The following is a 56369-nucleotide window of genomic DNA, read 5'->3' as shown; positions in this document are numbered from 1 at the left end:
CTGGACCGCCTTGAAGGCCGCGCGGACCGCGATCTCGGTCTTGCCGTAGCCGACGTCGCCGCAGATCAGCCGGTCCATCGGAACCGACTTCTCCATGTCCTCCTTGACCTCGGCGATGGTGGTGAGCTGATCGGGGGTCTCCGCGTACGGGAAGGCGTCCTCCAGCTCGCGCTGCCAGGGGGTGTCCGCGCCGAAGGCATGGCCGGGCGCCGCCATCCGGGCGGAGTAGAGCTTGATCAGGTCGGCGGCGATCTCCTTGACGGCCTTCTTGGCGCGCGCCTTGGTCTTGGTCCAGTCGGCCCCGCCGAGCCGGTGCAGGGTCGGCGCCTCCCCGCCCACGTACTTGGTGACCTGCTCGAGCTGGTCGGTGGGGACGAAGAGCCGGTCGCCGGGCTGACCGCGCTTGGCCGGGGCGTACTCCACCACCAGATACTCACGGGTGGCGCCCTGGACGGTGCGCTGCACCATCTCGACATAGCGCCCCACGCCGTGCTGCTCGTGGACGATGAAGTCGCCCGCTTCGAGGGTGAGCGGATCGATGGTCTTACGGCGGCGCGCGGGCATCCGCGCCCCGTCCTTGCCCGCGGCCTTCTGCCCGGACAGATCCGTCTCGGTCAGCACGGCCAGCTTCAGGACCGGGTCGACAAAGCCGTAGTCGATCGAGCCACAGGACACATGCACCACGGACGGCTTGATCTCGGTGAGGTCGCCGTCCAGCCGGGCCGCGATCCCCTCGCCGCCGAGCACCTCGACGGTGCGGGAGGCGGGGCCGTGGCCCTCGGTCACATAGACCGTGCGCCAGCCGTCGGCGAGCCAGCCCTTGGTGTCGGCCAGCGCCCGGGCGGTGTCGCCGCGGTAGCTCTCGGTGGCGTGCATGCCCAGCTTGACGGTGTCCCCCGCCGCGTCAGCGGCAAGTGTCTCCGTGAGCTCCTCATCCGCCGCGAAGGGGCTCACCGACCACCACATCATGCCCAGGTCGCGGGCCCGGTCGCGGACGTCCGCGATGCCCCACAGGGAGGCCGCGCCGACGTCGATCGGGGCCTCGCCTCCCCCGGCCGTGGCCGCCCAGGACGCCTGGAGGAACTCCTGGCTGGTGGCCACCAGATCGGCCGCCCGGGTGCGCACCCGCTCCGGGTCGCAGACGACCGTCATGCTGCCCTTCGGGAGGACGTCCAGCAGCAGCTCCATCTCGTCCACCAGGACGGGGGCCAGGGACTCCATGCCCTCGACCGCGATCCCCTCGGCGATCTTGCCGAGCAGCTCAGCCAGCTCCGGATGGGCCTCGGCGAGGGCCGCGGCCCGCTCCCGCACCTGGTCGGTCAGCAGCAGCTCCCGGCAGGGCGGCGCCCACAGGCCGTGCTCGGCGACCTCCAGGGAGCGCTGGTCGGCCACCTTGAAGTAGCGGATCTCCTCGACGTCGTCGCCCCAGAACTCGATCCGGAGCGGATGCTCCTCGGTGGGCGGGAAGACGTCCAGGATGCCGCCGCGCACGGCGAACTCGCCGCGCTTCTCGACCAGCTCCACCCGGGAGTACGCGGCGGCCGCGAGGCCGTCCACGATCTCCTCCAGATCGGCGGTCCCCCCGGCCCGCAGGCTCACCGGCTCCAGGTCCCCCAGCCCCTTGACCTGCGGCTGCAGCACGGATCGCACGGGCGCGACGACGACCGAGACCGGGCCCGCCGTCGGGTCGTCCTGGCGCGGATGGGCCAGTCTGCGCAGCACCGCGAGGCGCCGCCCGACCGTGTCCGAGCGCGGGGAGAGCCGCTCATGCGGCAGCGTCTCCCAGGACGGGTACTCCACCACTGCGTTTTCGAGTCCTGGCGGCATCAGCGAGCGCAGCGCGGCCGCCAGATCCTCCGCCTCCCGGCCGGTGGCGGTCACCGCGAGCACGGGACGGCCCGCGGAGCGCGCCAGCGCGGCGATGGCGAACGGGCGGGCGGCCGGCGGGCCGACCAGATCGACGTGGGGACGATTGCCGTCGGCGGCGCCGCGCACCGCCTCGGCGAGCGCGGGGTCCCTAACGACGACGTCGAGCAGACCGGTGAGGCTCATAAAGGGGTATTCCATCCCGGAGGCGGACAACGCGAACGACCCGACACGTGTCACGGGCCGGGGGTCTTCCAGAGTACGGCCACCCGACGACAACTACGCCGGGTCGGCTCGCGGCCCCCACGCGGTGCGCCCCGAACCGGGCGGGCGCCGGGCGGGCGTATGGACCCCCGCGTCTGGCCCATCACGACAGGCGGCCGGGCACGCGCTGTGATCACACTGATGCACATGGCAGAGCGAGAACCGCGCCCCGCGGCCACCAAGACGAGCCCCAGGTCCCGGCCGCCCCGGCCGGCCGAGGCCGCCCGGCAGGCATGCGACCAGCTCGCCTCACTGATCGTCCATGAGCCCGAGGGCGTCAGTGGGGTGACCCGTCACGAGGACGGCTGGCTCGTCAGCGTGGACGTCCTCGAGGTCGCGCGGATCCCCGATACCACCAGCCTGCTGGCCACCTACGAGGTGCGCGTCGACGAGCGGGGCGAACTCCAGGAATACCGGAGGGTCCGCCGCTACCGGCGCGGTGCGGCCGACGACTGCTGAGACGACAGCCGAAAGGACGCCCCGAGATGCCCACTGGCACATACACGGAAGAGGTCGTCTGCGTTCAGCGGACCGGCACCCTCTATGACGCCCTGGAGCTCATCCTCGACCGGGGCATGGTGATCGACGTCTTCATCCGGGTCTCCCTCGTCGGCATCGAGATCCTGAAGATCGACGCCCGCATCGTGGTCGCCAGCGTGGACACCTACCTGCGCTTCGCCGAAGCCTGCAACCGCGTGGACCTCGAATTCGACCGCAGCAAGACCGTGCCCGAACTGCTGGGCGGGATGTCGGGCGGCGGCAGCCCGGCCGGTCGGGTGGCCGCCGGCGTCGGCAAGAAGAAGGCCAAGAAGGCGGTCGAAGGGGTGGGGGAGAAGGTCAAGCGGGCCGTCGGGGCCGATGACGACGAGGAGCAGGAAGAGGAGCGAGAGGAGCCGGAGGAGCAGGAGAGCCGCCCCCGGCGGCGCACCGCCGCCACCGGCGCCCGCTCCCGCCGCCGTCCCGCTCCTTCCGAGGAGGACTGACCGATGAATCCGAGGAGGACTGATCCATGAGTCCGAGGAGGACTGATCCATGACCGCGCCCCGGAGCGTGTACGTCTACGGCGTCGTCCGCGCCTCCCACGCGGTGCCGCCCGGCCGCACCGGAGTGGGCGAGCGGCCCGCCCCGGTCCGTACCCTCCGGGCCGGAGCGCTGGCCGCGGTGATCAGCGACGCTCCCGCCCGGCTGCGCGCCAAGCGGCGCGACCTCCTCGCCCACCAGGACCTCGCCCTGACGCTGGCGACGGACGGGCCGGTGCTGCCGATGCGCTTCGGGATGATCGCCCCCGACGAGGAGTCGGTACGGCAGCAGCTTCTGTCGTCCCAGAACGACTGCCTGGCCGCGCTCGAACGCGTCGACGGCCGGGTCGAGATGAACCTCAAGGCGCTGCCCACCGAGGCCGACCTGGGCGCGCTGGTACGGGAGGACCCCGAGGTGAGCCGATTGCGCACCGCCGCCCGCAGGGCCCCGGGGTACGAGGCCAGCGTGCGGCTCGGCGAGGCCGTGGCGCGGGGGCTGGGGCGCAGGGCGGCCGCCGCCGCGGCCGCGGTGCTCGCGGAGCTCTCCGCCGTGGCGGACGCCAAGGTGCACGGCCCGGAGGTCGAGGGATGCGTGCTCAACGTCTCCTTCCTGCTGGACCGGCGCGAGGAGCGGCGGTTCCACGGCGTCGTGGAGCGCTTCGCGGCCGGCCACCGCGACCGGGTCGAGCTGCGGCTCACCGGACCGCTGCCCTGCTACAGCTTCGCGGAAGGCCGGGCCTGACATGGGGGTGCTGAGCCAGGTCGTCCTCTTCCCGCTGGCACCGGTGCGCGGAGTGGTGTGGATCGCGGAGCGCGTGCGGGACGTCGCGGAGGAGGAGCTGTGCCATCCATCGGTGCTGCGCGCCCGGCTGGCCGCGCTGAACGAGGCCCTGGAGTCGGGGGCGATCGGCCCCGAGGAGTTCGACCGGGAGGAGGACCGGCTGCTGGATCTGCTGGAGCGCTCGGGCGGCCGAAGCCCGGGAGGAAGGGCGAGGGTGAGCCGCCATGACTGACCGTGACCTGGTGTACCCCCCTTCCGTGACCGCCGACCGGCACCCCTCCGACCTCGCCGAGATCCTCGAACGCGTCCTGGACAAGGGCATCGTGATCGCCGGAGACATCAAGATCGACCTGCTGGACATCGAACTGCTCACCATCCGGCTGCGGTTGTTCATCTCCTCCGTGGACACCGCCCGCAAGGCCGGAATCGACTGGTGGGAAACCGATCCCGCCCTCTCCTCGCGCGCCGCGAAGGACGCCCTCGCCCAGGAGAACGCGGAACTGCGCGAACGGCTCCACGCCCTGGAATCGCGCATGGATTCCGATGAGCAGCTCAGCACGGTCGGCGCCACGGCCGCTGAGGAGGGCGCGGACAGATGACCCCGCCCGAGGCCCCCACCCTCACCTACGCCTTCGCGGTCTGCCGCGGCGGCGCCCTCACGGCGTTGGCCGCGCTCCCCGGTCTCGGCACCGGCGCCCCCGTCCGTACGCTCGCGGCGGGCCCGCTCACCGCCGTCGTCCAGGACGTGCCCGCGGCCGGGTTCGGCGAGGAGGCGCTGCGGCGGCGGCTGTCCGACCGCGATGAGCTGGAACGCTGCGCCCGCGCCCACCACACGGTGATCACGGCGGCGTCGGCGCTGGCCCCCACCGTTCCGCTGCCGCTGGCCACCCTCTATCTCGACGACGACCGGGCCCGCGAGGCCCTGGGCGAGCGGGAGACGTCCCTCCTGACCGCGCTGGGCCGGATCACGGGCCGGGCCGAATGGGGCGTCAAGGTCTACGCCCCGACGGGACCGCCGCCGCCCACCCCGGGAGTCGCCCCGGCGAACGGTCCGGCCAGCGGCCGGGCCTATCTGGACCGCGTCCGCACCCGCCAGCAAAGCCGCGAACAGCACCACACTTTGACGCTGCGGGCCGCCGAGCGGGTGCACTCCGCCGTCCGTGGCCTCGCCGTCGCCGCGCGCCGACTGCGCCCGCACGGCGTCGAGGTGACCGGGAAGCACCGTACCCATGTACTGAACGCGGCCTACCTCCTCGACCTGGGCCGGGAACGCGAACTACGCGCCGCCCTCGCCTCGTTGCGCCGCGACGAGACGGACATCCAGATCGAGCTCTCCGGGCCGTGGGCGCCCTACTCCTTCGCCGACGGAGGGGTCACCGACGAAGGGACACCCTCATGACCAGGGCCGCCTGGGACGCCGCCCCGGCGAAAGCGGCATGGGAAGCGGCCCCCGCCGACATCGCCCGCAAAGAGGCCCCCGCGTGGGGAACCACCCCCGCCGAGGCCCTCGGACCGCTTGGCGTCCCCCTCGTGGACCTCCTCGACCGGGTGCTCGCCACCGGTGTCGTCGTCACCGGCGACCTCGTCATCGCGATCGCCGAGGTCCCCCTCGTCCGCCTCTCCCTGCACGCCCTGCTCTCCTCGGTCAACGAACGGGTCCCGGCCCCCTGGACCGACAGCGGCCCGCTATGAGCCCGCCCCCCGCCCACCTCGACATCGACCGCGACTCGGTCGGCCGCGACCTGGCGGCCCTCGTGCTGACCGTCGTCGAACTCCTCCGCCAGCTGATGGAACGCCAGGCCATCCGCCGTATCGACGCGGGCGGCCTCACCGACGGTCAGATCGAGCGCATCGGCACCACGCTGATGCTGCTCGACCAGCGCATGGCGGAACTGTGCGACCAGCACGGACTGACGCCGGAGGACCTCAACCTGGACCTCGGCCCGCTGGGCACCCTGCTCCCCCGCGACTGATGCGGACTCAGCCGCCGAGGGCTTCCGCCATGCGGTCGAGGTCGGCGAGAAGGGCGGCCAGGCGGCGTTGCGGGAAGGCGTCGATCATCGTCCGCTCGATGGCGTAGACGGCGGACCGGGCCTCCTCCAGCCGTTCGCGGCCGGCCTCGGTGAGGTGGGCGGGGAGGGCGCGGCCGTGGTCGGTGGTGGCGGGCCGGGAGATCAGGTCCGCGTCCTGGAGGCCGCGCAGGACGACGTTCATGGACTGCCGGGTGACGAAGGTGCCCCGGGCGAGTTCGGCGTTGGACAGACCGGGCCGCTGGTCGAGGAGTTCCAGGCAGGCGTACTGCGGCACCGTCAGACCGCGTTCGCGCAGCGCCTTGTCCATGGCGCCGCGCAGCGCCGCGGCGGCGCGCTTGAGGCGGTATCCCACATGTTCGGTGACGTCGTGAGCGGGGTGCGGCGGGGCCGCGGGAGTTCGGTCTTCCATGTCAGGATTTTGACATAGGGGGAAGGCGTGCGTACAGTCCGGGAATGTCAAAGCCCTGACATCAACACCTGGGGAGGACCCATGACCGCCACCCTTGACGGCCCCGACTTCATCGCCCTGCAGGTACGCGATGTCGAGGCGGCGGCCGCCTTCTGCGAAAAGCACCTCGGACTGCGGCGGGCCCCGGCATCGCCTCCCGGCGCCGTGGTGTTCACCACCCAGCCGATCGCGTTCGCCGTCCGCGAGCCGCTGCCGGGCGTGGACCTCGACGACGTCGCACGGCCCGGTCTCGGCGTGGCCCTGTGGTTCCGCACCACGGACGCCCAGGCGCTGCACGACCAGCTCGCCGACGCCGGGGTGTCGATCATCACCCCGCCGCAGGACAGCCCGTTCGGCCGCATGTTCACCTTCATCGGCCCCGAGGGCTACGCCATCACCGCGCACGGAGGCTGATCGTGACCGCCGTCTCCCTCACCCCGGCCGGTCCCTTCTCGCTGGCGGCGAGCGTCCGCTTCCTGGAGGGCTTCACCCCCGCGAGCTATTCCGGCACGGCGGACGAGGTGCTCCGCCTGGCCTTTCCCGCCGACGACGGCCACTCGACGGTGGCGGCCGCGGTACGGCAGGAGGAGACGGCGGACGGTGAAGCGGGCACGGTACAAGTCGAGTTCACCGTGTATCCCGGCGAACCGGACGGCGACCTGGACGGCTCCCCGGCGGACCTCGCGTCCGCCGGGGCCGGGCCCGTATCCCCCGGGGAGCCGTCCTGGCCCGACGACGCCGTCCGGGACCAGCTCGCCCGCATCCTCTCGCTCGACGTCGACGGAAGCGGCTTCCCCGAACTCGCCGTCACAGACCCCGTGGTGGCCGGGCTCATGGCGGAATTTCCGGGCCTTCGGCCGGTGTGCTTCCACTCCCCCTACGAAGCCGCCGTATGGGCGGTCATCGGCCACCGCATCCGCATGACCCAGGCCGCCGCCATCAAGGCCCGCCTCGCCGAGCGGTACGGACGGCGGGTCCAGGTCGCGGGCCGGACCCTGCACGCCTTCCCCACCCCACCGGTGCTGCGCGCGATCACCTCGATCCCCGGTCTGACCGAGGTGAAGATCGAGCGGCTGCACGCGCTGGCGGAGGCGGCCGACGCGGGGGAACTCGACGCCGCACGGCTGCGCGCGATGCCGGTGGACGACGCCCTCGCGGCGCTGCGCACCCTCCCCGGCATCGGCCCGTTCTCCGCCGAGCTCATCCTCATCCGCGGCGCCGCGCACCCCGATGTCTTCCCGCGCCACGAACCGCGACTGCACGCGGCCCTCGCCACCGCGTACGGCCTCGACGAGACCGTCTCCGGTGACATCGGCCGGCTGGCCGGGATCGCCGACGGCTGGCGGCCCTACCGGAGCTGGATCGGGCTCCTGCTGCGTGTCCGTGCCGAGCTCATGGGCCGCCACGTGTCATAGCCGCATGGAAGAGCCGGTCCGCCCCCGTCGCGGACCGGCTCTTTTCCCGGCTTCGACACCGGCCCACCACCAGCCACTCGGCAACCGGCCCTCGGTAACCGGCTGTTAAACCGGCTCCCGGCCGGGTGCGGTCAGCCGTTCTCGACGACCATCAGCGCATTGCCGTCCCCGTCCCGGAAACTGAACATCGGCGGCACCGGGCCGCCCCAGCGCTGGACCTCCGGGTCGGTGTCGACGCCGCGCGAGCGCAGCGTCGCGTGGTCGGCGTCGATGTCCTCGGAGGTGAGGATGATGCCGGTGTCGTAGCCCGGCCCCTGGCCGCCCTCGCGCGGCAGGACGAGCGCGATCCCGGTCGGGGCGCCCGCCGGGCCCACCTCGATCCAGCGGTGGCCGTCGCCGAAGGGCATGTCGGCACGCTTCTCGAAGCCGAGCGTGCCCACATAGAAGTCCAGCGCCCGGTCCTGATCGGCGACGGTGACGGCAACCCGGCCCACCTCGGCGAGCCGGGTGCCTTTCGCGGTCTCGGTCATGGTGATCTCCCTTGAGGTGATGCGTTCACCACCTGAGACCCCGGGGCACCGCGAAACTCATCGGTCGCCCGCGGATCGGCCTTCACGCCCGATGAACCACGGTGGCGGTCAGCGGCCCACGAAGGTGAGGTTCTTCTCGTCGTAGCGGGTGCCGGCGACCTGGTCGGCCGGGGCGGCGGCGTCGATCGCGGCCAGTTCCTCGGGCGACAGCTCGAGGGTGGCGGCGGTCAGGTTCTCCTCCAGGTACTTCTGACGCCGGGTGCCCGGGATGGGGACCACGTCGTCGCCGCGGTGCTGCACCCAGGCGAGGGCGAGCCGGCCCGCGGTGACGCCCTTCTCGGCGGCCAGTTCGTTCAGCTTTCCGACGATGGCCAGGTTCTTTTCGAGGTTGCCGTCGGCGAACCGGGGCTGGGTGCGGCGCACATCGCCCTCCGGCAGGCTCTCGGTCGAGGTGTAGCGGCCGGTGAGGAAGCCGCGGCCGAGCGGGGAGAAGGGGACGAGGCCGATGCCGAGCTCACGGCAGACCGGGGCGATCTCGTGCTCCAGGTCCCGCGTCCACAGCGACCATTCGCTCTGCAGCGCCGCGATGGGGTGCACCGCGTGGGCGCGGCGGATGGTGTCCGCGCCCGCCTCGGACAGGCCGAGATGGCGCACCTTGCCCGCCTGGACCAGCTCGGCCATCGCGCCGACGGTCTCCTCGATGGGGACGTCGGGGTCCACGCGGTGCTGGTAGTACAGGTCGATGTGGTCGACGCCGAGCCGCCGCAGCGACGCGTCGCACGCCTGGCGGATGTAGGCGGCGTCGCCCCGGATCGCGGTCGGCTCCCCCAGCCGGTTGGCGAAGCCGAACTTGGTGGCCAGGACCGCCTGCTCCCGGCGTCCGGCCAGGGCCCGGCCGAGCAGTTCCTCGTTGTGCCCGGAACCGTAGAAGTCGGAGGTGTCCAGCAGGGTGACGCCCAGGTCGAGGGCGCGGTGAAGGGTGGCGATCGACTGGGCGTCGTCCGAGGCGCCGTAGCCATGGCTCATTCCCATGCAGCCCAGGCCCTGGGCCGCGACGGTCAGTGCGCCCAGGCGACGGGTGGGCAGTGCGGACATCGGGTACCTCCCTTGTGGTCGTGACGATCACGCTAGGAGTTGGAGCGCACTCCACGTCAAACCACCGGATCAGCGGCCGAGCGGCTCGGCGCGTTCCCCGCCCCCGCCTCGCCCCCGCCTCGCCCGGGCCGAATGCCGGGCCTCTGGAGGCATCGTTCACACAGAAAGGACCGGCCCGGTGCGCTCCCCCGTCGCACACCGGGCCGGTCGGCCTTCAGCCCCTCCCCCCATGGAAGGGCAGCGAGCCTGTTTCCCCCGTCGGCTTTGGCTATTCCGTGGCGATCGCGTTCAGCACATTCATCCGCGCCGCCCGGAAGGCCGGGACCAGCGCCGCGATCAGACCCACCACGGCCGAGCCGATGAAGACCGTGATGATCGTCGGCCACGGGATCTCCAGGGTCTTCAGACCCTCCAGCGCCAGCAGCTTCTGGGCCGTGGTTCCCCAGCCCATGCCGAGCCCCAGCCCCAGCAGCGCGCCGAAGAGCGCGATGACCACGGACTCCAGCCGGATCATGCGGCGCATCTGGCGGCGGGAGACGCCGATGGCGCGCATCAGGCCGATCTCACGGGTCCGCTCGACCACCGACAGGGCCAGGGTGTTCACCACACCGAGGACGGCGACGATGATCGCCAGCGCCAGCAGCCCGTAGACCAGGTTGAGCAGCTGACCGACCTGGTCCTTGACCTCCTGCTTGTAGTCGGTCTGGTCGCGCACCTTCACCGACGGGTAGTGGTGCAGCTGGGCCTTGAGGGATGCGTACGCCGCCTCCTCCTGGCCGTCCTTGGCCTGCGCCAGCATCATGACGTCCGCCGGGATCAGCTTGGCGGGCACATAGTCCTCGACGGTGGCGATGTTGAGGTACATCGCGCCCTTGTCGAGGCTGACGTCGTCCGAGGTGATCGCGGCGACGGTCAGCTTGGCGGTCCGGCCCTCCTTGAAGGCGACGGTCAGGGTGTCGCCCTTCTTCACCTTGTGGTCCTTGGCGAAGCCCTCCGGCACCGACATGGCGTCCTTGCCGTACGCGGCGGCCAGATCACCCTCGACGACCGGGGTGCGCAGGTCCTCCGCGTACGTCGGGCTGGCGGCCGAAAGGTCCTTGGTGACCGTCTTGCCGTCCGGCAGGGTGAGCTTGGCGCCGTCGATGTCCTTGGCCTCGCTGATGTGCTTCAGGCCCTTGGCCTGGCGCACCGACTTCTCGATCCCCTCGGTGATCGGCTGGCCCATGTCGGACTGGATGATGAAGTCCGCGCCCACCGACTTGTCCAGCTCATCGGTGGCCGAGGCGACCATCGAGGAGCCCACCACCGACAGACAGGCGACCAGCGCCAGGCCGATCATCAGGGCCGCGCCGGTGGCGCCGGTGCGCCGCGGGTTGCGCAGCGCGTTGCGCTCGGCCAGCCGGCCGACCGGGCCGAAGATCCGCAGGACGACGGTGGCCAGCGCGCGGACCACCAGACCGGCCAGCAGCGGGCCGATGACGATGAAGCCGATGAGCGTCAGCACCACGCCCAGGCCCAGGAACATCGAGCCGTCGACCGCCTTGTCCGCGTTCCCCGCGACCACCAGGGCGGCCGCGCCACCCGCGGTGAGCAGGGTGCCGATCACGCCGCGGATCCAGCCGGCCCTGCTGTCCGCCGGGGTGCCCGCGTCGCGCAGGGCCGCCATCGGGGAGATCTTCCCGGCCCGGCGGGCGGGGATGTACGCCGCGATGACGGTGACGATGACGCCGATACCGATGCCGATGATGGGCGTGGTGGGCTTCACCGTCAGCTGGTCGGTGCTCAGGTGCAGACCCGCGCTGCCCATGATCTTCATCAGGCCGACCGCGAGGCCGACGCCGCCGAGGACACCGAGGATCGAGCCCACGATGCCCAGCAGCAGCGCCTCGATCAGCACCGACCGGTTGATCTGCTTCCGGCTGGAGCCGATGGCCCGCATCAGGCCGATCTCACGGGTGCGCTGGGCGACCAGCATCGAGAAGGTGTTGACGATCAGGAAGATGCCGACCAGGACGGCGATCCCGGCGAAGCCGAGCATCGCGTACTTCATGACGTCCAGGAACGAGCCGATGTCGTCCTCGGCCTCCTTGCTGGACTCGGCCTTCGTCTGCACCTTCACACCGGTGCCGAGGTCGGCCACCACGCTCTTCTTGAGCTGGTCGTGGCTGACGCCCGGCTGGGCGGTGAGCAGGTAGCTGGAGTACACCCCGGGAGCGCCGAGCAGCTTGCGCTGCGCGGTGTCGGTGTCCATGAAGACCAGCGTGGCGCCGGGGTTGGTCACCTGGAACGTGGCGATGCCGACGATCTTCGCGCGGAACTCGCCGGGGATGGCGATGATCCGCATCTCGTCGCCCAGCTTCAGCTTCTTGTTCTTCGCGGTGTCGGCGTCGACCATCACCTCGGTCGGGCCGCGCGGCGCGTGACCGGAGGTGATCTGGACCGAGCGCGTCTCGGTCGGGTCCCAGTTGGTGCCGATGGTCGGGGCGCCGGAGTCCGAGCCGATGCTGTTGTCGTTCCGGTCGGCGGCGGTGATCGACTGACTGGTGGCGTCGCCGATCACCGACTTGACGCCGTCCACCTGCTTCAGCCGCGCCAGCTCCGAACCGGGCAGCGAACGGATCCGGCCCTGCCGGGTGTCGTCGTCGCCCGCGCCCTTCGGGCTGACCGTGACATCGGAGGCGGTGCTCGCGAAGAGCTTGTCGAAGGTGGCGTTGGTGGTGTCGGTGAAGACGAGCGTGCCGCAGACGAACGCCACCGACAGCAGCACGGCGATCGCGGACAGCGCCATCCGCCCCTTGTGGGCGACGAAGTTGCGCAGTGAGGTCTTGAGGACGGTCATGACACCCGTCCCCGCGCGTCGAAGTGCTTCATGCGCTCCAGGACCAGCTCGGCCGTCGGGTTGTACATCTCGTCGACGATCCGGCCGTCGGCCAGGTACAGCACACGGTTGGCGTAGGAGGCGGCGACCGGGTCATGGGTGACCATCACGATGGTCTGGCCCAGCTCGTCCACCGACCGCTTGAGGAAGCCCAGCACCTCGGCGCCGGCCCGCGAGTCCAGGTTTCCGGTCGGCTCGTCACCGAAGATGATCTCGGGACGGGCGGCGAGGGCGCGGGCCACGGCGACGCGCTGCTGCTGACCGCCGGAGAGCTGGTTCGGACGGTGCTTGAGCCGGCCGGCCAGGCCCACGGTCTCCACCACCCGGTCCAGCCAGGCCCGGTCGGGCTTACGGCCCGCGATGTCCATCGGCAGCGTGATGTTCTCGATCGCGGTGAGCGTCGGCAGCAGGTTGAACGCCTGGAAGATGAAGCCGATCCGGTCCCGGCGCAGCTTGGTGAGCTTCTTGTCCTTCAGCCCGGTGATCTCGGTCTCGTCGATGAAGATCTGCCCGGAGCTGACGGTGTCCAGACCGGCCAGGCAGTGCATCAGGGTCGACTTGCCGGAGCCGGACGGGCCCATGATCGCGGTGTACTGCCCGCGGGCGATGTCCACGTCCACATGGTCCAGCGCGACCACCCGGGTCTCCCCCGAGCCATACGCCTTGAGCACCTGACGTGCACGGGCGGCGACGGCCGTATGTCCTCCGCTGCCCCCGGTCCTGGGAATCGATACAGCCGTTGTCACGCTCGTTCTCCTTCAGTATTCGATCGGCGATGTCGCTCCCCGATCACGGCATCCAGATTGCCGTGATCCGGGAACCTCCGCGATGGGGAAGGACTCCCTCTCAGCGGTAGGGCTAGCCCCACCCCCTCGGTCGCGCAGCCCGTAGCAACCTTATGAAGCCGGGACGACAGGCTCCTCATCCGCCCGGACGAACCGGGAGTAGGAGTACAGGGTGGGCATCCCCTAGGGGAGTGAGTCCTGAGACTGACCCGGACTCGGGGTGAATACTGCACCCTTCCGCCACGTCAGGCTCAACCCGGGCCTTCTGGACAGCCCGGATGCGTTCTTCCCCCGGCCTGTCCCGCCATGGAATCGTGGGTCGTACAAGAATCGTGCGTACGGGAGTCCCGCGTACGACCATCAGGGACACGTGCCGGCGCGTACCGGCGAAGGGAGCGCGCCACCGTGGGCGGCACCGCACGACGGCCGATGGACGCTGACCCGAGGCCCCCCGCATCCCAGCCGCACCCCGGCGCCCCCACCCCCCGCGGCCGCCGCCCCGTCGCCGCCGCCCTCATGCTCGGCATGGCGCTGGCCGCGCTCGACTCGACCATCATCTCCACCGCCGTACCGCAGATCGTCGGCGACCTCGGCGGCTTCTCCGTCTTCTCCTGGCTCTTCTCCGGCTATCTGCTCGCCGTCACCGTCTCCCTGCCGCTGTACGGCAAGCTCTCCGACACCTTCGGCCGCAAACCCATCCTGCTCGCGGGCGTCGTGGTCTTCCTCATCGGCTCACTGCTGTGCGCCGCCGCCTGGAACATGGCCTCCCTCATCGCCTTCCGGATCGTCCAGGGACTGGGCGGCGGGGCGCTCCAGGGCACCATCCAGGTCGTCGCCGCCGACCTCTACCCGCTCAAGGAGCGCCCGAAGATCCAGGCCAGGCTGTCCTCCGTCTGGGCGCTGTCCTCCGTGGCGGGCCCCGCGATCGGCGGACTGCTCGCCGGATACGCCGACTGGCGCTGGATCTTCCTCATCAACCTGCCGATCGGCGCCCTGGCGTTCCTCCTCATCACCCGCCATCTGCACGAACCGCGACGGCACCGGGAGGGCCGCCCCAGGATCGACTGGGCCGGGGCGCTCGGCGTCTTCCTCACCGGCGGACTGCTGCTGACCGCCCTCGTCCAGGGCGGGGTGGCCTGGGACTGGCTGTCCGCCCCGTCCCTGACCATGCTCGGCGGCGCCGCCATCTGCGCCGCGGCCACCGTATGGATCGAACGGCGCGCCGCCGAACCGATCATCCCCGGCTGGGTCTGGCGCCGCCGCACCATCTCGGCGGTGAACCTCGCGTTCGCCGCGCTCGGCCTGCTGATGATCGCCCCGACCGTCTTTCTGCCCACCTACGCCCAGTCGGTGCTGGGACTCGGACCGATACCGGCCGGTTTCGTGCTCTCCACGATGACGCTGAGCTGGCCTATCGCGGCCGCGCTCAGCAGCCGCGTCTACAACCGCGTCGGCTTCCGGCGCTGCGCCATCACCGGCATGGCCGCCGCCACACTGATCCTGGCGGCCTTCCCCCTCCTCCCCTACCCCGGTGCCGCCTGGCAGCCCGCGCTGATCATGCTGCTGCTCGGGGGCGCCCTCGGGCTCTTCCAACTGCCGCTGATCATCGGAGTGCAGTCGTCCGTCGAATGGGCCGAGCGCGGCACCGCCACCGCCTCGATCCTCTTCTGCCGCCAGGTCGGCCAGAGCCTCGGGGCGGCACTCTTCGGGGCCGTCGCCAACGCGACCCTCGCCTCCCGGCTCACCGAAGCCCCCGACGCCATCCGGCCGGGGCTGCCCGACGACCTGGACTCGGTCTCCCGCGCCCTGGAACACCCCGGCGCCCTCACCGACCAGGCGGCCGACTATCTGCGGCGGGCCGTGGACACCGCCGTCGACCACGTCTACCTGGGCTCGGCGACCGCCGCGCTACTGGCGCTGCTGGTGCTGGTGTTCCTCGCCCCGCGCCGCTTCCCGATCCGCACCGAAGCCGAGGCCGAGACGGAATCCTGACGGGGCCGACGGCACCCGGGTCCGAGCGTGCTCCGGGCCGCGTCCTCGAAGCCCGGCGGTGCGTTCAGGACTCGGGGCGCGGCGCCGCCGCAGCGTCCTCCGCCGCCACCGGCTTACCGGTCAGCGCCGCCAGGCTGCCGCGCACATGCTCCAGATGCGCCTTGAGCTCCTCACGCCGCTCCACATGCTCACGCAGCGTCCGCTCCGTCTCCCGCGCCAGGCGCTCCTCGCGGGCCCGCGCCTGCGCGATGATCTCCGCCGCCTGCGCCTGCGCGTCCTCCTGCCGCAGCCGGGCCGCCTGCTCGGCCATCCCGTACTCCCGCTTGGCGTCGGCGAGCGTCGCCTGGGCGTACTCCTCCAGCTGGGCCAGCCGGGCCGCCATCGCGTTGTCCCGCTCGGCCAGTTCACGGCCCGCCGCCTCCCACCGCTCGGCGTGCTCCCGCTCCTGCTCGGCCAGGACCCCGGCGGCGCGCTGCCGCATCTCCTTCAGCTCCGCCAGCGCCTGGGTCCGCCACTCCTTGGCGTCCTGACGCGAGACGGCCCGCAGCTCGTCCACATCCACCTGGGCCGACTCCAGGGTGGCGCGCGCCGCCACCTCGGCGGCCTCGCGGACCCGCTCGGCCTCGTCACGGGCGGCGTCCCGCACCGTACGGGCCACCACCTGCGCCGCCTCCCACTCCTCCTGCGCCGACGCCTCGGCCGCCGCCCGCAGACAGACGACCTCCTCCTCGGCCGCCATGAGGATGAGCTGGGCCCGGTCGCCGAGCGACTCATAGGTCTGGGGGGCCAGTTGGGCGAGCACCTCGCGCAGCCGCTCCGCCTCGGCGGTCAGCTCATTGGCCAGCACGGTGAGGCGCGCGGCGCGCTCCCACGCCGCGTCCCGCGCTTCGGACAATTCCGCCACATAGTGGTCGACCTGCGCGGGCCGGTAGCCACGGCCCCGTCCGCCGACGATGGTGAAGCCCTGACGTGACACCGATGCGCCCATCCTTGGAACCCCTTTTATCCGGTATGCAACGCGCTTCGGCGCACATCTTTATAGATGGCCTCTCATCCCCCATAACGCGACACTCCGCCCATATCTCCGGCCGGGACCGCCGCCGGTGACAACAACGACGAGGCGCCCGCCCCCGTCACGGGGGTCGGGCGCCTCGATCGCCGTTCCTACGGTGCGCGCGGTCACAGCCGCGCGGACGGACCTACAACAGACCGTCCCACATCTGCTCCAGCAGCACCGCCCACCAGTTGTCCGGAGCCGACAACGCCGCCGGATCCAGACCCGCCAGCTGCGCCTGGAAGTCCACCGTCCACCGGCCCGCCTGGTCCGGCGTCAGCCCGTAGCGCAGCCGCCACATCCGGCCCAGCAGCGCCATGCAGCGCACGAACTCCGGCAGCCCGGTGTTCACGAACTGCGGCGGCGTCGGCTGGGGCGTCGCCTCCAACGGCACCGCCACGATGTTCGCCGTGCCGTACTGCACACACAGCTGACGGCCGAAGTCATTGCCCATGACCAGGTACGAACCCGCGTCCGACGCGGACTGCACCCCGCGCTCCGCCGCCAGCTCCGCCAGCGTCGGCACCGGACGGCCCGCCTGCGCCTGCGCCCAGAAGAACGGACCGAAGTCCAGCGGCAGCCCCGCCCACACCAGCGTCTGCGCCACCACCTCCGGAACGCCCATCCGCGACACCGCGCGCTGGTCGAAGCGGACGATGCCCTGCGGCCCGAACGCCTGGCCCAGCTCATGCGCCAGCCCCTCCGGCGGCACCGGCGGAATCGGCTGCACCTGGCTGGGATGCGGCAGCGGCACCCGGTTCGGCGCCGGACGGGCCGGGCCGTCCGCCACCTGGTGCAGCTCGCCCTGGTGCTCCAGCAGATGACGCACACCCTGCTGCCGGGTCGCGTGATCACGGCCGTACGGAGCGGTGTGGCTGATCCGCACCTGCGGCCAGCTCTCCCGGATCATCCGGGCACAGTAGCCACCCGGCAGATCACAGGACTCCAACTCGGTGTGCAGCTCCAGCACCTGCTGCGGCGGCACATTCATCGCCCGCAGCTCATGCAGGATCTGCCACTCCGGATGCGGCGTCCCCGGCGCCGAACGGCGGATCAGCTGCTGCTCCGAACCGTCCTGCGCGCGGTAGCGCAGCACCGCCATATAGCCCGGACCCACGGTCGGCTGACCGGGGGGCGGCGGCGGATACGCATAGCCGGGCTGGGACCCCATACCCGGCACGGGCGTGCCGGGAGCGGGCGTGCCCGGGGCGGGCATCCCTGGAGCAGGTGTGCCCGGCGCGGGTGCGCCGGGAGCGGGCATACCCGGCGGCGGGGCCAGGCCCGGAACCGGGGCACCGGCGGGCGGAGGCATACCGGGAGCGCCCGGCGCGCCCGGTCCACCCGGATACGGCGGCCCGCCCGCGCCCGGCGGGGGCGGCGGCGTCTGCGGACCACCCGCACCGGGGACACCGGGTGGGCCGGGCGGCTGCGGGCCGGATGGGGCACCCTGGCCCGGGCCCGGAGCTCCGGGGGGCGGGGTCTGACCACCGCTGGCGAGCATCGTCGCGGCAGCGTGCACCCCGCCGCCGGGCGTGCCGGGCGCACCCGGCGGAGGCGGCGTCTGCCCACCACCGTGCGCACCAGGGGGCGTCTGCCCGGCACCAGGGACCCCGGGTGGACCAGGGGGGCCGGGCGGACCAGGGGGACCAGGCGGCTGCGGGGCGCCCGGGGGCGGCGTCTGGCCGGGCACACCCGGACCACCCGCGAGCATCGTCGCGGCGGCATGCACCCCACCACCGGGCGTGCCGGGCGCACCCGGCGGAGGCGGCGTCTGCCCACCACCGGGCGCACCGGGAGGGCCAGGAGGGCCGGGAGGGCCGGGCGGCTGCGGGCCGCCACCGGGGCCGTCGGGGCCGAGCTGCGAGACCAGTTGCGTCGGTACGTACCCCCCGGCCGGAGCGCCGGGGGCACCGGGCCCGGACGGCGCGGGCGGCGGCGTGGAGTCCACACCCGGCCGGGCACCGGGCGCACCGGGCGGCGGAGGCATCGCACCGCCGCCCGCCTTGTGGGTGGCGGCGTCCGCGATATCACCCGGGCCGGCACCGGAGCCGCCCTGCTGCTCCGGGAAGTCGAGGGACGGGGCGATGGCCGTGGGCGGCAGCGAACTGCCGCCGGACATCAACTCGGTCTTGGCGTCGGGCCGTACGCCCGGCGGCGGAGTGTCCTCGTCGTCGGAGCCCGCGAGCGGCGGCGCGAAGACCGTGGCGGGCGGGGCGACCGAGCGGTCGTCGTCGCCCTTGATGTCCGTACCGGCCCACGGCGTACTGTCGCCGGGCGTGGCCGCGTTGCCTGCCTGGCCCCCCGAGGAGGGCGTACCGGCGTCCGGCGCGGGCGGCGCCCACGGGCTCGCCCCACCGGGGCTCGCGCCACCGGGCGCAGGCGGCGCGCCCTGCCGGCCCTCACCGCCGCCGGACGGGGCGCCGGGGCCGGGCCGGGCGTCCTGCTGCGAGCCGGCCGCGAGCGGGCGCGCGACACCGTCGGACGGCCAGTCGTCCACGGCCCCGCTCCGCCCCTGCGGCGCACCCGGAACAGGCCCGCCGGGAACGGGCCCGCCGGGAACAGGCCCGGGCGGAACGGGCCCAGGCCCAGCAGGCGGACCCGGAACAGGCGGCGCACCCGGCGTGCCGTGCGGCGCACCCGGCGCGGCGCTCCGCGACCCGCCGTCCGACGGCCAGTCGTCCTCGCCCGAGATCCTGGGTGCCGACACCCCGGGCCCGGCCCCGGGGCCACCGGCCGACGGCCAGTCGCCCTCCGGAGGCAGAGCAGCCGAAGCGGCGGAAGGAGCAGGAGAAGCGGAAGGAGTGGACGGGGCAGGAGGAGCCGAAGCGGCGGACGGGGCTGACACCGGCGCGGAGGCATCGGGCGCGCCCCCGCCCGGCTCCGCCCCCGGCCGCTGCCCGGGAAGGTCCGCCGACGCCTCGGGCCGGCTGCTCATCGCGTCCGCCGCCTCCTGCAGCCACTCCGGCGGAGTGAGCAGGAAGGACGTCGCGTTCAAGTCGATGCGCTGCTGCCGGCCAGTGGTGGACTCGTCACGGGAACCGTCGGTCGTGCCGTACCGCTCCTCGTAACGGCGGATCACCTCACCCACCGGAAGCCCCGGCCACAGCGTGGTCTCGCCGCTGTCGCGGGCGATCACCATCCGCGTGCCCTCGGCCCCCCCGCCCGAGACCGGCCCGTCCGCCCGGTCCTCGGCCCAGACCACAAAGCCCAGATCGAACTCCCGGACCCGCGCCTCGCGCTGCTGATAAGCCGGCACATCGCCGTTGATCCAGAGTTCCGCGCGCTCCTGCGCCTGTGCGAAGGTCACCATCGCGCTCACCCCTCCACCGGGACGGCGTACGCGAAGCCACCGTCCACCATCAGGTTCGCCACGGTCTCCAGCTCCGGCGGATTGCCCGCCAGCCGGAGCAGGAAGGCGTCGAAGTCGTCGCCGCACGGCAACAACAGCCGCCCCACCCGCTCCTGGACCGTCCAGCCGTCACGGTCCCGCGCGTCGTCATACGCACAGAACCACACCGAGCCGATCGCGTCACCCTTCACCTTGACCGCGATCACACCGCCCTGGACGAAGCCCACGCCCAGATAGTCCTTGGTGAAGTGATCCCGCAGACACTTGTTGATATAGACGAGGTCATTGACCGCCGCCTCGTCGCGCACCGTGAAGAACGGCTGGTCGATCAGCAGCCCCAGCTCCGGATCCAGCGCCGCGCCGACCGGTGCGCAGCCGCCCGCCGCCTTGAGGAAGGCGCGATACGCCTCGGGCAGCCGATAGCCCAGGTCCTCCTCGACACCGAGCACCTGCTCCTCGGTGACCGAAATGCCCTTCAGCGGCAGGCCCACATGGATCGGCCGGGTCTCCTGCAGCGGGCGGGTGCCCCGCTTCTCCTGGTCGACCTGCGCCGTCGCAAGCCCACCGTGATGCCGCAGCAGCGCCTTGACCTCGACCGGAACCAGCTCCATCCGGCGGGTACCGACCACATGGTGCCAGGTCCAGCCGTGCGGTGTGGCCACCGCCGACGCCCCGTTCCACAGCTCATGGCCGGTGGCGTGCAGCGCCGCGTTCGCCGAGACATAGTCCGTCAGCCGCAGCTCGTCGACGCCGAACCCCTCCGGGGGCTCGGCGATTTCGGCGGCCGCACGCGCATACGGCGAAAAGTCCGGAAAGCCGTGTTCGTCCACTCGGACGCCCTTGGGGTGGCGCGCGGCCCGGACGGGATCCGGGAAGTGCACGACCTGCCCGGCGTAGGCCGTGTTCGGTGGCGCGGCATGCTGCCCGAGCCGACCTGTCGTCATGGCGGTTGCCCCCTGCTGATGCTGGCTACTGGGCACAGCCTATGCGGTGACGCAACCGGCCGAACCGGGCGGCCATCCCCCCTCATGACGGCCTCCGCCCCCACCAGGTCGTTCAGGCCCGGACTACCGCAGCGCCCGCGGGATTTGGCAATCTGATCATTGCAACCGGGGGTTTGCACAGGGAGGGATCCACCACATGCACATCACGCAGAGCAACGGAGGCGGCGACGGCGCCGCCCTCGCGGCCGGCGACCCCCGGCTGAGATGGAGCAGCGTCGACCCCGACGCCGGCCCACCGCCGCTCAACCGCCGCCGCGACGGCATCCTGCCCGCCGTCGCAGCCGCGCTGTCCGTCCGCGGCGAGACGCTGACCTGCACCGGAGGCAAAGCCGAACAGCCGCCGACACTCCACCCACTGGTCCAGGAATTCCTCGACGCACTCGCCAGCGGCCAGCGCGAACGCTTCACCGGCCGCTGCCCCGAAGCGATCCTGCTCTCCCGCCACCTGGCCAACGTCGAAGCAAGCCGCTCCAAGCGCGCCTCCCGCAAACCGCTCACCCAGGGTGAAGCCCGCCGCTCCCTCAAACACGCCAAGCTCACCACCCGCAGGATCCGCGAGGCCGGCGACCCCCAGCACGGCAGCTACGCCCCGCCCTGCCTGTCCTGCGCCGCACTACTGGCCCACTTCGGCGTACGGACGGTGGGTGAGACCACATGAACCAGGCACATCAGGCACCACAGGCCCCGGAGGCGGCGCAGACACCGCCGACACGCCCGGCCCGGCAACCCATCGACCGCCTGGACGTCACCCGCTTCTCCGTCGCCGTCGACGCCGCCCTCCGCGACGCCGGCTGGCAACCCGGCCGCTGGGACATGCACCGCGCCGAAGTCTGGGCCGACACCCTCCGCGCCCACACCTCCCCCGCAGGCCACCGCCACACCGTCTTCCCGGCCGCCGTCGAAGCATGGGCGGAATTCGGCGGACTCCACATCCAGCCCCCCGGCACGGGCCGCGAAATCGCCCCCACCCCCTTCCGCATCGACCCCCTGCACGGCCTCCACCTCGCCCGCACCCTCGGCGACCTGGGCCACGCCCTCGAAACCGAAATCTGCCCACTGGGCGAGGAATCCGACGGCCAGGCACTGCTGACCATCGACGCGGAAGGCCGGGTCTACAGCCTCGACCACACCGGAGACTGGTACCTCGGCCCCACCCTCGACGCCGCCCTCAGCACCCTCGTCACCGGCGCACTCCCGGCCAGACTGGCCCGCGCATAGGCCAGACCGGCCCGCGCACAACCCGCGCCATCCGGCAGGCCGCGAGCACTAGGCGCGCTGCGCCCGCTCCACACCCCCGCCGCGCCCCTTGGCCGCCGTGCCCTCCACCGGACGGCCCGCCAGCCGATCCCCGCCGCCCGTGTGATCCTTCTCATCCACGCCGCCGGTGTGATCCGCGTCATCCGTGCCGTCCGTGCCGTCCGTGCCATCCGGAATGACCGCCGACACACGGAAGCCACCCGCCTCCGTGGCCCCCGACACAAAACCCCCACCGAGCGTCGACACCCGCTCCCGCATCCCGACCAGACCATTCCCCCCACTCGGCAGCCCGGCATCCGCCGCACCCCGCTCCGACGGCCCGTTCTCCACCTGAACCGCGATCTCGGCCGAACGATGCGCCACCCGAACCCGGGCACTCGCGCCCGGAGCATGCTTATGGACGTTGGTCAACGCCTCCTGCACCACCCGATACGCCGTCTGCTCCACCGGAGCCGCATACCGCCGCTCCTCACCCTCCACCGACAGCTCCACCGCCATCCCCGCCGCCCGCGACTGGCCCACCAGCGCCTCCAGCTCCGCCAGCCGCGGCCCCCCGAGCGCCCCCACATCCCTCCCCGCCGCACCCGCGGCCTCCGCAGCCGCCGAAGCCGCGGCCGCCACCGACGCCAGCGGCCGCTCCTCGGCAGCATCCGCGGACGAGCCGTCGACATCGACAGAAGACCCGGCCACCTCCGCGGACCGATCCCCGGCAGCGGACACCGGCCCCGGCGCGACGGCGGCCGAAGCCGCACCCGGAGCCCGCAGACCATCCTCCGACCGCAACACCCCCAACATCTGCCGCAACTCCGTCAGCGCCTGCCGCCCCATATCGCCCACCAGCGCCGCGTTCTTCGACGCCTTCTCCGGATCCTTGAGCGCCACCGCCTGCAACGCCGCCGCATGCACCACCATCAAACTCACCCGGTGCGCCACCACGTCATGCATCTCCCGCGCGATCCGGGTCCGCTCCTCATTACGCGCCCACTCGGCCCGCTCCTCCGCCCGCTCCGCCAGCAGCGACAGCTCCCGCTCCAGACCGTCCGCCCGCTCCCGCAAACTCTCCACCAGCCGCCGCCGCGCCCGGACATACAGCCCCAACAGCACCGGCGGAGCGGTCAGCCCCAACGTGAGCACCATGGCGAACATCGGGGCCTCCCACACCGAGGTCCCCAGACCACTTTGCGGATTGTCCCGCCGAAGCCCGATCACCGTGACGAGGAAACTCCCCACCGCCGCCATCCCGGCCAGCAACGCCGTGATCCGGCGCGGCACCTCGGACGAGGCCAGCGTGTACAGCGACACGACACCCAGCAGCAGACCCATCTCGGCGGGCGTGATCGCGATCGATATCAGCACCACGGCGATCGCCCAGCGCCGCCGCAACACCAGCGTGGCCCCGACAATCACCCCGAGCAGCACCCCGGCGACAACCGGAATCCGGGCATCATGCGCGAAAAAGACACCCTCTACAGCACACTCCACCGCCGACGCCACGGCGAGCAGGACATCGAGCCCCATACTCCGCCGCCGCGACCACCACCACGGCCCCACGGGCACGCCCCGCGCGCCCGTCGCCCCTTCCCCCGTCGAACTCATAGCGACCAGCCTACGGCCGGGCGCCAGCGCTTTTCCCGGGGACACGGCGGCGCATAAGAGACTCGAACATCAGGCAAAACCGCCCATTTAACTCGAACGAATGAATCGCCCACGTTTTCGACCCGGCGCGTCCGGATGCCGAACGACCCTGTGGCCATGAACGCACCACGGCGCCGCGACGGCGACAGCACGGGCGGCCTCCTCGACGGGTCGACCACGTTCGAAGAACTGAGAGAACGGGCGATCGCGTTACGGAAAGAGGGGATGAGCCGCAGACAGATCCGCGACCGGCTGAAGGTCAGCAACAACGACATCCTGAACCGCCTCCTGGAGGGCGAGCCGCCACCCGAGTGGACCAAGCGCCCCAACGCCAAGGACGACCTACGGGCCAGGGCGCGCGAGATGCGGCTGCAGGGGATGACATACGACAGGATCCAGCTGGAGCTCGGCTGCTCCAAGAGCTCCATCTCGCTCTGGGTCCGCGACCTGCCGAAACCGGACCGGCCGACCCGCACCCGGGAGGAGGCGTCGGCGATCGCCAAGCGGGGGTGGGAGGCGACGCTGCGACAGCGGGAGATCGAGCGGCAGCGGACGAAGCTGGCCGCCGAGCAGGAGATCGGCCGACTCACCGATCGCGAGTTGTTCCTGGTGGGGGTGGGGCTCTACTGGTCGGAGGGCGCCAAGAGCAAGCATTACCGCCCAGCTGAGCGAGTCATCTTCACCAACAGCGACCCCGACATGATCAAGATCTATCTCGCATGGCTGCGATTGCTCGGCATTACGCCCGACCACCTGCGCTTCCACTTGATGATCCACGAGTCCGCCGACGCGACCTCGGCTGAACGCTTCTGGGCTTCCCTGGCAGGCGCAGATGCCGCCAGCTTCGACAAGACATCCCTGAAAAGACACGACCCGAAGACCACACGCAAGAACGTCGGAGAAAGCTACCGAGGGTGCCTCGCCGTCCGCGTTCTCAATGGAGCCGATCTATACCGTCGCATTGAAGGCTGGTGGTACGGCATAGTGGTGGGGGCTCAGTCGACAGACTAACCAGATGTCCGATTTGAGCTCTTTGCCCTCCCCTGTGGTGTAATGGGCAGCACAGTGGCTTTTGGTGCCATTAGTCCGGGTTCGAGTCCTGGCGGGGGAGCTCTAAGTTCGGGCCCTGACTGGACGGCACCGTCCGGCTCGGGACCCTCCTTCCTTTCCGCCCGGAAACCTCTCGGTATCCTGCGGGTGTCCACCCCCGAAGCCGAAGGGCACACCCGTGAGCGCCAACCGCCCGGCAGCCGTCGTCGTCCTCGCAGCGGGTGAGGGCACCCGCATGAAATCGGCGACCCCGAAGGTTCTGCACGCCCTCTGCGGCCGCTCCCTCGTCGGGCACGTCGTAGCCGCCTCCCGTGAGCTCTCGCCCGAGCATCTCGTCGTCGTGGTCGGCCACGCCCGGGAGCAGGTCTCCGCGCATCTGGCCGAGATCGACGCCGAGGTGCGCACCGCCGTCCAGCATGAGCAGAACGGCACCGGGCACGCCGTCCGGATGGGTCTGGAGGAGCTGTCCGACAGCGGGGTCGCCCTCGACGGCACCGTGATCGTCGTCTGTGGTGACACGCCGCTGCTGACCGGTGAGACGCTCCAGCGGCTCGCCGCGGCGCACTCCGGTGACGGGAACGCCGTGACCGTGCTGAGCGCCGAGGTTCCCGACGCCACGGGTTACGGCCGGATCGTGCGGGACGACGCGAGCGGCGCCGTCACCGCGATCGTGGAGCACAAGGACGCGACCGACACGCAGCGCGCGATCCGTGAGATCAACTCCGGGGTCTTCGCCTTCGATGCCCAGTTGCTCACCGACGCCCTCGGCAAGGTGCGCACCGACAACAGCCAGGGTGAGGAGTACCTCACCGATGTGCTGGGCATTCTGCGCGAGGCCGGGCATCGGGTGGGCGCGTGTGTGGCGGCGGATCACCGGGAGATCGTCGGGATCAACAACCGTGTGCAGTTGGCGGAGGCGCGCCGGCTGCTGAACGACCGGCTGCTGGAGCGCGCGATGCTGAGCGGGGTGACGGTCGTCGATCCGGCCACCACGTGGATCGATGTGACCGTCACTTTCGAGCCGGATGCGCTGGTCCACCCGGGCACCCAGTTGCTGGGGGCCACCCACGTGGCCACGGGCGCCGAGGTGGGGCCGAATTCCCGGCTCACCGACACCGCAGTCGGCGCGGGCGCGGTGGTGGCGTTCACGGTCGCGGACGGCGCGGTGGTCGGCGCGGGGGCGAGTGTGGGGCCGTACGCGTATCTGCGTCCGGGAACCCGGCTGGGTGCGAAGGCCAAGGCGGGTACGTATGTGGAGATGAAGAACGCCACGATCGGTGAGGGCACGAAGGTGCCGCATCTGTCCTATGTGGGCGATGCGACGATCGGTGAGCAGACCAATATCGGTGCGGCGAGCGTCTTCGTGAACTACGACGGTGTGAACAAGCACCACACCACCATCGGCAGCCACTGCCGGACCGGGGCCGACAACATGCTTGTGGCTCCCGTCACGATCGGGGACGGCGCTTACACCGCCGCCGGATCGGTCATCACCAAGGATGTGCCCCCGGGCTCGCTCGCCGTCGCACGCGGACAGCAGCGGAACATCGAGGGCTGGGTCGCCCGCAAGCGCCCCGGAAGTGCCGCGGCACGGGCCGCCGAGGCCGCTCGTCGGGAGGACGAGGGCCAGCTGTGACATGTGCACAAGTGCGTCGTGCGGGGCGTACGGTGAGAAGTGCACCAAAGTGACATCCAAGGAGACTTGTTGTGACCGGGATCAAGACGACCGGCGAGAAGAAGCTGATGCTCTTCTCCGGCCGCGCCCACCCCGAGCTGGCCGAGGAGGTCGCCCATGAGCTGGGCGTCAGCTTGGTCCCGACCAAGGCATTCGACTTCGCCAACGGCGAGATCTACGTACGTTTCCAGGAGTCCGCGCGCGGCGCCGACTGCTTTTTGATCCAGAGCCACACGACTCCGATCAATAAGTGGATCATGGAGCAGCTCATCATGGTCGATGCGCTGAAGCGGGCTTCCGCGCGCTCGATCACGGTGATCGTTCCGTTCTACGGCTATGCCCGTCAGGACAAGAAGCACCGTGGCCGTGAGCCCATCTCGGCGCGGCTGATCGCGGACATGCTGAAGACGGCGGGGGCCGACCGGATTCTCACGGTCGATCTGCACACGGATCAGATCCAGGGCTTCTTCGACGGTCCGGTGGACCATCTCTTCGCGCTGCCGGTGCTCGCGGACTATGTGGGTGCGAAGGTCGACCGGTCCAAGCTGACCGTGGTGTCGCCGGACGCCGGCCGGGTGCGGGTGGCGGACCGCTGGTGCGACCGGCTGGGCGCGCCGCTGGCGATTGTGCACAAGCGGCGGGATCCGGATGTGGCGAATCAGGTCACGGTGCATGAGGTGGTCGGTGATGTGGAGGGCCGGGTGTGTGTGCTGGTCGACGACATGATCGACACGGGTGGCACGATCTGTGCGGCGGCGGACGCGCTGTTCGCGAATGGCGCGGAGGACGTGATCGTGACGGCCACGCATGGTGTGCTGTCGGGTCCGGCGGCGGATCGGTTGAAGAACTCGAAGGTCAGTGAGTTCGTGTTCACCAATACGTTGCCGACGCCGAGCGAGGTGGAGCTGGACAAGGTGACGGTGCTGTCGATGGCTCCGACGATTGCTCGCGCGGTGCAGGAGGTCTTCGAGGATGGCTCGGTGACCAGCCTGTTCGAGGAGCAGGCGTGAGCGGCTTAACCTGCTCCGCCCGGGTCTGGAGGCCACTCCCGTACGGGGGTGGCCTCATCCGTTGGTAGAATTGCCGGGTTGCTCGGCGAGGGAGGCCGCGTTTGGTCGCGGCTGTCCGTTATCGACGCGCTCTTCGTAGCAAGGTCTGTCGTGGGCCGGGTGACGCCCACACACCGTAAACGATCTACGAGGAGTGCCCCATGGCCGAGGTCAAGATCTCCGCTCAGCCCCGTACCGAGTTCGGCAAGGGTGCGGCCCGGCGTACCCGTGCGGCCGACCGCGTTCCCGGCGTGGTCTACGGCCACGGCGTCGACCCGCTGCATGTCACGCTTCCGGCGCATGACCTGCTGATGGCGCTGAAGACCCCGAACGTTCTGCTGCGTCTGAAGGTCGAGGGCGGCAAGGACGAGCTGGTCATCCCGAAGGCCGTGCAGCGTCACCCGATCAAGATCGGCGTTCTGGAGCATGTCGACCTGCTGCTGGTGCAGAAGGGCGAGAAGGTCACCGTGGAGGTGCCGATCCTCACCGAGGGCGACCTGGCCCCGGGTGGCAACCTGCTCGAGCACCTGCTGAACGCGCTGCCGGTCGAGACCGAGGCGACCCACATCCCGGAGTCGGTCACCGTCTCCATCGCGGGTCTGGACGCGGGTGCCACCATCCACGCCAAGGACATCACCCTTCCGGCGGGCACCACGCTGGCGGTCGAGGACGACGCGGCCGTGCTGCAGGTGGTCGCCGCCCAGGCCGAGGCTCCGGCCGAGGAGGGCGCCGAGGGCGAGGCCGAGGGCGCCGAGGCGTAGTCTTCGGCTGCTCCCGTTCGCTTTCCGGCCGCCGTCCCGCCCCCTGTGGTGGGGCGGCGGCCGTCCTCAAGGAGAGACATCCAGATGACGGACGACGCCAGCCCTTGGCTTGTGGTGGGCCTCGGCAATCCCGGGGGCGAGTATGCGGGCAATCGCCACAATGTCGGCTTCATGGTGGCCGATCTGCTGGCGGAGCGGATGGGTGCCCGTTTCAAGGCGCATAAGTCGCGGGCGCAGGTCGTCGAGGGCCGGGTGGGTCCGCCGGGGCCGTTGAGCCGCCGGGTCGTGGTCGCCAAGCCGATGTCCTTCATGAATCTGTCGGGCGGTCCGGTGACCGCGCTGCGCGATTTCTACAAGGTGCCGGTCGGTCATGTCGTGGCGGTCCATGACGAATTGGACATCGATTACGGCGCGCTGCGGTTGAAGGTCGGCGGGGGTGACAATGGCCACAATGGGCTGAAGTCGATCACCAAGTCTCTGGGTGCGGATTACTGCCGGGTGCGCTTCGGGATCGGCCGTCCGCCGGGCCGGATGGATGTCGCGGCGTTTGTGCTGAAGGACTTCTCCGCTGCGGAGCGCAAGGAGTTGGACTACTTCGTGGACCGTGCGGCGGATGCGGTGGAGACGCTGATCGCGGACGGGCTGGAGCGCGCGCAGGGGACGTACAACTCCTGAAAAACGCCGTTCGCCCGTTTGTTCGGCGGAAGGTTGACCGGGCGCCCAGGGGTGGCGAGGATCGCCGCCATGGCTTCCACCGGTGTGACCAAGCGCAGCCGTACGCGGCGGGCGGGCGAGAGCGCGTACGGGCTTCTGTTGCTGACGAAGAACGTGGCGATGGGGCTTGTCGCGTTGCTGATCCTGATCGCCGGGGTGTGGTCGTCCTGGGACGACGCCAAGCCGACGATGCTCACCAAGGGGCTTGAGCGCGGCACCGTGACGGTCTCCGACTGCGGCGACGAATGGTGCACCGGCTCCTTCGCCCCGGCCCGCGCGGGTGGCGAGGCCCATGGCCGGGTGCGGGTCGACAAGGCGGTCACGGACGGGACGGGCGACCGGGTTCCGGTGGCCCTCAAGCCGGGCACGGATCGCGCCGTCCGCACGGGTGCCGCGGGCGTCCTCCACGCCTGGGTCCCCTTCGGCGGCTCGCTCCTCCTCACCTCTTTGATCGTCGCGGGCGGCCTCGGCCTGCGCCGCACGGGCTGGACGATGGGCCTGCTGGGCGCGGCGCTGCTGGGCGCGTCCTTCGCCACGCTTACGCTGTAGCGTTTTTCCCGGCGCCCCCGCGTCTGGGCTCGCCTCTCGTCAGGCGCCGCCCCGCCGTGGAGTGTGACCCGTCGCGTGGTGCGGCCAGTTCGGCACCGCCGGACTCCACCGTGGAAGTACTCGCCGTCGCGGCGGGGAAGAGGTGGCGGCCGGCCGCCATGGGGCACACGCCCAGCCGTGGGGCTGGGGCGGGCAGCGGCGGAGCCTGCTGGGTGTCGGGGGGCCGGGGGCGGAGCCCCCGGAAAAGCTCACCCCCCACAACGCACCGGGCGGGCCCCCTCCCCGTAGGGAGCGGGCCCGCCCGGCGTCCGGCATACGCCCTGTTCAGCCCGTGTTGCGGAGGCCTGCCGCGACGCCGTTGACCGTGAGGAGGAGGGCGCGGCCGAGCAGCGGGTCGGGCTCTTCGCCTCGTTCGCGGGCGGTGCGCTGGCGGTGGAGCAGGGTCACCTGCAGATACGAGATCGGGTCGAGGTAGGCGTCCCGGACGTGGAAGGTCTGCTTCAGCACCGGGTTGGAGTCGAGGAGTTCGCGCTCCCCGGTGATGCGCAGTACCTCTCGTACCGTCAGTTCGTGCTCTGCCTGGATGACGTCGAAGACGTGCTTGAGGTCTTCGGGGACCAGTGTGTCGACGTAGTGCCGGGCGATCCGCAGATCGGTCTTGGCCAACGTCATTTCGACGTTGGACAGGAAGTTGCGGAAGAAGTGCCAGTGCTGGTGCATTTCGTCGAGGACGCCGTCGAGTCCGGCTTCGCGGGCGGCCTTGAGGCCGGAGCCGACGCCGAACCAGCCGGGGACGATCTGCCGGGACTGGGTCCAGCCGAAGACCCAGGGGATGGCCCGGAGTCCGTCGAGGCCGGCGCCGGAGTCGGGGCGGCGGGAGGGCCGGGAGCCGAGGTGGAGGTCGGCGAGTTGGTCGACGGGGGTGGAGGCGAAGAAGTACGCGGGCAGGTCGGGGTCGTCGACGAGGGTGCGGTAGGCGCCGTGGGCGGCGTCGGAGACGGTTTCCATGGTCGCGTCCCAGCGGGCGAGCGCCTCGTCGGACTGGCGGGGCGCGGTGTGCAGGGCGGATGCCTGCAGTGTGGCGGCCACCGTCAGCTCCAGGTTCTCGCGGGCGAGCGAGGGCACGAGGTACTTGTCGGAGATGACCTCGCCCTGTTCGGTGACCTTGATCTCGCCTTCGAGGGTGCCCCACGGCTGGGCGAGGATCGCGTCGTGGGTGGGGCCGCCGCCGCGGCCGACGGTGCCGCCGCGGCCGTGGAAGAGCCGCAGCCGTACGCCGTGCCGGTGGGCGACGTCGCGCAGCAGCCGCTGGGCGCGGTGGATTTCCCACTGGGAGGTGGTGATGCCGCCGAACTTGGACGAGTCGGAGTAGCCGAGCATGACCTCCTGGACGTCGCCACGGAGGGCGACGAGCCGTCGGTAGGAGGGGTCGGCGAGCATTTCGTCGAGGAGCTTGTCGGCGATCTTGAGTTCTTCGGTGGTCTCCAGCAGCGGGACGATACCGATCTTGGCCCAGCCGGCGTGGAGGTCGATGAGTCCGGCCTCGCGGGCGAGGACGGCGGCAGCGAAGACGTCGTCGGAGCCCTGGCACATGGAGATGATGTAGGACTCGACGATTTCGGGCCCGAAGCGCTCGAAGGAGTCGCGGATGGTGCGGAAGACGCCGAGGGTCTTGGCGCCGGCGGCGTCGAGGGGGCCGGGCTGGGGGCGAGGGGGCGCCGGGAGCGCAGTTCCTTGGCGAGCAGCTTGCGGCGGTAGTCGCGGGGCATGTCGGCGTAGCGCCAGGATTCCTCGCCGAGCCGGTCGAAGAGCTGGCCGAGGGCGTGGTGGTGGGCGTCGGCGTGTTCGCGGACGTCCATGGTGGCGAGCTGGAGGCCGAAGGCGGCGAGGGTGCGGATGGCGCGTTCGAGCCGGCCGCCGGCGATGAGGTGGCCGCGGTGGGCGCGCAGGGAGTCCTGGATGAGGTGGAGGTCGGCGAGGAGTTCGCCGGAGCCGAGGTAGTCGCGGCCGGGCTGGTGGGGGGTGTCGCCGGCGAGCCGTTCGCGGGTGTTGACGATCTTCTGCCGCATGCAGGTGGCCTTGAGCCGGTAAGGCTCTTCGGCGTTGAGCCGCTTGTAGCGCGGGCTGATCTCGGGCAGCAGTTCGAGGTCGCGCTGGAGGGAGGCGAGGAGTTCCTCGGAGGCGCCGGTGTTGCGGATGGAGCTGGAGAGGGCGGCGCGCAGATCGTCGATGATCTCCAGGGCGTCGGTGATGCCGTGTTCGTGCTGGAGGATCAGGACGTCGCGGGTCACCTCGGGGGTGACGTTGGGGTTGCCGTCGCGGTCGCCGCCGATCCAGGTGCCGAAGGTGAGGGGGCGGGTGGTGGCGGGCAGCTCGACGCCGACGCGCATCAGTTCCGCGGTGAGGTCCTCGAGGACGTCGCCGACGGCGCCGGCGTGCAGTTCGTCGAGGTAGTAGATGGCGTTGCGGGCCTCGTCGGCGGGTTCGGGGCGGGCGACGCGCAGCTCGTCGGTCTGCCAGAGCAGGTCGATGTTCTCGGCGAGCCGCAGGTCGGCGCGGCGGGCGTCGCCGCCGACGGCGAGGGTGTCGAGCAGTTCGGCGATGCGGCGGAGCTTGGTGAGGACGGTGCGGCGGGCGGCCTCGGTGGGGTGGGCGGTGAAGACGGGGCGCACGCCGAGGTGGGCGACGGTCTGCCGGAGGTGCTCGGGGTCGGCGTCCTTGAGCTGGTCGGCGGTGCGGGCGAGGATGCCGCCCTCGGCGGCGCGGCGGGTGCGCAGCTCGCGGCCGCGGTGTACCTGTTCGGTGACGTTGGCCAGGTGGAAATAGGTGGAGAAGGCGCGGACCAGCTTGGCGGCGGTCTCGAGATCGGTGGAGCCGAGCAGGTCGGCGGCGGCCTCGCCGTCACTGCGGGTGAGGGCGCGGACGCGCTCGACGAGTTCGAGGAGGTCGGGTCCCTCCTGGCGGACGAGGGTCTCGCCGAGCAGGTCCCCCAGACGGCGGATGTCGGCACGCAGAGCGGCGTTGGTGTGGTCGGCACTGCTCACAGGTGCGGGCTCCTTGCAGTGAACGGGGTTCGAAGCGCGGCATCAGGGCTTGTGCGGCAGGCGCCGCGGGCTGCTGACCCGGTGCTTTCGGCCATGTGCGGACCGCGCTGTCCGACGTTCCCAGGATAGGCGGCGCGACCCTGGGTGGGACCAGAGCCCTATTGCCCCGCTTCCCGGCCCTGCCATACTTACGACGCCGTAGGTTACGGACCCGTAGCCATGCCCCGAGCCCCACGAGGGATCCCATGACTGCAAGCCCCGACGTGGTCAACGACACGCCGAAGGCCCAGGAGGCCCCGCTTCCCTCCGCCACGCTCGGCGGGGACAGCAAGCGTTCCATCGAACAGATCACCCTTCTCCTGTTCATCACCGTCCCCTTCGTCGCGCTGGTCGCGGCGGTTCCCCTGGCCTGGGGCTGGGGGGTCAGCTGGCTGGATCTGGCGCTGTTGGTGTCGATGTACTACATCGGCTGCCACGGCATCACGATCGGATTCCACCGCTACTTCACCCATGGCTCGTTCAAGGCGAAGCGGCCGCTGCGGATCGCGCTGGCGATCGCCGGGTCGCTGGCCGTGGAGGGGCCGCTGGTCCGCTGGGTGGCCGATCACCGCAAGCACCACAAGTTCTCCGACGCGGACGGCGACCCGCACTCCCCGTGGCGGTACGGCGAGAGCGTTCCGGCCCTGATGAAGGGGTTGTGGTGGGCACATATCGGATGGATGTTCGATGAGGAGCAGACGTCCCAGCACAAGTACGCACCGGATCTGATCAAGGACGGCGCCGTCCGGGCGGTCTCCCGGCAGTTCGTGGTGTGGACGCTGGTCTCCCTGATGCTGCCCCCGCTGATCGGCGGGCTGGCGACCTGGTCCTGGCAGGGCGCGGTGACCGCCTTCTTCTGGGGGTCCCTCGTTCGGGTGGCCTTGCTGCACCATGTGACCTGGTCGATCAACTCGATCTGCCATGCGGTGGGCAAGCGCCCGTTCAAGTCGCGGGACCGCTCCGGCAATGTGTGGTGGCTGGCGGTGCTCTCATGCGGCGAGTCCTGGCACAACCTGCACCACGCGGATCCGACCTGCGCCCGGCACGGGGTGATGAAGGGCCAGCTGGACTCCAGCGCCCGGATCATCCGCTGGTTCGAGAAGGCGGGCTGGGCGTATGACGTCCGCTGGCCGAGCCAGGCCCGTATCGACTCCCGCCGTCAGGAGAAGTCCGTCGGAGCGGCATGATGGAGGGCGTGGCGACCGACAGTAATACCAGCGGTGAAAAGGACCGGCGGGGCCGGACGGGCCGGCCCTCCGGATCCGGGACCCGGCGGCCCCGCCGGGTCCGGATGACCGGCAAGGAGCGCCGGGAGCAGCTGCTGGACATCGGTCGCACGCTCTTCGCCGAGCGTGGCTTCGAGGGCACGTCGGTGGAGGAGATCGCGGCGAAGGCGGGGGTCTCCAAGCCGGTGGTGTACGAGCACTTCGGCGGCAAGGAGGGGCTGTACGCGGTCGTGGTGGACCGTGAGATGCGGCGGATGCTGGACATGGTGACCACATCGCTGACCGCGGGCCATCCTCGGGAGCTGTGCGAGCAGGCCACCTTCGCCCTTCTGGACTACATCGAGGAGTACACGGACGGCTTCCGGATCCTGGTCCGTGACTCCCCCGTCGCCCAGTCGACGGGCACCTTCGCCTCGCTGATCAGCGATATCGCCACCCAGGTGGAGGACATTCTGGGCCTGGAGTTCAAGGCCCGCGGCTTCGACGCCAAGCTGGCCCCGCTGTACGCGCAGGCGCTGGTGGGCATGGTGGCGCTGACGGGCCAGTGGTGGCTGGACGTCCGCAAGCCGAAGAAGGCCGAGGTGGCGGCGCACCTGGTGAACCTGGCCTGGCACGGTCTGGACGGTCTGGAGCAGAAGCCGCGGCTGATAGGCCACCGCAAGGCGTGACCTCCGCAAGGCGTGACCTCCCGGTACTGGTCCGCGCGTCCCCGCTGCGGGGATGATGGGCGCTCAGGGGGAGGGAGATCCAGATATGAGCACGGGGGAGCGGTCCGAGGCGCGTCGCAGGGCGGTGGCCGTGGGGCCGGGCGTCTGTCATGCGCTTGGCCTGACGATGCTGGTCATCACGGAGTGGGTGCGCGCGGATCTGAAGGACGCGACGTCGATGGCGTCGCACGGCTATCTGAAGGGCATGATCGAGTTCGCGGGCTCGCTGGCCGACACGGACTGGTACAAGCCCGCCGTGGACCTGTACGACAATGTTTCCTTCGGTGAGCCGCGGGCCGCCCTGTGGGCGGCTGTGATCATGGCGCTCGTCGTGCGGCTCAACCGCTACGGGCCACCGGAGGCCCAGCAGTTGCTGTCCTGGGTGACCGCCGGATACTGCCTGCTGGCCACGCTGGCCCTCCTGCCGTATCTGGCCGCCCCGGGGGTCGGCGTCATTCTGGTGCTGGCGCTGTGCGGGGGCGTGGTGAACGTGGCGACCCGTTGAGCGGTCAGCCCTGGTACACCATGGTGCACAGCAGTGTCCGGCCGTCGTTCACCAGCCACGACCAGTAGTACGTACGGTCGCCCTGGACCCGGGCGCAGTTGGCCGAGGAGGCGTTGGCCGGGGCCTTGTAGACGCCGGTGATGTGCAGAATCCGGTTGTACCGGGCCGGGACCCGCTTCGCGTCGCAGTCCACCACGGTCATCAGCCCGGCGTTCATCCGCGCCTGCTGCCCGCTGCCCGTCTGCTCGGCCAGCAGGCAGTACCCCACCGTGAACTTGCGGGTCAGGCACAGAGCGGTGGTCCGCCCGCGCGAGGTGTACGACATGGAGTTCTGGCCCGGCCCCTGCGGGCAGGCCCCGCCGCTGCTCCGCACCGCGCTCACCCACATGAACGCGTTTCCGGCATTGCAGGAGACCTGGGTGGGCATCCTGCTGTTGTACTGCCCGCTCCCGGTGTCGTACACGGCGAGGCAGTCCCCTGGACTCACCGCCCGGTACGCCTCGTCGGTGGGATCCGGCGCCACGGTGGGCGAGGCGGGCGCCCGGGTCTCGGCGGGCCGTCCCCCTCCCCCGCCGCCTCCGGAGCCGTACCCGGGCAGCGAGGCGCTGGGGAGGGCCGTGGGGCTATTGCTGGGGAGCCCGCCGGGGCTCGTCGGCAGGCGTGGGGCTCCGCCGTCCGGCAGCGCGCTGCCCGCGAAGGAGGTCCTGTCGTCCCCCTCGACCACCTGCGGCAGCACGAGCACGGCGAGCGCGAGGGCGGCGGCCACCAGTATCCAGATGCCGCGCTGCCGCTGCTCCTCGCTGCCCCCGCCCCTGCCCGGATCCGCCCCGCCCGACGCGCTGCTCATGGCTCTCCCCCGAGAACGTGGCCACGGTGTTGTTGTTCGGCGCGTCCACGGTCTCATGCCGGATCGTTTCTGGGGAGCGCTGCGGCAAGGCGTGCCTGGTCTGTGACCGCGACCGACCGTATCGGAGCCTGACCGTCACGGCCTGACGATCGCGGCCCCGATGACGAAGCCCCTCGCGGGGCCGTGACGTCGGGCACTCACACGAGACACTTGCACGAGGCGCTCTGGCGGGTGCCGAGCCGATCATCCGATCGGGTGGTGTCCGATCGGCTCGAGGAACTCCAGCCGGTTGCCGACCGGGTCCGCGGAGTAGAAGCGGCGGTGCCCTGGCAGTCTCTCGTCCCAAACGACCTCGGCGCCCTGCCCGGCGAGGCGGGCGGCGAAGGCTCCTATGCCGACGACCCGCAGGCCGGGGTGGGCCTTGCGGGAGGGGCGGAAGTCCGGCTCGATGCCCAGGTGCAGTTGGACCGGGCCGCATCCGAACCACAGGCCGCCGCCTGCCGCCAGGGCGGGCGGTTTGGGGAGCTCGGTCATGCCGAGCACCTCGCCGTAGTAGGCGCGCAGCGCGGGCTCGCTGCCGGGCGGGGCGGCGAGTTGGACGTGGTCGAGGGCCGCGATCATCGCTGGGCACCTCGGGCCACGACGAAGATGCGGCGGAACGGAAAGGCCGTGCCGTGGGGGCCCGAGGGGTAGGCGTCGCGGAGGAGGGCGGCGTAGGCGGCGAGGAAGCGGTCGCGGGCGGGCGGGTCGTCGGCGAGGGCGGTCAGGACCGGGCGCAGGGCGGTGCCCTTGACCCAGTCGAGGACGGGGTCCGGGCCGGTCAGGACCTGCACATAGGTGGTCTCCCAGGCGTCGACCTCGCAGCCGAGGGCGGCCAGGCGCTCCAGGTATTCGGTCGGCTCCAGGACGGAGGCGGGGTCGCGGAGGCGGTCGGCGAGGCGGTCGCGCCACTCGGGGGCGTCGCACAGATCGCGCAGCAGGGTGTGGCTGGGGGCGGTGAAGTTGCCGGGGACCTGGAAGGCGAAGGTGCCACCGGGGCGCAGTCCGGCCAGCCAGGTGCCGAAGGAGTCGGGGTGGCCGGGGATCCACTGGAGGGCGGCGTTGGAGACGATCAGGTCGTAGGGCTCGTCCGGCGCCCAGTCGCGCACATCGGTACGGCGCAGGTCGAGGCGGCCGCCGCCGGTGGTGGGGCCCGCGAGGGGCTGGGCCTCGGCGAGCATCTCGGCGGAGTTGTCCAGGCCGGTGACATGGGCGTCGGGCCAGCGGTCGAAGAGCAGGACGGTGACGTTGCCGGGGCCGCAGCCCAGGTCGGCGATGCGGGGCGGGCGGCCGGGGCCGGGACCGGAGCCGGTGGGCAGCTCGGGGACGCGGGCCAGCAGGTCCTGGAAGGGGCGGGTGCGGTGGCCGGCGTGGCGCAGATACTGCCGGGGATCCCAGTTGGGCGCGGTGGTCATGGTCGGTCCCTCTGTGGGTACGGTCGGTACGGGGCGCGCCGCCGTGACCGCTGCGCGTCCCGGTGTCCTACCGTTGCCCACGATATCTCTTGATGTCAAGAGACTTCATGTCGACAGACCCACTACACTGATCGCCATGGAGGACGAGGTCGATCGGCTGGTCGCGGCGTGGCGGCGGGAACGCCCCGACCTCGATGTGGAACCGCTGGAAGTGCTCAGCCGGGTCAGCCGGCTAGCCCGCCATCTGGACCGGGCGCGGCGGATCGCCTTCGCCGAGCACAATCTGGAGCCCTGGGAGTTCGACGTCCTGACCTCGCTGCGCCGGGCCGGGCCCCCGTATCAGCTCTCCCCCGGGCAGCTGCTGACCCAGACCCTGGTCACCTCGGGCACCATGACCAACCGCATCGACCGGCTCGCCAAGAAGGGGCTGGTCGAGCGGGGGCCCGACCCGAGTGACCGGCGCGGTGTGCTGGTCCGGCTGACCGCCGAGGGGCGTGACCGCGCCGATCAGGCACTGGCCGGGCTGCTGGACCATGAGCACGCCATCCTGGCCGAGCTCTCACAGGCCCAGCGCGCCGAACTGGCCGCGCTGCTACGCCAGTTGACCGCCCCGTTCGACAATCTCCCCGGCTAGGTCGACCGGGCCCACCCCGGCGCGCCGGGCCAGCGCCACGGCCGCCAGCGTGGAGTGCACACCCAGCTTGCCCAGCACATTCTGCATATGGGTGCGGACGGTGTGCGGGGAGAGGAAGAGCCGCTCGGCGACGGCCTTGCGGCCGAGCCCGGCCACCATGCAGCGCAGCACCTCCCGCTCACGCGGCGTCAGCGACTCGACCAGGCGCTCGCTTTCGGTGCGGTGCTTACGGGCGGCCGTCAACTCCCGCAGGACGCCGGTGAGCAGAGCGGGCGGCAGATGGGTCTCCTCCCGGAGCACCCCCCGGATGACCGCGAGCAGCCGGACCAGCGAGCAGTCCTTGGCGACCCAGCCGGACGCCCCGGCCTGCAGCGCCACCGCCGCGCGGCGCGGGTCGTCGCGCTCGGCCAGCACCACGGTGCGCACCCCCGGCTGGGTGGAGCGGACCGCGCCGACGAGCCATATGCCGTCGGCCGCCCGGCCGTTCACCACCCGGGCGGGGCCGCTGTGCGGCCCGCCGTGGATGCCGTTGTGCGGCGTGCCGTTCGCCCCGCCGTAGGCCACCTCGGCCGGCACCGGGAGCGGTGGGCCCGCACCCTCGGCGGCCGTGCCCAGATCGGCGTCGACCAGCAGAATGTCGAAGCGGCGCCCCTCCGCCGCGGCGCGCTCCAGACAGCGCAGCGCCGCCGGGCCGCTGCCGGCCGCCGCCACGTCCACGTCCTGTTCCGCCGCGAGGGCGGCGGCCAGTGACTCGGCGAAAATACGATGGTCGTCAACCACGAGAACCCGAATACGTGCCACGGACAACCCCCCAGTCGCCGGATGAAGATTCCGGATACACCGAGAAACAGTGCGGGTACGGCGCCCGGCGCAAGGTCACCGCAACCCGCACGGCCGCCGCCGTGCTGTGATTGCTACCCCGCCCCGGGCGTCGTACCTGACTGTCTCGCCCCCTGATGGGCGTCGGCCCCCACCGACGCTGTACTCAGAGTAAGGCCGTGGTCTCATATAGGAAGCGGATTAGCGAAACTGACTGTTCTCGGCTGTTCACTGTGTGTTTCTTGTTCGCTCTTGGGGACTGAGTGATCCACGAGCCGCGAAGATTTACCGAGAACGATCCGAGACGTGATCAAGGGGCCGGTGGCGACGGCCGGCTACAGCCGTCGCACCCCCGGCCCCCCGCTAAAGCCGTCGCCCCCGCCCCGGCTACAGCCGTCGCGCTCCCGCGCTGGGCACCGCCGGGAAGATCCGCGGAGCCCCGTGGCCGGCCGCGCCGAATGCCTCGGTCACCGCCTTGCCCACCGCCTCCGCGTCGGCCTCCGCCACCAGCACGATGGCCGAGCCGCCGAAGCCGCCGCCGGTCATCCGCGCCCCGAGCGCACCCGCCGCGTTCGCCGACTCCACGACGAGGTCGAGCTCGGCACAGGAGATCTCGAAGTCGTCGCGGCAGGAGGCGTGCCCGGCGGTCAGCACCGGTCCGATACGCCGCGTGTCCCCCGCGTCGAGCAGCTCGATGACCTCCTCGACCCTGCGGTCCTCGGTCACCACATGGCGCACCCGCCGCCGGATGGTCGCGTCGTAGCCCAGCCGCTCCAGCTGGGCGAGCGTCGCCTCCAGCCCGTCGAAGGGCACATCGCGCAGCGCTGGCACCCCGAGCGCCTCGGCGGCCGCCTCGCAGGCGGCCCGCCGGTTCGCGTAGGCGCCGTCGCCCAGCTCGTGCTTGACGCGGGTGTCCACCACCAGCAGCCGCAGCCCCTCGGCCGCCAGGTCGAACGGCACCTGGCGCTGGGTGAGATCACGGGCGTCCAGGAACAGGGCGTGTCCCTCGGTGCAGCACGCGGACGCCATCTGGTCCATGATCCCGCAGGGCACGCCGACGAAGACGTTCTCGGCGCGCTGGCACAGCTGGGCGATGCGCCGCGGGGTGAGCCCCAGTCCGTACAGATCGCTCAGCGCGGTGGCCGTGACCACCTCCAGCGCGGCGGACGACGACAGCCCGGCGCCAGTGGGCACGGTGGACTCGAAGTGCAGGTCCGCGCCGCCGGCCGCGCCCGTCAGAAGCCCCGCGTCGCGCAGCGCCCAGACCACTCCGGCCGGATAGGCCGCCCAGCCGCCGCGGTCGCCGCCGCCGGCCCCGCCCGCGACCGGCGCCAGCTCCTCGACCCGCAGCTCGACGATTCCGCCCGGGGCGTCGCCCGAGTGGAGCCGCAGCACCCCGTCGGTGCGCGGGGTGGCGGCGGCCAGGCAGGTGTGGGGCAGGGCGAGCGGCATGACGAAGCCGTCGTTGTAGTCGGTGTGCTCACCGATCAGATTGACCCGGCCCGGCGCCGCCCAGACGCCGCCCGGGTCGGTGCCGTAGACCTCGTGGAACCCCGCCGTGGCCCGCCCGGGGCCGTGCTCGTCCGTCACTGACTCTCCCTCCGCTGCGCGAACTCCCATGCGTCCGCGACGATTCCGGCCAGGTCGGCGCGGGTCGGGCGCCAGCCCAGGCGCTCCTTGGCGCGCTCGGCGGAGGCCACCAGGACCGCCGGGTCGCCGCCGCGGCGCGGGGCGGCGATCTCCGGGATGGGGTGGCCGGTGACCTGGCGCACCGTCTCGATGACCTCGCGGACGGAGAAGCCGTTGCCGTTGCCGAGGTTGCAGATCAGGTGCTCGCCGGAGGCCGCGGCGCCGAGGGCGAGCAGATGGGCGTCGGCGAGGTCGGCGACGTGGATGTAGTCGCGGACGCAGGTGCCGTCGGGGGTGGGGTAGTCCTCGCCGAAGACCGAGATGGCCTCGCGCCGGCCCTGGGCGACCTGGAGCACCAGGGGGATGAGGTGGGACTCGGGGTCGTGGCGCTCGCCGTAGGCCCCGTAGGCGCCGGCGACGTTGAAGTAGCGCAGGGAGACCGCGGCCAGCCCGTGGGCGGCGCATTCACCGCTGATCATGTGGTCGACGGCGAGCTTGCTGGCGCCGTAGGGGTTGGTGGGCGCGGTCGGCAGGTCCTCGGTGATCGGGACCTGGTCGGGCTCGCCGTAGGTGGCGGCGGTGGAGGAGAAGACGAGGGTGCGCACGCCTGCGTCGCGCATCGCGGCGAGCAGCTCGGTGGTGCCTCCCACATTGTTGACCCAGTACTTCTCGGGGTTGACGACGGACTCGCCGACCTGGGAGAACGCCGCGAAGTGCAGCACGCCGTCGAAGGTGGGGTCGAGCCACTTGCCGGCGTCCTGGATGCGGCCCTCGATGAACTCCGCGCCCTCGGGGACCCCCTCCCGGTGCCCGGTGGACAGGTCGTCCAGCACCGTCACCCGGTGACCGGCTTCGAGCAGATGCGCCGCGACCACGCTGCCGACATAGCCGGCGCCGCCGGTGACCAGGTACTTCTTCTGCTGCGCATTGCTCACTTGCTCGCTACCTCTCGCAGTCGCTCGGCCGCGGCCTCCGGCGGCACATCGTTGATGAACACATTCATGCCGGATTCGGAACCCGCGAGAAACTTCAGCTTGCCGGAAGTGCGGCGGATGGTGAAAAGCTCGAGGTGAAGCGCGAATTCACCACGGTCGGTCATGCGGTACGGCGCCTGGTGCCAGGCGGAGATGTAGGGCGTGGGCGGCTCACCCTCCCCGAAAATCCGGTCGAAGCGCTTCAAGAGTTCCAGATACATCTGTGGAAACTCTGTGCGCGCGGCCTCGTCCAGCGCCGGCAGGTCCGGGACCCGCCGCTTGGGGTAGAGGTGTACCTCGTACGGCCAGTGGGCGGCGTAGGGGACGAACGCGACCCAGTGCTCGCCGTCGAGCACCACCCGGCGCCCGTCGGCCAGCTCGTCGGCGACCACATCATCGAACAGATTCCGACCGGTGGCCACACGGTGCTCGGCGAGCGAACGGAGCATCAGCTGTGTACGAGGGGTCACAAAGGGATACCCGTAGATCTGGCCGTGCGGATGGCCGAGGGTGACGCCGATCTCCTTACCGCGGTTCTCGAAGCAGAAGACCTGCTCGACGGCGGGGTGTTGGGCCAGCTCGGCGGTGCGGTCGGTCCAGGCGTCGAGCACCAGAGCGGCCTGTGCGGCGTCGAGGTCGGCGAAGGAGGCGTCGTGGTCGGAGGTGAAGCACACGACCTCGCACCGGCCCGAGTCCCCGGCCAGCGACGGGAAGCGGTTCTCGAAGACCGCGACGTCATAGCCGGAGGCGGGGATCTCGCTGTGCCGCCCCTCGCGGGAGGGGCACAGCGGGCATTCGTCGGCCGGCGGGTGGTAGGTGCGGGCCTGGCGGTGGGAGGCGATCGCCACCCGGTCGCCGAGGAGGCGGTCGTGCCGGATCTCCGAGCGGGTCGCGATGGGGTCGAGCGGCCGCTGGTCGACGGCGTCGCGCACCGCGTCGTCGCGCGCGTCGTAATAGATCAGCTCGCGTCCGTCCGCAAGCCGCGTCGCCGTCTTCTTCACTCCGCCAGCTCCTGTCAGGTGCACCCAACACAACTCAACATAATGAACCACAAGCCAACAGCGGCGTCAATGCACGGTGAAGGCGCTCGGACAAACCACAAGAATTCGGATACGTTCACCGAACGTTTCTGGTGCATTCCGTTCAGGCGATGAGGCGAGACCATGCGCTATCTGGCCGAAGGGCTCCGGCTTCCCACCAACGCACTCGATTACACGATCCTGATCCTCTACTTCGTCGTCGTCCTCGGCGTGGGATTCGCCGCCAGAGCGAGCGTCAAGACCAGCCTCGACTTCTTTCTCTCCGGCCGGTCACTGCCCGCGTGGGTCACCGGCCTGGCCTTCGTCGCCGCGAATCTGGGCGCCCTGGAGATCCTGGGGATGGCCGCCAACGGCGCGCAGTACGGGGTGTACACCGTGCACTGGTACTGGGTCGGGGCGATTCCGGCCATGGTCTTCCTCGGCCTGGTGATGATGCCGTTCTACTACGGTTCCAAGGTACGGTCCGTCCCCGAGTTCCTGCTGCACCGCTACGGACCGTCCTCGCATCTGCTCAGCTCGATCATCTTCTCGATCGCGTCCGTACTGATCGCGGGCGTGAACCTCTACGCGATGGCGATCGTGGTGGAGGCGCTGCTGGGCTGGCCGCAGTGGGTGGCCATCGTGGTCGCGGGGCTCTTCGTGCTCGCGTACATCACCCTCGGCGGGCTCTCCTCGGCGATCTACAACGAGGTGCTGCAGTTCTTCGTGATCCTGGCCGCCCTCATCCCGCTCACCGTGGTCGGCCTGCGGCGGATCGGCGGCTTCGGGGGGCTCAAGGACTCACTGGTGGACTCCCACGGCCCCAATTTCGTCTCCGCCTGGGGCGGCACCGGCATCGGCTCCGCCAACCCACTGGGGGCCAACTGGCTCACCATCGTGCTGGGCCTCGGCTTCTGCCTGAGCTTCGGCTACTGGACGACCAACTTCGCCGAGGTGCAGCGCGCCCTGTCGGCCAGGAACCTCTCGGCCGCCCAGCGCACCCCGCTGATCGCCGCGTTTCCCAAGATGTTCATCCCGCTGATCGTGGTGGTTCCGGGGCTGATCTCGCTGGTCATGGATCCGGAGATCGGCTCGAAGACGAGCGGTCTGCAGTACAACGACGCGATTCCGCTGCTGATGAGCGAGCTGCTGCCGAACGGGGTGCTGGGGCTCGCGGTGACCGGGCTGCTGGCCGCCTTCATGGCGGGCATGGCGGCCAATGTGTCGTCCTTCAACACGGTCTTCACCCACGACATCTGGCGGGCGTACGTCAGGAAGGACCGGCCGGACGGGTACTACCTGCTGACCGGGCGGGTGGTGACGGCGATCGGCGTGCTGGCCGGTATGGGGACGGCCTTCATCGCCTCCTCGTTCAGCAACATCATGAACTACCTCCAGACGCTGTTCTCGTTCTTCAACGTGCCACTCTTCTGCGTCTTCATCATCGGGATGTTCTGGAAGCGGGCCACCTCCCAGGCCGGGTTCTGGGGGCTGCTCTGCGGCACCGTGGCCGCGATGATCAACTACTTCTGGCTCTACCGGGACGGTGTCATCTCCATCCCCAGCGACCAGGGCGCCAACTTCGTCTCCGCCATCGTGGCGTTCGTGGTCGGCGGGGTGGTGATGATCGCGGTGACCCCGTTCACCAAGCCCAAGCCGGTGGAGTCGCTGGCCGGACTGGTCTACGGGACCACCGCGCCGGGTGTGGCCGAGCCGCCGGCGCCGGGCGACGAGGCGTGGTATCGCCGCCCGGCCGTGCTGGGCTGGGGCGCGCTGATCCTCGCGGCCCTGTGCTACATCCCGTTCTCCCTGTGACCCTCCGGCGGATAAGGAGCCCACGCCATGAGTGAGGAGTACGAATACCGGTCCGAGGTCGAGGAGCTGGAGCAGAGGTCGGCGACCGCGGCGCGGCTGTTCGATGTGCGGCGGATCATCGGCGGGCTGTTCGTGATCTACGCGATCATCGTCCTCATCGCCGGGTTCACCGCCTCGGACGCGGATGTGAAGAAGGCATCGGGCATCAACATCAACCTCTGGACCGGATGGTGCATGCTCGCGGTCGGCCTGCTCTTCCTGCTGTGGATGAAGCTCAGGCCGCTGTCCGCCCCGGGGGCCGCGCCCAAGCCGGAGGCCGGGCCGGAGGGCGGGCCGGAGGGCGGGCCGGAGGGCGGGCCGGGGGCCGGGACCGAGGCAGGGCCCGGAGGGCCCGGAGCCGGAGGACCCGGAACCGGAGAGGGCTGAGCGGCGCGGGACGCCGCGCGCCGAGCCGCGGGGGCCCGGGCCACCGCGAACCAGCCCGCGGGGCTGCCAACCCGCCGACGCGGGCTACGGCGCCGACGCGGGCGGCTTGGGCGAGGGCGGCTGGAGCGAAGGCGACTGCGGCGCGGGCGACGCGATCCGGCGGGACGCCGCGCGGTCCAGCAGCCCGGTGCGCGCCGCCAGGGCCGCCGCCTCCAGCCGTGAGCCCACCCCGAGCTTCATCAGCACCCGCTGCACATGGGTGCGGGCCGTGCTGGGGGCGATCCCCATGCCCGCCGCGATCAGCCGGGTGTCCTCGCCCTCGGCGACCCGCACCAGCACCTCCACCTCGCGCGGGGTCAGCATGCGCAGCAGCCGGGCCCCCTCGTCGTCGGGCTGGGCGGCGGGGTTGAGCAGCTCCGCGAACGCTCCCTGGAGAAGCTGGGGCGCCACGGCAGCCTCGCCGGCGCGCGCCTTCATCATGGCGCGCTCGACGCCCTCGATCCGCTCGTCGTGGCGCACATAGCCGGACGCGCCGGCGGCGAAGGCGGCGGCTATGCCGCGCGGGCTCGGCACCGGGCCGAGCACCACGACCGCGACCTGCGGCCGCTCCTTCTTGATCTGCACCACCGGGTCGAACACCCCTGGTTCGGCGGGTGACGCCGTGCCCAGCAGGCACACCTCCGGTGCCCGGCTCACCACCAGGTCCGCCGCGCCCGCGCTCGGTGCCGCCGCGGCGAGCACCCGGTGCCCGCGCAGCTTCAGCGCCGAGGCGAGCGCCTCCGCGAGCAGACGGTGGTCATCGACCACCATGAGTCGCACGCCCATGAGCTCCCCCCATTCGCTCAGGGGGGAAAGCTACACGCTTGTTCGACGTTGCGCGCCCCTTACCGGGCAGAAGCCCCCCGGAATGCCGAAATCCCGGCCATTAGTGCCTACTTGAGGTCCGGTTGACGTCTGAATCGGACCGATGCGGCCGGGTTCCGCGCGGGCGTGTGCCCCGGCGCTCCGCCGGGGCGAAAAGCGGCGGCCCGCCCGTACGGTGGGTACGGGCGGGGCCGCCGGGAGCGGGGCGGACGCCGAAGGGGTCAGCTCGCGCCGAAGATGATCGCCAGCGGGTCGTCCTTGTCGTAGGTGCCCGAGGGCTTGGTGGCGTAGACGTCGCTCATGAACAGGTGCTTCCCGGAGTAGATGATCTCCGAGTAGCTGGGGCTGAACTTCGACTCCACCTCATGGGAGGCGACGGGGTTCTGCAGCAGCTTGGTCTTGGCGTACGACTTGGGGTCGATCTGCCAGACCGCGCCGCCGGCCTCCCAGGTGCTCTCCTGGTAGGCGAGGACCGAGCCGTTCTCGTCGAGCCCGAGCGGGGTGAGCGCGGCGCCCTTGACCCCGTCCGTCTTCCCGATCGGCTTGCCGTTGGCCAGGCTGAACGCCACGATCTCGTTGGCCGTCGCGGCGGAGGAGTCGGTGCGGTCCTCGGAGCCGAGGAAGAGGGTGTTGGCCGACTTGGAGATGGCGAACTTCCGGCAGCCCTCGACGTTGGTCGACTCGCACTTGGCGTCGTACTTGCCGTTCTCGGTGCCGATCTTGCCGAGCACCTTGCCGGTCTTGGCGCTGTCGTCGACGGACAGGAAGTCCGAGACCGCCGAGCCGGTCGAGTCACCGGCGTCGAGGCCGATGACCAGCGGGTCGGTGGAGGCGACGTGGACGTAGTCGATGCCCTGCGAGACCTTGTAGGCCGACTTCACCGCGCCCGTCTTCGGGTTCAGCGTCTGGACCTGGATCTGCGGGTTGTCGTAGTCGCCGCAGCGGCGCACCGCGACCAGCTTGTCCTCGCCGCCCGCGTAGCCGTCGTCCGAGCACTGCTCGCCGGACTTCGGCTTCCACAGCGCCTGGCCCGAGGTGGACCAGGCGGCGCCGCCGCTGGTGCCGCCCGCGGCCACGGTGCCGCCGCCGAGGGTGACCTCGTCGAAGCGGACCTTCTCGTCACCCTCCTTGACGTTCCGGTGCCAGAGCATCTTGCCGTTCTTGAGGTCCAGCAGCCCGACCTCGGTGCAGCCGGGGTACTTGTCCTTGGCCGACGGCTTGGCCTCCTGGTAGAGGACCGTGGTCAGCCCGTCCTTGGTGAGGTGGTCGGAGGACCAGCAGACCGCGCCGTCCAGCGGGATCGTCCACTTCGCGGTGCCGCCGCTCAGCGGATAGCCGACGATCTTGTAGACGTCGGCCTTCACGAAGGTGTCGTCGGTGACCCACATGCCCTCGACGGTGATCTGGTCGGAGACCTTGGGCATCGGAACCTTGTTGAGCAGTTTGGCATCTACGGTCTTGGCGGGCTTGTCCCCGCCGCCCGTGGAACCGCTTGAAGAAGATCCCTGGCTGGACTCTTTGTCCTTGCCCTTGGCCTCACTGCCGCCGCCGTCGTCCTTGGTGGCGAACCAGATGCCGCCGCCGATGATCAGCGCGACCGCGACCACGGCGCTGACGATGATCGCCATGCGCTGCTTGGACTGGCCGGAGCTGCCGGGGCCGCCCGGGCCGGGGCTGCCGGGGAACTGGGGCTGCGGCGGCTGGCCGTACTGCTGCTGACCGTAAGGCTGCTGGCCGAATTGCGACTGACCGTAAGGCTGCTGGCCGTACTGGGGCTGCCCGTACTGCGGCTGACCGTAGGGCTGCTGGCCGGCGCCCGGCTGCTCCGGGTAGCCGTAGCCGCCGGCGCCCGGCGGGGGCGTCTGCGGCGGGGCGGGCGGTGCCGCCGGGGGCGGAGGCGGGGTCTGCGGTGGCTGACCGGGCGCCTGCGGATAGCCGTAACCCTGCTGGCCCCCAGGCGGCGTGGGCGGCTGCTGCGGATAGCCGTAACCAGGATCCTGCGGTGCCCCGAAGCCGCCCTGCGGCGGCTGGTTGGGCGGCGGAGGCGGCTGTGACATGCGAAATCCTTCAGGTGCGGGACCCATCGACCGACCGGCCTCCCCCGCGATCCCGGTGGTCAAAGCCCTCCGGGAAGGAGCGAATCGGACGTGGAACCCCGCCATTGAGCGGAAGGCAGGCGGGAGTTCTTTGTATCACCCGTAAGGGGCGCAATAGGGACCGGTTTCCAGGTCATCGACCAGCTGAGACCGGCCTGTGACGCGACCGTTGCCAGGGCGCGCGCCAGGGCCGCACAGTCTCTTCACACGATGCTTTCAGGCCACTCACATCGGAGGCGGCCCGCCCCTTGCCCCTCCGCCGCTCAGGCGTCGTCGGCCAGCTCCAGCCACCGGGTCTCCAGATCGTCCCGCTCCCCCGTCAGCTCGCGCAGTTGGGTGTCGAGCTCGGCGACCTTGGCGAAGTCCGTGGCGTGCTCGGCGATCCGCGTATGCAGGTCGGACTCCTGCTCGCTGATCCGGTCCAACCGCCGCTCGATCTTCTGGAGTTCCTTCTTCGCGGCGCGCTGCTCGGCCGCCGACCGCTGCCGGGCGACCTGTTCGTCCGGCTTCTGCTTGGCGGACGCCGCGGCCGGGGTGGCCGCGGCCAGGGCGCGCTGCCGCCGCTCCAGGTACTCGTCCACGCCGCGCGGCAGCATCCGCAGGGTGGCGTCGCCCAGCAGCGCGAGCACCCGGTCGGTGGTGCGCTCGATGAAGTAGCGGTCGTGGCTGATGACCACGAGCGAGCCGGGCCAGCTGTCGAGCACGTCCTCGAGCTGGGTCAGGGTCTCGATGTCCAGGTCGTTGGTGGGCTCGTCCAGGAAGAGCACATTGGGCTCGTCCATCAGCAGCCGCAGGATCTGCAGCCGGCGCCGCTCACCGCCGGAGAGATCGCCCACCGGCGTCCACTGCTTCTCCTTGGTGAAGCCGAACTTCTCGCACAGCTGAGAGGCGGTCATCTCCCGGCCCTTGCCGAGGTCGACGCGCTGCCGCACCTGCTCGACGGCCTCCAGGACCCGCAGGTTGCGGTCGAGTTCGGCGACCTCCTGGGAGAGATACGCGAGCTTTACGGTCTTGCCGACCGTGATCCGGCCCGCGGCGGGCTGCTGTTCGCCCTCACTGCGGGCGGCCTCGGACAGGGCGCGCAGCAGCGAGGTCTTGCCCGCGCCGTTCACCCCCACCAGGCCGATTCGGTCGCCGGGCCCCAGCTGCCAGGTCAGATGCTTGAGCAGCACCTTGGGCCCGGCGGTGACGGTCACGTCCTCCAGGTCGAAGACGGTCTTGCCGAGCCGGGAGTTCGCGAACCGCATCAGCTCGGCGCTGTCGCGCGGCGCCGGCACATCGGCGATCAGCGCGTTGGCGGCCTCGATGCGGAAGCGGGGCTTGCTGGTGCGGGCGGGGGCGCCGCGGCGCAGCCAGGCGAGCTCCTTGCGCATCAGGTTCTGCCGCTTGGTCTCCTCGGTGGCGGCGATGCGCTCGCGCTCGGCGCGGGCGAAGACGTAGTCGCTGTAGCCGCCCTCGTACTCATGGACGGCGCCGCGCTGGACGTCCCACATCCGGGTGCAGACCTGGTCGAGGAACCAGCGGTCGTGGGTGACCACCACCAGGGCCGAGCGGCGGGCGCGCAGATGCCCGGCCAGCCAGGAGATGCCCTCGACGTCGAGGTGGTTGGTGGGCTCGTCGAGAACGATCAGGTCCTGCTCGGCGATCAGCAGCTTGGCGAGCGCGATACGGCGGCGCTCACCGCCGGAGAGCGGACCGATGACGGTGTCGAGCCCCTGCGGGAAGCCGGCCAGGTCGAGCCCGCCGAACAGCCCGGTGAGCACATCCCGGATCTTGGCGTTGCCCGCCCACTCGTGGTCGGCGAGGTCGCCGATCACCTCATGGCGGACGGTGGCCTCGGGGTCGAGGGAGTCGTGCTGGGTGAGCACGCCGAGCCGCAGATCCCCGGAGTGGGTGACGCGGCCGTCGTCGGCGGGCTCCAGCTTGGCGAGGATCCGGATGAGCGTGGTCTTGCCGTCGCCGTTGCGGCCGACGACGCCGATGCGGTCGCCCTCGTTCACTCCGAGGGAGACGCCGTCCAGCAGCGCACGCGTGCCGTACACCTTGCCGACGGATTCAACGTTGACCAGGTTGGTCGCCATCACACTCCATTACGCGGATCGATCGGCTCCCCAGGGTAGTCGCCGTGCGGGGCGCTTCGCTCAGGCGTCCACGAGCCGTGCCCCGGGGACCGGACCGGAGGTGATCCGGACCGTGCGGCAGGTGCCCGAGGCGGCCAGCGCGCCCGCCACCGCCTGCGCGGCCTCGGTGTCCTTGGCCAGGAAGGCGCAGGTCGGTCCGGAGCCGGAGACGAGGGAGGCGAGCGCGCCCGCGTCCGCACCGGCGCGCAGAGTGGCGGCGAGCGCGGGGCGCAGCGAGAGCGCGGCGGGCTGCAGATCGTTGGACACGGCGGCGGCCAGCGCGGTGGCGTCGCCGGTGCGCAGCGCGTTCAGCAGCACCGGGGAGGGCTCGGGGTCCGGGACGTCGGCGGCGCCCGCGCCCGCGCCGGACGTCTCGCGCAGCCGGTCGCATTCGCGGTAGACGGCGGGGGTGGACAGTCCGCCGTCGGCCACGGCGAACACCCAGTGGAAGGTGCCGCCGGTCTCCAGCGGGGTCAGCAGCTCGCCCCGGCCCCGGCCGAGGGCGGCGCCGCCGACGAGGCTGAACGGGATGTCGCTGCCCAAGTCGGCGCAGATGTCGAGGAGTTCCTCGCGGGTCGCCTTCGTCCCCCACAGCGCGTCGCAGGCCAGCAGCGCCCCGGCGGCATCGGCACTGCCGCCCGCCATGCCGCCCGCGACGGGGATGTCCTTGGCGATGTGGAGGTGGACACCGGGCGCGATGCCGTGCCGTTCGGCGAGGGCGACGGCGGCGCGGGCGGCCAGGTTGGTGTGATCCAGCGGCACCTGACCGGCGTCCGCGCCCTCGACGGTGATGCGGAGGGTGTCGGCGGGGGTGGCCGTGACCTCGTCGTGGAGCCCGACGGCGAGGAAGACGTTGGCCAGGTCGTGGAACCCGTCGGGGCGCAGCCCGCCGACCGCGAGCTGGACATTGACCTTGGCGGGCACACGGGCGGTCACGGGGCGGGTCACGGGGCTCCTCGGTGGGGTTCGGTGTTCCGGTGCGGCCATTGTCCCGCCTGTGGGGTGGGGAACGAGGCCGCCGCAGGCCAGGCCGGGGTCAGGCCGCGGGGCCGTGTTCGGCGATCGCCGCGAAGTCCTCCACCGTCAGCGATTCCCCGCGCGCCTGCGGGGAGACCCCCGCGGCCTTCAGGGCCTCCTCCGCGGCCCCCGCAGACCCGGCCCAACCCGCAAGCGCCGCCCTGAGCGTCTTGCGGCGCTGGGCGAACGCCGCGTCGACGACCGCGAAGACCTCGTCCCGGGTGGCGGTGGTGCGCAGGGGCTCGTCCCGGCGTATCAGCGAGACCAGGCCGGAGTCGACGTTGGGGGCGGGCCAGAAGACGTTGCGGCCGATCGCGCCCGCGCGCTTGACGTGGGCGTACCAGGCGGCCTTCACGGAGGGGACGCCGTAGACCTTGGAGCCGGGCGGGGCGGCGAGGCGATCGGCGACCTCGGACTGGACCATGACCAGGGTCCGCTCGATGGTCGGGAAGCGCCCGAGCATATGGAGCAGCACGGGCACGGCGACGTTGTAGGGCAGGTTGGCGACCAGGGCGGTCGGGGCGGGGCCCGGCAGTTCGGTCAGCCGCAGGGCGTCGTGGTGCACCAGCGCGAAGTGGTCGGCGCGGTGCGGCAGCCGGGCCTCGACGGTGGCGGGGAGCGCGGCGGCGAGGACGTCGTCGATCTCGACGGCGGTGACCCGGTCGGCGGCCTCCAGCAGCGCGAGGGTCAGCGAGCCGAGCCCGGGGCCGACCTCGACGACCACGTCCTCGGGGCGCACCCCGGCGGTCCGGACGATCCGGCGGACCGTGTTGGCGTCGATGACGAAGTTCTGGCCGCGCTGCTTGGTCGGGCGTACGCCGAGCCGTGCCGCGAGGGCGCGGATGTCGGCGGGGCCGAGCAGGACGTCGGGATCGGTGGAGCTCACCGGCAAAGTTTAGGGGGTCACTGATGCAGCTTGCGGCCGCACGTCGGCCAGGGGCCGGTGCCGCGCTGTTGGTAGAGCTTCTTGGCGCGGTAGGTCTGTTCGGCCGGGGGCGCGTCCTGGGGGCGGCCGTGGCCGCCGAGGTCGCGCCAGGTGCCCTGGTCGAGTTGGTAGAGGCCGCCGTAGCGGCCGGAGCCGTCGACCGCGTCCGCCCGGCCGCCCGATTCGCAGTGCGCCATCGCCCGCCAGTTGAGGCCGTCGGCCGGGCCGCCGACCCGGGCGGGCACGATCATGGTGCCGACCCGGACGATCCGGGCCACCGGCGGCTTGACGATCTCGCTGCGGAGCTTCCGCGGCCGCTGCCGTACGCCGTTGACGCTGCGCACCCGGTAGCTGGTGCGCAGGGTGCCCGGTTCGCCGGGCCGTTCCACGAGCTCGGTGCCCTTGGGGAGGGTGGGGTCGGCGCGGCGGACGGTGGTGAAGGGCACCGGCTCGTCGCGGACCTCCTTGCCGCCGGTGATCCGCATCACCGTCACCGTCTGGCCGTCGCGCGGGAAGCTGTCCTGGGGGACGGAGGTGGTGTCCTGGCCGCGCAGGGTGAGCCCGGTGGCGGCGAGGGCCTCGCCGACGGTGGCCGCGTTGGTGCGGATGGTGTGTTCGCGCCCGTCGGCGAGGAAGGTGACGGTGCGCTCGGTGCGCACGTGCAGGAGCAGGCCGCGGCTGGTGATGGCGGCGGAGCGGGAGGCGGAGAGATACGCGCCCTCGGCACGTACGCCCAGTTGGCGCAGTGCGCCGTCAACCGTGTGGGCGGTGGTCCACACCCGGCGGCGCTCCCCGTCGAGGGTGAGGGTGACCGGGCGGCCGTAGCGGACGGCGATCTCGTCGCCGTTGGCGAGCCGCTCCCCGGGCGCGGGGGCGACGATGTCGTGCTCGCCGACGTGGACGTCCTCGTCCGCCAGCAGCTCGCCCACGTCGTCGGCGTAGGTGTGCAGGGTGCGCGCGTCGCCGTCGATGCTGAGCCGTACGGCCTTGTCCTGGGCGACGAAGGCGGAGGTGCCGCCCGCCAGCGCGGCGACCACCATCGCCTGCGGCAGCAGCCGGCGCATCGGGTCGGTCCGGCCGACGGCGCCGCGGCGGGCGGCTCGGCGGGCGGCGGCTCGGCCGCCCGAGACGCGGTGGCTGCCCCTACGACTCACAAGAACACTCCCGTAACACTCCACAAGTCCACTGGTCAGGGCGTTGAGTCCGGGACTGTAGCGGAGTGGGGGTGACTCTCCAAAGCGCCACCATCACGCAGTGTGATCACTTGCTTTGGATCGCCACCGCCCCTCAGGAGGCGCCACCGCCCCCTCAATAGCCGAAGACACGCGCCGTATTGGCCGCTACGGCGGTCGCCAGGGTGTCCTCCGGGACGCCCTTGACCTCGGCCATGGCCCGCAGGGTGAGCGGAATCAGATACGGAGCGTTAGGCCGTCCGCGGTAGGGGACGGGGGTCAGGAACGGCGCGTCGGTCTCGACGAGGACGAGGTCGAGCGGGGCGACGGCGAGGGCGTCGCGCAGCGGCTGGGCGTTCTTGAAGGTGACGTTGCCCGCGAACGACATGTGGTAGCCGCGCTCGGCGCAGATCTTCGCCATGGCCGCGTCGCCGGAGTAGCAGTGAAAGACGACGGTGTCGGGCGCGCCCTCCTCGGCGAGCACCCGCAGCACATCGTCGTGGGCCTCACGGTCGTGGATGACCAGCGCCTTGCCGTGCTCCTTGGCGATGGCGATATGGCGGCGGAACGAGCGCTCCTGGGCGGCCATGCCGTCGGGGCCGGTGCGGAAGTAGTCCAGGCCGGTCTCGCCCACGCCCCGCACCTGGGGCAGGGCGGCGAGGGCCGCTATCTGGTCGAGCGCCGCGTCCAGGGCGGCGTCGCCGCCGGGCTCCCGCGCCCCCTGCCGGGACCAGCCGTCCGGGTCGCCGAGGACGATGCGGGGCGCCTCGTTGGGGTGCAGGGCCACAGTGGCCCAGACGCTCTCGTGTGCCGCCGCGGTCTCGGCCGCCCACCGGGACCCGGCCAGATCGCATCCCACCTGGACGACGGTCGTCACGCCGACCGAGGCGGCCTTGGCCAGTGCCTCCTCGACCGTGCCCGGCTGCATGTCCAGGTGGGTGTGGGAATCGGCGACCGGGACCCGCAGGGGCTCCGGCGGCGGCGGGGGCGCGTCCTTTTCCTTTTGCGCGCCGCTCGCCTTGCCGCTGCCGCCGGAGGTCGATGTTGTTTTCGCCATGGTCGCGATTCTATGAATCCCGGTGAATGTGCGGTGAATCGCGTCCGGCCGCTCAGTTGCCCCGCGCCCGGCTCAAGTGAACCGGCCCATGGGAACCGGCTCAGGTGAACCGGCCCAGGTGAACCCGCTCAGGCGAAAGAGCTCATATGAACCGGAACGTACTCAGTCGCGGTGGTGCTGAAAGGGGTGCAGCAGATTCGCCAGATGCCAATGGTGCGCACGGCGTCGCGCGGGGCCCTCGTTTTCCGGCGCGTGATCCGTCCCGGTGCCCGTCCCGGCCTCCGCTCCATCCGCCCCGTCCGGCGCGCCGGTGCCCGCCTCCGGGCCCCGGGCGGTGTGCGGCCTCCCGCGCCGCGCACTCTCCAGGACCGAGGAGACCTGCCCCGAGCGCATGATCCGCACCAGATGCGCACCGCAGTTGACGCAGTCGGGGCTCGTCAGCGGGGACGGAACACGCAGGCCGCCGGTGAAGTAGACGACGAAGGCCCGGCCCTCGCCGTCCACGTGGTGTTCGATGTCGTACGACCGCTCCCAGCCGTGCCCGCACTTCATGCAGGCGAAGGCGTAGGCCTCGTGGGCCACCTCGCCGGGCCCGGCGGAGGGGGTGTGGGCGGCTATCGGATGAGCACCGCTCGAGGTTCCCGCTATATCGCTCATGGCAGCTCCTCTTGTCACACAGGACAAGTCTTCCGGGATGGGATCGCCCCAGGTCTTCCACACCCAGTGGACGCCTTTCCCGGCGCTACCGCATCGGCCCTTCCCTCTCTTTGAGCGAGATTTGGCACCGGCCTTCCCAAAACCGGCACGCAGCTGCCCGGCTACTAACCTGAGCTTTGCCTTTCGCTACGGTGCTTTACCTTCTCGTGGCGCGCTTCCCGTCGCGTTCTTCGCCGCCACCACGGCGTCGAACACCTGCCGTTTGGGCAGCCCGGCCTCCTGCGCGACCGCGGCGATGGCCTCCTTACGGCGCTCACCGGCCTCCTCGCGCACCGCGACCCGGCGGGCCAGCTCGGCGGGGCCCGCCTCCTCGGGGCCGGGCGCGGGGGCGCCCTCGACCACGATGGTGATCTCGCCGCGCACGCCCTCCGCCGCCCAGGCGGCCAGCTCCGCCAGCGGGCCGCGCCGCACCTCCTCGTACGTCTTGGTCAGCTCCCGGCACACCGCGGCGCGGCGGTCCGGGCCGAACACCTCGGCCATGGCCGCCAGGGTGTCGTCCAGCCGGTGCGGGGCCTCGAACCAGACCAGGGTGCGGCGCTCGTCGGCGACCTCGCGCAGCCGGGTCAGCCGCTCCCCCGTCTTGCGCGGCGGGAACCCCTCGAAGCAGAAGCGGTCCACCGGCAGCCCGGACACGGCCAGGGCGGTGAGCACCGCGGACGGGCCGGGCACGGCGGTGACGGTGATCCCGCGCTCCACGGCGGCGGCCACCAGGCGGTAGCCGGGGTCGGAGACCGACGGCATGCCCGCGTCGGTGACCAGCAGCACCCGGGCGCCCTCGGCCAGCGACTCGACCAGCTCGGGCGTGCGGGCCGACTCGTTGCCCTCGAAATAGGACACCACCCGCGCGGCCGGGCGCACATCCAGGGCCTGGGTGAGGCGGCGCAGCCGCCGGGTGTCCTCGGCGGCGATCACGTCGGCGGCCGCGAGTTCGGCGGCCAGCCGCGGGGGCGCGTCCGCCGTGTCGCCGATGGGGGTCCCTGCCAGTACGAGCGTTCCAGTCACGCCCCCCATCCTCGCAGCCGCCCGCGGCGGCCCGGCGCGCCCGCCGCCCCGGGTACGAATCCCCGTTCGCCGCCTTTCCCCACCACACTCACAGACCCCTTCCCTACGATGGCCCGGTGAGCAGTGACACCGCGACCCACGCCCAGCCGGGCAAAGCCACCGGCCAGCAGCAGCCGGCCTGGCAGCGCCGGCTGCGCCGCTTCGGATACGCGGGCCAGACCCGGCCCGGCGTACGGGAGCGGTTGGTCCCGCCGTACGCGGAGCCGGGCACCCGGCTCTGGGAGGTCTTCGGCGCGACCCCCTCGGCGGCGGCCAGAATCGCCCGCTGGAGCGGCTGGGGCGGTCCGCTGCTGGTCGCGCTGTGCGCCGGGCTGACCCGCTTCTGGCGGCTGGGCAGCCCGGACAACGTCATATTCGACGAGACGTACTACGCCAAGGACGCCTGGTCGATCTGGGAGTACGGCTACGAGGGCACCTGGCCAAAGGGCGCCAACGACCGGATCCTGGAGTCCCCGCAGCACATCCCGCTCGGCGACGCGGCCTCGTATGTGGTGCACCCGCCGGTGGGCAAGTGGGTGATCGGCCTCGGCGAGCAGCTCTTCGGGCTGCATCCGTTCGGCTGGCGCTTCATGGTCGCGCTGCTCGGCACGGTTTCGGTGCTGATGCTGTGCCGGATCGGGCGGCGGCTGTTCCGGTCGACGTTCCTCGGCTGTCTGGCGGGCGCGCTGATGGCCGTGGACGGGCTGCACTACGTGATGAGCCGCACGGCCCTGCTCGACCTGGTCGTGATGTTCTTCGTGCTGGCCGCCTTCGGCTGCCTGCTCGTCGACCGGGACCAGGCGCGCGCCCGGCTGGCGGCGGCGCTGCCGGCCGGTGAGGACGGCACGCCGCGGACGGACCCGGCGGTCGCCCGGGGCCTGAAGCTGGGCGCGCGGCCGTGGCGGATCGCGGCCGGGGTGCTGCTGGGCCTGGCGGCCGGCACCAAGTGGAACGGGCTGTATGTGCTGGCGGCCTTCGGTCTGATGACCGTCCTGTGGGACGTCGGCAGCCGCCGTACG

Annotated in this window: 52 protein-coding genes, 1 tRNA gene and 1 pseudogene (2 of these 54 only partly in view); 27 read left to right on the top strand and 27 right to left on the bottom strand. The window is 71.5% G+C overall.

The window, feature by feature from the left end; genetic code table 11:
• A protein-coding gene (mfd, locus tag BLV72_RS21520) for a transcription-repair coupling factor (protein WP_093464199.1) crosses the window boundary here: on the bottom strand, positions 1-2052 show its 5' portion. 1518 nt of this gene lie to the left of the window's left edge; only the first 2052 of its 3570 coding nucleotides appear in the window; it begins with the start codon at positions 2050-2052; its stop codon lies beyond the left edge, outside the window.
• 225 nt (positions 2053-2277) lie between these two features.
• Between mfd and gvpO the strand changes: the two genes are divergently transcribed.
• Genes gvpO through BLV72_RS21480 form a run of 8 tightly spaced genes read left to right on the top strand, consistent with a single transcriptional unit; the run spans position 2278 to position 5903 of the window.
• Positions 2278-2589, top strand: coding sequence for a gas vesicle protein GvpO (gene gvpO / locus BLV72_RS21515; protein WP_093470471.1), 312 nt, complete (start codon positions 2278-2280; stop codon positions 2587-2589).
• A gap of 26 nt (positions 2590-2615) precedes the next feature.
• Positions 2616-3113: a gas vesicle protein GvpJ gene (gene gvpJ, locus BLV72_RS21510; RefSeq protein ID WP_093464197.1), complete on the top strand. Its 498-nt coding sequence runs from the start codon at positions 2616-2618 to the stop codon at positions 3111-3113.
• A 49-nt stretch (positions 3114-3162) separates the two neighbouring features.
• Positions 3163-3891, top strand: a complete 729-nt coding sequence (locus BLV72_RS21505; RefSeq protein ID WP_093464195.1) for a GvpL/GvpF family gas vesicle protein — start codon at positions 3163-3165, stop codon at positions 3889-3891.
• A gap of 1 nt (position 3892) precedes the next feature.
• On the top strand, positions 3893-4162 hold the full coding sequence (locus BLV72_RS21500) for a gas vesicle protein GvpG (protein WP_093464193.1): 270 nt from the start codon (positions 3893-3895) through the stop codon (positions 4160-4162).
• On the top strand, positions 4155-4529 hold the full coding sequence (locus BLV72_RS21495) for a gas vesicle protein (protein ID WP_093464191.1): 375 nt from the start codon (positions 4155-4157) through the stop codon (positions 4527-4529). Before BLV72_RS21500 ends, BLV72_RS21495 begins: the two co-directional genes overlap by 8 nt.
• Complete coding sequence (locus tag BLV72_RS21490; RefSeq protein WP_093464189.1) at positions 4526-5329, top strand: GvpL/GvpF family gas vesicle protein; 804 nt, start codon at positions 4526-4528, stop codon at positions 5327-5329. The genes BLV72_RS21495 and BLV72_RS21490 overlap by 4 nt, the downstream gene beginning before the upstream one ends.
• A gap of 59 nt (positions 5330-5388) precedes the next feature.
• The gene (locus BLV72_RS21485) at positions 5389-5622 is read left to right on the top strand and encodes a gas vesicle protein (RefSeq protein WP_043237878.1); all 234 of its coding nucleotides are present in this window, start codon (positions 5389-5391) and stop codon (positions 5620-5622) included.
• Positions 5619-5903, top strand: a complete 285-nt coding sequence (locus tag BLV72_RS21480) for a gas vesicle protein K (RefSeq protein ID WP_093464187.1) — start codon at positions 5619-5621, stop codon at positions 5901-5903. The genes BLV72_RS21485 and BLV72_RS21480 overlap by 4 nt, the downstream gene beginning before the upstream one ends.
• Positions 5904-5910: 7 nt before the next feature.
• Here the strand turns inward: BLV72_RS21480 and BLV72_RS21475 are convergent, their stop codons facing one another.
• Positions 5911-6372 (bottom strand): MarR family winged helix-turn-helix transcriptional regulator, encoded by a 462-nt coding sequence (locus BLV72_RS21475; protein WP_093464185.1) that lies wholly within the window; start codon positions 6370-6372, stop codon positions 5911-5913.
• A gap of 81 nt (positions 6373-6453) precedes the next feature.
• On the opposite strand from BLV72_RS21475, the gene BLV72_RS21470 reads away from it, so the two are divergent.
• Positions 6454-6825: a VOC family protein gene (locus tag BLV72_RS21470; protein ID WP_093464183.1), complete on the top strand. Its 372-nt coding sequence runs from the start codon at positions 6454-6456 to the stop codon at positions 6823-6825.
• 2 nt (positions 6826-6827) lie between these two features.
• The gene (locus tag BLV72_RS21465; RefSeq protein WP_093464181.1) at positions 6828-7826 is read left to right on the top strand and encodes a DNA-3-methyladenine glycosylase family protein; all 999 of its coding nucleotides are present in this window, start codon (positions 6828-6830) and stop codon (positions 7824-7826) included.
• Between the two features lie 131 nt (positions 7827-7957).
• Here BLV72_RS21465 and BLV72_RS21460 read toward each other — a convergent pair whose 3' ends face one another.
• From BLV72_RS21460 to BLV72_RS21445, 4 genes are all read right to left on the bottom strand, one after another.
• Positions 7958-8356 carry a VOC family protein gene (locus tag BLV72_RS21460; RefSeq protein ID WP_093464180.1) on the bottom strand — a complete coding sequence of 133 codons (399 nt, stop codon included), beginning with the start codon at positions 8354-8356 and terminating at the stop codon, positions 7958-7960.
• Positions 8357-8464: 108 nt separating this feature from the next.
• Positions 8465-9451 carry an aldo/keto reductase gene (locus BLV72_RS21455; protein WP_093464178.1) on the bottom strand — a complete coding sequence of 329 codons (987 nt, stop codon included), beginning with the start codon at positions 9449-9451 and terminating at the stop codon, positions 8465-8467.
• Positions 9452-9719: 268 nt separating this feature from the next.
• The gene (locus tag BLV72_RS21450; protein ID WP_093464176.1) at positions 9720-12290 is read right to left on the bottom strand and encodes an ABC transporter permease; all 2571 of its coding nucleotides are present in this window, start codon (positions 12288-12290) and stop codon (positions 9720-9722) included.
• Positions 12287-13075 carry an ABC transporter ATP-binding protein gene (locus BLV72_RS21445; RefSeq protein ID WP_059144709.1) on the bottom strand — a complete coding sequence of 263 codons (789 nt, stop codon included), beginning with the start codon at positions 13073-13075 and terminating at the stop codon, positions 12287-12289. Before BLV72_RS21445 ends, BLV72_RS21450 begins: the two co-directional genes overlap by 4 nt.
• 468 nt (positions 13076-13543) lie before the next feature.
• On the opposite strand from BLV72_RS21445, the gene BLV72_RS21440 reads away from it, so the two are divergent.
• Complete coding sequence (locus tag BLV72_RS21440) at positions 13544-15106, top strand: MDR family MFS transporter (RefSeq protein WP_244321421.1); 1563 nt, start codon at positions 13544-13546, stop codon at positions 15104-15106.
• A gap of 64 nt (positions 15107-15170) precedes the next feature.
• On the opposite strand, the gene BLV72_RS21435 is transcribed toward BLV72_RS21440, so the two are convergent.
• The 3 genes from BLV72_RS21435 to BLV72_RS21425 all read right to left on the bottom strand — a co-directional run bounded on the left by BLV72_RS21435 (position 15171) and on the right by BLV72_RS21425 (position 20453).
• Positions 15171-16094, bottom strand: a complete 924-nt coding sequence (locus tag BLV72_RS21435; protein ID WP_208905684.1) for a coiled-coil domain-containing protein — start codon at positions 16092-16094, stop codon at positions 15171-15173.
• A 211-nt stretch (positions 16095-16305) separates the two neighbouring features.
• Positions 16306-19470, bottom strand: coding sequence for an SUKH-4 family immunity protein (locus BLV72_RS21430; protein ID WP_093464170.1), 3165 nt, complete (start codon positions 19468-19470; stop codon positions 16306-16308).
• Between the two features lie 5 nt (positions 19471-19475).
• A complete protein-coding gene (locus BLV72_RS21425; protein WP_093464168.1) occupies positions 19476-20453 on the bottom strand; it encodes an SMI1/KNR4 family protein in 978 nt (325 codons plus the stop codon).
• Positions 20454-20649: 196 nt separating this feature from the next.
• On the opposite strand from BLV72_RS21425, the gene BLV72_RS21420 reads away from it, so the two are divergent.
• Both BLV72_RS21420 and BLV72_RS21415 read left to right on the top strand, forming a co-directional pair.
• Positions 20650-21171 (top strand): YwqJ-related putative deaminase, encoded by a 522-nt coding sequence (locus BLV72_RS21420; protein ID WP_093464166.1) that lies wholly within the window; start codon positions 20650-20652, stop codon positions 21169-21171.
• Entirely contained in the window at positions 21168-21731 is a 564-nt protein-coding gene (locus BLV72_RS21415; protein ID WP_228053247.1) for an SUKH-3 domain-containing protein, read from the top strand. The genes BLV72_RS21420 and BLV72_RS21415 overlap by 4 nt, the downstream gene beginning before the upstream one ends.
• Before the next feature lie 48 nt (positions 21732-21779).
• Here BLV72_RS21415 and BLV72_RS21410 read toward each other — a convergent pair whose 3' ends face one another.
• Positions 21780-23366: a sensor histidine kinase gene (locus BLV72_RS21410; protein ID WP_093464165.1), complete on the bottom strand. Its 1587-nt coding sequence runs from the start codon at positions 23364-23366 to the stop codon at positions 21780-21782.
• 156 nt (positions 23367-23522) lie between these two features.
• Here BLV72_RS21410 and BLV72_RS21405 point away from each other — a divergent pair, with 156 nt between their 5' ends.
• From BLV72_RS21405 to BLV72_RS21375, 7 genes are all read left to right on the top strand, one after another.
• Positions 23523-24416 carry a hypothetical protein gene (locus BLV72_RS21405; protein ID WP_244320897.1) on the top strand — a complete coding sequence of 298 codons (894 nt, stop codon included), beginning with the start codon at positions 23523-23525 and terminating at the stop codon, positions 24414-24416.
• 28 nt (positions 24417-24444) lie between these two features.
• Positions 24445-24516 (top strand) — tRNA-Gln (locus BLV72_RS21400).
• 117 nt (positions 24517-24633) lie between these two features.
• Positions 24634-26091, top strand: coding sequence for a bifunctional UDP-N-acetylglucosamine diphosphorylase/glucosamine-1-phosphate N-acetyltransferase GlmU (glmU, locus tag BLV72_RS21395; protein ID WP_093464163.1), 1458 nt, complete (start codon positions 24634-24636; stop codon positions 26089-26091).
• Between the two features lie 71 nt (positions 26092-26162).
• Complete coding sequence (locus BLV72_RS21390; RefSeq protein ID WP_093464162.1) at positions 26163-27140, top strand: ribose-phosphate diphosphokinase; 978 nt, start codon at positions 26163-26165, stop codon at positions 27138-27140.
• A gap of 200 nt (positions 27141-27340) precedes the next feature.
• Positions 27341-27940: a 50S ribosomal protein L25/general stress protein Ctc gene (locus BLV72_RS21385; RefSeq protein WP_093464160.1), complete on the top strand. Its 600-nt coding sequence runs from the start codon at positions 27341-27343 to the stop codon at positions 27938-27940.
• Positions 27941-28024: 84 nt separating this feature from the next.
• Positions 28025-28615 (top strand): aminoacyl-tRNA hydrolase, encoded by a 591-nt coding sequence (gene pth / locus BLV72_RS21380; protein WP_059144719.1) that lies wholly within the window; start codon positions 28025-28027, stop codon positions 28613-28615.
• A gap of 69 nt (positions 28616-28684) precedes the next feature.
• Positions 28685-29203: a hypothetical protein gene (locus tag BLV72_RS21375; protein WP_093464159.1), complete on the top strand. Its 519-nt coding sequence runs from the start codon at positions 28685-28687 to the stop codon at positions 29201-29203.
• Between the two features lie 324 nt (positions 29204-29527).
• Here BLV72_RS21375 and ppc read toward each other — a convergent pair.
• Positions 29528-32247: pseudogene (gene ppc, locus BLV72_RS21370) on the bottom strand (phosphoenolpyruvate carboxylase).
• A 245-nt stretch (positions 32248-32492) separates the two neighbouring features.
• Here ppc and BLV72_RS21365 point away from each other — a divergent pair.
• The 3 genes from BLV72_RS21365 to BLV72_RS21355 all read left to right on the top strand — a co-directional run bounded on the left by BLV72_RS21365 (position 32493) and on the right by BLV72_RS21355 (position 34724).
• Entirely contained in the window at positions 32493-33473 is a 981-nt protein-coding gene (locus BLV72_RS21365) for an acyl-CoA desaturase (RefSeq protein WP_208905682.1), read from the top strand.
• The gene (locus BLV72_RS21360; RefSeq protein ID WP_174887414.1) at positions 33470-34180 is read left to right on the top strand and encodes a TetR/AcrR family transcriptional regulator; all 711 of its coding nucleotides are present in this window, start codon (positions 33470-33472) and stop codon (positions 34178-34180) included. Before BLV72_RS21365 ends, BLV72_RS21360 begins: the two co-directional genes overlap by 4 nt.
• Positions 34181-34265: 85 nt before the next feature.
• Complete coding sequence (locus BLV72_RS21355) at positions 34266-34724, top strand: hypothetical protein (protein WP_244320895.1); 459 nt, start codon at positions 34266-34268, stop codon at positions 34722-34724.
• A 4-nt stretch (positions 34725-34728) separates the two neighbouring features.
• On the opposite strand, the gene BLV72_RS21350 is transcribed toward BLV72_RS21355, so the two are convergent.
• The 3 genes from BLV72_RS21350 to BLV72_RS21340 form a co-directional block, all read right to left on the bottom strand.
• Entirely contained in the window at positions 34729-35571 is an 843-nt protein-coding gene (locus BLV72_RS21350; RefSeq protein ID WP_093464154.1) for a hypothetical protein, read from the bottom strand.
• A 243-nt stretch (positions 35572-35814) separates the two neighbouring features.
• Positions 35815-36192: a VOC family protein gene (locus BLV72_RS21345; RefSeq protein WP_093464153.1), complete on the bottom strand. Its 378-nt coding sequence runs from the start codon at positions 36190-36192 to the stop codon at positions 35815-35817.
• On the bottom strand, positions 36189-37025 hold the full coding sequence (locus BLV72_RS21340; protein WP_093464151.1) for a trans-aconitate 2-methyltransferase: 837 nt from the start codon (positions 37023-37025) through the stop codon (positions 36189-36191). Before BLV72_RS21340 ends, BLV72_RS21345 begins: the two co-directional genes overlap by 4 nt.
• Positions 37026-37161: 136 nt before the next feature.
• On the opposite strand from BLV72_RS21340, the gene BLV72_RS21335 reads away from it, so the two are divergent.
• Positions 37162-37659, top strand: coding sequence for a MarR family winged helix-turn-helix transcriptional regulator (locus tag BLV72_RS21335; RefSeq protein WP_014054422.1), 498 nt, complete (start codon positions 37162-37164; stop codon positions 37657-37659).
• On the opposite strand, the gene BLV72_RS21330 is transcribed toward BLV72_RS21335, so the two are convergent.
• From BLV72_RS21330 to galT, 4 genes are all read right to left on the bottom strand, one after another.
• The gene (locus BLV72_RS21330; RefSeq protein WP_093470468.1) at positions 37618-38460 is read right to left on the bottom strand and encodes a response regulator transcription factor; all 843 of its coding nucleotides are present in this window, start codon (positions 38458-38460) and stop codon (positions 37618-37620) included. The two genes, BLV72_RS21335 and BLV72_RS21330, sit on opposite strands and share 42 nt — an antisense overlap.
• 405 nt (positions 38461-38865) lie before the next feature.
• Positions 38866-40098 carry a galactokinase gene (gene galK, locus BLV72_RS21325; RefSeq protein ID WP_093464150.1) on the bottom strand — a complete coding sequence of 411 codons (1233 nt, stop codon included), beginning with the start codon at positions 40096-40098 and terminating at the stop codon, positions 38866-38868.
• Positions 40065-41042: a UDP-glucose 4-epimerase GalE gene (gene galE, locus BLV72_RS21320; protein WP_093464148.1), complete on the bottom strand. Its 978-nt coding sequence runs from the start codon at positions 41040-41042 to the stop codon at positions 40065-40067. The genes galK and galE overlap by 34 nt, the downstream gene beginning before the upstream one ends.
• Positions 41039-42082, bottom strand: coding sequence for a galactose-1-phosphate uridylyltransferase (galT, locus tag BLV72_RS21315; RefSeq protein ID WP_093464147.1), 1044 nt, complete (start codon positions 42080-42082; stop codon positions 41039-41041). Before galT ends, galE begins: the two co-directional genes overlap by 4 nt.
• A gap of 162 nt (positions 42083-42244) precedes the next feature.
• Here galT and BLV72_RS21310 point away from each other — a divergent pair, with 162 nt between their 5' ends.
• Entirely contained in the window at positions 42245-43915 is a 1671-nt protein-coding gene (locus BLV72_RS21310; protein WP_093464145.1) for a sodium:solute symporter family protein, read from the top strand.
• Between the two features lie 27 nt (positions 43916-43942).
• Positions 43943-44341 (top strand): hypothetical protein, encoded by a 399-nt coding sequence (locus BLV72_RS21305; protein WP_093464144.1) that lies wholly within the window; start codon positions 43943-43945, stop codon positions 44339-44341.
• Positions 44342-44425: 84 nt separating this feature from the next.
• Here BLV72_RS21305 and BLV72_RS21300 read toward each other — a convergent pair whose 3' ends face one another.
• The 9 genes from BLV72_RS21300 to rsmI form a co-directional block, all read right to left on the bottom strand.
• Positions 44426-45166 (bottom strand): response regulator transcription factor, encoded by a 741-nt coding sequence (locus BLV72_RS21300; RefSeq protein ID WP_093464142.1) that lies wholly within the window; start codon positions 45164-45166, stop codon positions 44426-44428.
• A gap of 260 nt (positions 45167-45426) precedes the next feature.
• Complete coding sequence (locus BLV72_RS21295; RefSeq protein ID WP_093464140.1) at positions 45427-47262, bottom strand: hypothetical protein; 1836 nt, start codon at positions 47260-47262, stop codon at positions 45427-45429.
• A gap of 302 nt (positions 47263-47564) precedes the next feature.
• Positions 47565-49382 carry an ABC-F family ATP-binding cassette domain-containing protein gene (locus BLV72_RS21290; RefSeq protein WP_093464139.1) on the bottom strand — a complete coding sequence of 606 codons (1818 nt, stop codon included), beginning with the start codon at positions 49380-49382 and terminating at the stop codon, positions 47565-47567.
• Positions 49383-49442: 60 nt separating this feature from the next.
• The gene (locus tag BLV72_RS21285; protein WP_244320894.1) at positions 49443-50369 is read right to left on the bottom strand and encodes a 4-(cytidine 5'-diphospho)-2-C-methyl-D-erythritol kinase; all 927 of its coding nucleotides are present in this window, start codon (positions 50367-50369) and stop codon (positions 49443-49445) included.
• Between the two features lie 88 nt (positions 50370-50457).
• Complete coding sequence (rsmA, locus tag BLV72_RS21280) at positions 50458-51324, bottom strand: 16S rRNA (adenine(1518)-N(6)/adenine(1519)-N(6))-dimethyltransferase RsmA (RefSeq protein WP_059144775.1); 867 nt, start codon at positions 51322-51324, stop codon at positions 50458-50460.
• A gap of 17 nt (positions 51325-51341) precedes the next feature.
• Entirely contained in the window at positions 51342-52541 is a 1200-nt protein-coding gene (locus BLV72_RS21275) for a resuscitation-promoting factor (protein ID WP_244320892.1), read from the bottom strand.
• A 130-nt stretch (positions 52542-52671) separates the two neighbouring features.
• Positions 52672-53592 (bottom strand): TatD family hydrolase, encoded by a 921-nt coding sequence (locus tag BLV72_RS21270; protein WP_093464134.1) that lies wholly within the window; start codon positions 53590-53592, stop codon positions 52672-52674.
• Positions 53593-53754: 162 nt separating this feature from the next.
• Positions 53755-54249, bottom strand: a complete 495-nt coding sequence (locus BLV72_RS21265; protein WP_093464133.1) for a hypothetical protein — start codon at positions 54247-54249, stop codon at positions 53755-53757.
• A 186-nt stretch (positions 54250-54435) separates the two neighbouring features.
• On the bottom strand, positions 54436-55311 hold the full coding sequence (rsmI, locus tag BLV72_RS21260; protein ID WP_093464131.1) for a 16S rRNA (cytidine(1402)-2'-O)-methyltransferase: 876 nt from the start codon (positions 55309-55311) through the stop codon (positions 54436-54438).
• Between the two features lie 116 nt (positions 55312-55427).
• On the opposite strand from rsmI, the gene BLV72_RS21255 reads away from it, so the two are divergent.
• Positions 55428-56369: the 5' portion of a dolichyl-phosphate-mannose--protein mannosyltransferase gene (locus tag BLV72_RS21255; RefSeq protein WP_093464130.1), read on the top strand. The gene runs 837 nt beyond the window's last position; 942 of the gene's 1779 nt are visible here — the first part of the coding sequence; the start codon lies at positions 55428-55430; its stop codon lies beyond the right edge, outside the window.

Source organism: Streptomyces melanosporofaciens, from assembly GCF_900105695.1.
Classification (GTDB): Bacteria; Actinomycetota; Actinomycetes; order Streptomycetales; family Streptomycetaceae; genus Streptomyces; species Streptomyces antimycoticus.
Note: the sequence above shows the minus strand (reverse complement) of the source record. Positions and strands in the feature narration are given on the sequence as shown.

Bases quoted from the DNA above. Each gene is read 5' to 3' on its own strand.
- gvpO (WP_093470471.1), top strand. From the start codon at position 2,278: ATGGCAGAGCGAGAACCGCGCCCCGCGGCCACCAAGACGAGCCCCAGG.
- gvpJ (WP_093464197.1), top strand. From the start codon at position 2,616: ATGCCCACTGGCACATACACGGAAGAGGTCGTCTGCGTTCAGCGGACC.
- BLV72_RS21505 (WP_093464195.1), top strand. From the start codon at position 3,163: ATGACCGCGCCCCGGAGCGTGTACGTCTACGGCGTCGTCCGCGCCTCC.
- BLV72_RS21500 (WP_093464193.1), top strand. From the start codon at position 3,893: ATGGGGGTGCTGAGCCAGGTCGTCCTCTTCCCGCTGGCACCGGTGCGC.
- BLV72_RS21495 (WP_093464191.1), top strand. From the start codon at position 4,155: ATGACTGACCGTGACCTGGTGTACCCCCCTTCCGTGACCGCCGACCGG.
- BLV72_RS21490 (WP_093464189.1), top strand. From the start codon at position 4,526: ATGACCCCGCCCGAGGCCCCCACCCTCACCTACGCCTTCGCGGTCTGC.
- BLV72_RS21480 (WP_093464187.1), top strand. From the start codon at position 5,619: ATGAGCCCGCCCCCCGCCCACCTCGACATCGACCGCGACTCGGTCGGC.
- BLV72_RS21475 (WP_093464185.1), bottom strand. From the start codon at position 6,372: ATGGAAGACCGAACTCCCGCGGCCCCGCCGCACCCCGCTCACGACGTC.
- BLV72_RS21470 (WP_093464183.1), top strand. From the start codon at position 6,454: ATGACCGCCACCCTTGACGGCCCCGACTTCATCGCCCTGCAGGTACGC.
- BLV72_RS21460 (WP_093464180.1), bottom strand. From the start codon at position 8,356: ATGACCGAGACCGCGAAAGGCACCCGGCTCGCCGAGGTGGGCCGGGTT.
- BLV72_RS21455 (WP_093464178.1), bottom strand. From the start codon at position 9,451: ATGTCCGCACTGCCCACCCGTCGCCTGGGCGCACTGACCGTCGCGGCC.
- BLV72_RS21450 (WP_093464176.1), bottom strand. From the start codon at position 12,290: ATGACCGTCCTCAAGACCTCACTGCGCAACTTCGTCGCCCACAAGGGG.
- BLV72_RS21440 (WP_244321421.1), top strand. From the start codon at position 13,544: ATGGACGCTGACCCGAGGCCCCCCGCATCCCAGCCGCACCCCGGCGCC.
- BLV72_RS21435 (WP_208905684.1), bottom strand. From the start codon at position 16,094: ATGGGCGCATCGGTGTCACGTCAGGGCTTCACCATCGTCGGCGGACGG.
- BLV72_RS21430 (WP_093464170.1), bottom strand. From the start codon at position 19,470: ATGGTGACCTTCGCACAGGCGCAGGAGCGCGCGGAACTCTGGATCAAC.
- BLV72_RS21425 (WP_093464168.1), bottom strand. From the start codon at position 20,453: ATGACGACAGGTCGGCTCGGGCAGCATGCCGCGCCACCGAACACGGCC.
- BLV72_RS21420 (WP_093464166.1), top strand. From the start codon at position 20,650: ATGCACATCACGCAGAGCAACGGAGGCGGCGACGGCGCCGCCCTCGCG.
- BLV72_RS21415 (WP_228053247.1), top strand. From the start codon at position 21,168: ATGAACCAGGCACATCAGGCACCACAGGCCCCGGAGGCGGCGCAGACA.
- BLV72_RS21410 (WP_093464165.1), bottom strand. From the start codon at position 23,366: ATGAGTTCGACGGGGGAAGGGGCGACGGGCGCGCGGGGCGTGCCCGTG.
- BLV72_RS21405 (WP_244320897.1), top strand. From the start codon at position 23,523: ATGAACGCACCACGGCGCCGCGACGGCGACAGCACGGGCGGCCTCCTC.
- BLV72_RS21385 (WP_093464160.1), top strand. From the start codon at position 27,341: ATGGCCGAGGTCAAGATCTCCGCTCAGCCCCGTACCGAGTTCGGCAAG.
- pth (WP_059144719.1), top strand. From the start codon at position 28,025: ATGACGGACGACGCCAGCCCTTGGCTTGTGGTGGGCCTCGGCAATCCC.
- BLV72_RS21375 (WP_093464159.1), top strand. From the start codon at position 28,685: ATGGCTTCCACCGGTGTGACCAAGCGCAGCCGTACGCGGCGGGCGGGC.
- BLV72_RS21365 (WP_208905682.1), top strand. From the start codon at position 32,493: ATGACTGCAAGCCCCGACGTGGTCAACGACACGCCGAAGGCCCAGGAG.
- BLV72_RS21360 (WP_174887414.1), top strand. From the start codon at position 33,470: ATGATGGAGGGCGTGGCGACCGACAGTAATACCAGCGGTGAAAAGGAC.
- BLV72_RS21355 (WP_244320895.1), top strand. From the start codon at position 34,266: ATGAGCACGGGGGAGCGGTCCGAGGCGCGTCGCAGGGCGGTGGCCGTG.
- BLV72_RS21350 (WP_093464154.1), bottom strand. From the start codon at position 35,571: ATGAGCAGCGCGTCGGGCGGGGCGGATCCGGGCAGGGGCGGGGGCAGC.
- BLV72_RS21345 (WP_093464153.1), bottom strand. From the start codon at position 36,192: ATGATCGCGGCCCTCGACCACGTCCAACTCGCCGCCCCGCCCGGCAGC.
- BLV72_RS21340 (WP_093464151.1), bottom strand. From the start codon at position 37,025: ATGACCACCGCGCCCAACTGGGATCCCCGGCAGTATCTGCGCCACGCC.
- BLV72_RS21335 (WP_014054422.1), top strand. From the start codon at position 37,162: ATGGAGGACGAGGTCGATCGGCTGGTCGCGGCGTGGCGGCGGGAACGC.
- galK (WP_093464150.1), bottom strand. From the start codon at position 40,098: ATGGGAGTTCGCGCAGCGGAGGGAGAGTCAGTGACGGACGAGCACGGC.
- BLV72_RS21310 (WP_093464145.1), top strand. From the start codon at position 42,245: ATGCGCTATCTGGCCGAAGGGCTCCGGCTTCCCACCAACGCACTCGAT.
- BLV72_RS21305 (WP_093464144.1), top strand. From the start codon at position 43,943: ATGAGTGAGGAGTACGAATACCGGTCCGAGGTCGAGGAGCTGGAGCAG.
- BLV72_RS21300 (WP_093464142.1), bottom strand. From the start codon at position 45,166: ATGGGCGTGCGACTCATGGTGGTCGATGACCACCGTCTGCTCGCGGAG.
- BLV72_RS21295 (WP_093464140.1), bottom strand. From the start codon at position 47,262: ATGTCACAGCCGCCTCCGCCGCCCAACCAGCCGCCGCAGGGCGGCTTC.
- BLV72_RS21290 (WP_093464139.1), bottom strand. From the start codon at position 49,382: ATGGCGACCAACCTGGTCAACGTTGAATCCGTCGGCAAGGTGTACGGC.
- BLV72_RS21270 (WP_093464134.1), bottom strand. From the start codon at position 53,592: ATGGCGAAAACAACATCGACCTCCGGCGGCAGCGGCAAGGCGAGCGGC.
- BLV72_RS21265 (WP_093464133.1), bottom strand. From the start codon at position 54,249: ATGAGCGATATAGCGGGAACCTCGAGCGGTGCTCATCCGATAGCCGCC.